This window comes from Bacillus sp. 166amftsu (genome assembly GCF_900107445.1).
Taxonomy (GTDB): domain Bacteria; phylum Bacillota; class Bacilli; order Bacillales; family Bacillaceae_G; genus Bacillus_A; species Bacillus_A arachidis.
The window spans coordinates 1142107-1198936 of record NZ_FNQA01000001.1 but is presented as its reverse complement, the minus strand read 5'-3'; the positions used below and the strand labels follow the sequence as shown (position 1 = coordinate 1198936).

At 35.7% G+C, this 56830-nt stretch carries 64 protein-coding genes and 1 riboswitch (2 of these 65 running past the window's edge); of the genes, 43 read left to right on the top strand and 21 right to left on the bottom strand.

Annotated features, from left to right (window positions below; translation table 11 throughout):
• The 7 genes from menD to BLV40_RS06550 form a co-directional block, all read left to right on the top strand.
• Positions 1–1002 carry the 3' portion of a 2-succinyl-5-enolpyruvyl-6-hydroxy-3-cyclohexene-1-carboxylic-acid synthase gene (gene menD, locus BLV40_RS06580; protein ID WP_090688202.1) on the top strand. It extends 753 nt beyond the left edge of the window, so the window shows 1002 of its 1755 coding nt (coding positions 754–1755); its start codon lies beyond the left edge, outside the window; its stop codon occupies positions 1000–1002.
• A complete protein-coding gene (gene menH / locus BLV40_RS06575) occupies positions 999–1811 on the top strand; it encodes a 2-succinyl-6-hydroxy-2,4-cyclohexadiene-1-carboxylate synthase (RefSeq protein WP_090688199.1) in 813 nt (270 codons plus the stop codon). The genes menD and menH overlap by 4 nt, the downstream gene beginning before the upstream one ends.
• Positions 1812–1903: 92 nt before the next feature.
• Positions 1904–2722, top strand: coding sequence for a 1,4-dihydroxy-2-naphthoyl-CoA synthase (gene menB / locus BLV40_RS06570; RefSeq protein ID WP_026593873.1), 819 nt, complete (start codon positions 1904–1906; stop codon positions 2720–2722).
• Positions 2723–2914: 192 nt separating this feature from the next.
• Positions 2915–4360: an o-succinylbenzoate--CoA ligase gene (locus BLV40_RS06565; protein WP_090688198.1), complete on the top strand. Its 1446-nt coding sequence runs from the start codon at positions 2915–2917 to the stop codon at positions 4358–4360.
• On the top strand, positions 4361–5467 hold the full coding sequence (gene menC, locus BLV40_RS06560; protein WP_090688195.1) for an o-succinylbenzoate synthase: 1107 nt from the start codon (positions 4361–4363) through the stop codon (positions 5465–5467).
• 4 nt (positions 5468–5471) lie between these two features.
• Positions 5472–5774: a nucleotidyltransferase domain-containing protein gene (locus BLV40_RS06555; RefSeq protein WP_090688192.1), complete on the top strand. Its 303-nt coding sequence runs from the start codon at positions 5472–5474 to the stop codon at positions 5772–5774.
• A gap of 245 nt (positions 5775–6019) precedes the next feature.
• Complete coding sequence (locus tag BLV40_RS06550; protein WP_026593869.1) at positions 6020–6220, top strand: YjcZ family sporulation protein; 201 nt, start codon at positions 6020–6022, stop codon at positions 6218–6220.
• 48 nt (positions 6221–6268) lie between these two features.
• Here BLV40_RS06550 and BLV40_RS06545 read toward each other — a convergent pair whose 3' ends face one another.
• The 5 genes from BLV40_RS06545 to BLV40_RS06525 all read right to left on the bottom strand — a co-directional run bounded on the left by BLV40_RS06545 (position 6269) and on the right by BLV40_RS06525 (position 12797).
• Positions 6269–8242 carry an FtsX-like permease family protein gene (locus tag BLV40_RS06545; RefSeq protein WP_090688190.1) on the bottom strand — a complete coding sequence of 658 codons (1974 nt, stop codon included), beginning with the start codon at positions 8240–8242 and terminating at the stop codon, positions 6269–6271.
• Complete coding sequence (locus BLV40_RS06540) at positions 8239–8991, bottom strand: ABC transporter ATP-binding protein (RefSeq protein ID WP_026593867.1); 753 nt, start codon at positions 8989–8991, stop codon at positions 8239–8241. The genes BLV40_RS06545 and BLV40_RS06540 overlap by 4 nt, the downstream gene beginning before the upstream one ends.
• Positions 8992–9011: 20 nt before the next feature.
• A complete protein-coding gene (locus tag BLV40_RS06535; RefSeq protein WP_090688187.1) occupies positions 9012–10982 on the bottom strand; it encodes an ABC transporter permease in 1971 nt (656 codons plus the stop codon).
• Between the two features lie 94 nt (positions 10983–11076).
• A complete protein-coding gene (locus tag BLV40_RS06530; protein WP_090688185.1) occupies positions 11077–12099 on the bottom strand; it encodes a sensor histidine kinase in 1023 nt (340 codons plus the stop codon).
• A 2-nt stretch (positions 12100–12101) separates the two neighbouring features.
• Positions 12102–12797 (bottom strand): response regulator transcription factor, encoded by a 696-nt coding sequence (locus tag BLV40_RS06525; RefSeq protein ID WP_026593864.1) that lies wholly within the window; start codon positions 12795–12797, stop codon positions 12102–12104.
• A gap of 206 nt (positions 12798–13003) precedes the next feature.
• Here BLV40_RS06525 and BLV40_RS06520 point away from each other — a divergent pair, with 206 nt between their 5' ends.
• From BLV40_RS06520 to BLV40_RS06485, 8 genes are all read left to right on the top strand, one after another.
• A complete protein-coding gene (locus tag BLV40_RS06520) occupies positions 13004–13276 on the top strand; it encodes an autorepressor SdpR family transcription factor (protein WP_016116817.1) in 273 nt (90 codons plus the stop codon).
• Positions 13273–13905 (top strand): SdpI family protein, encoded by a 633-nt coding sequence (locus BLV40_RS06515; protein ID WP_026593863.1) that lies wholly within the window; start codon positions 13273–13275, stop codon positions 13903–13905. Before BLV40_RS06520 ends, BLV40_RS06515 begins: the two co-directional genes overlap by 4 nt.
• A gap of 122 nt (positions 13906–14027) precedes the next feature.
• On the top strand, positions 14028–14744 hold the full coding sequence (locus BLV40_RS06510; protein ID WP_026593862.1) for an ABC transporter ATP-binding protein: 717 nt from the start codon (positions 14028–14030) through the stop codon (positions 14742–14744).
• Positions 14734–16308, top strand: a complete 1575-nt coding sequence (locus BLV40_RS06505; RefSeq protein WP_090688182.1) for a putative ABC transporter permease subunit — start codon at positions 14734–14736, stop codon at positions 16306–16308. The genes BLV40_RS06510 and BLV40_RS06505 overlap by 11 nt, the downstream gene beginning before the upstream one ends.
• A 266-nt stretch (positions 16309–16574) precedes the next feature.
• Positions 16575–17345, top strand: a complete 771-nt coding sequence (locus BLV40_RS06500; protein ID WP_026593860.1) for an ABC transporter ATP-binding protein — start codon at positions 16575–16577, stop codon at positions 17343–17345.
• Positions 17332–19281: an ABC transporter permease gene (locus BLV40_RS06495; RefSeq protein ID WP_090688179.1), complete on the top strand. Its 1950-nt coding sequence runs from the start codon at positions 17332–17334 to the stop codon at positions 19279–19281. Before BLV40_RS06500 ends, BLV40_RS06495 begins: the two co-directional genes overlap by 14 nt.
• Before the next feature lie 161 nt (positions 19282–19442).
• Complete coding sequence (locus tag BLV40_RS06490) at positions 19443–20009, top strand: class I SAM-dependent methyltransferase (protein WP_090688176.1); 567 nt, start codon at positions 19443–19445, stop codon at positions 20007–20009.
• On the top strand, positions 20009–20608 hold the full coding sequence (locus BLV40_RS06485; protein ID WP_026593857.1) for a DedA family protein: 600 nt from the start codon (positions 20009–20011) through the stop codon (positions 20606–20608). The genes BLV40_RS06490 and BLV40_RS06485 overlap by 1 nt, the downstream gene beginning before the upstream one ends.
• Positions 20609–20813: 205 nt before the next feature.
• On the opposite strand, the gene hpt is transcribed toward BLV40_RS06485, so the two are convergent.
• Positions 20814–21344: a hypoxanthine phosphoribosyltransferase gene (hpt, locus tag BLV40_RS06480; protein WP_026593856.1), complete on the bottom strand. Its 531-nt coding sequence runs from the start codon at positions 21342–21344 to the stop codon at positions 20814–20816.
• 247 nt (positions 21345–21591) lie between these two features.
• Here hpt and BLV40_RS06475 point away from each other — a divergent pair, with 247 nt between their 5' ends.
• The 5 genes from BLV40_RS06475 (at position 21592) to BLV40_RS06455 (ending at position 25857) form a co-directional block, all read left to right on the top strand.
• Entirely contained in the window at positions 21592–21924 is a 333-nt protein-coding gene (locus tag BLV40_RS06475) for a hypothetical protein (RefSeq protein ID WP_026593855.1), read from the top strand.
• Between the two features lie 230 nt (positions 21925–22154).
• Entirely contained in the window at positions 22155–22604 is a 450-nt protein-coding gene (locus tag BLV40_RS06470; protein ID WP_090688173.1) for an LPXTG cell wall anchor domain-containing protein, read from the top strand.
• A 94-nt stretch (positions 22605–22698) separates the two neighbouring features.
• Positions 22699–23319 carry a class D sortase gene (locus BLV40_RS06465; RefSeq protein WP_090688170.1) on the top strand — a complete coding sequence of 207 codons (621 nt, stop codon included), beginning with the start codon at positions 22699–22701 and terminating at the stop codon, positions 23317–23319.
• 52 nt (positions 23320–23371) lie between these two features.
• Complete coding sequence (locus tag BLV40_RS06460) at positions 23372–24061, top strand: response regulator transcription factor (protein WP_090688167.1); 690 nt, start codon at positions 23372–23374, stop codon at positions 24059–24061.
• A complete protein-coding gene (locus tag BLV40_RS06455) occupies positions 24058–25857 on the top strand; it encodes a sensor histidine kinase (protein ID WP_090688165.1) in 1800 nt (599 codons plus the stop codon). The genes BLV40_RS06460 and BLV40_RS06455 overlap by 4 nt, the downstream gene beginning before the upstream one ends.
• A 223-nt stretch (positions 25858–26080) precedes the next feature.
• On the opposite strand, the gene thiT is transcribed toward BLV40_RS06455, so the two are convergent.
• Complete coding sequence (gene thiT / locus BLV40_RS06450; RefSeq protein WP_026593850.1) at positions 26081–26683, bottom strand: energy-coupled thiamine transporter ThiT; 603 nt, start codon at positions 26681–26683, stop codon at positions 26081–26083.
• A gap of 95 nt (positions 26684–26778) precedes the next feature.
• Positions 26779–26880: riboswitch (TPP riboswitch) on the bottom strand.
• A 191-nt stretch (positions 26881–27071) separates the two neighbouring features.
• Here thiT and BLV40_RS06445 point away from each other — a divergent pair.
• Genes BLV40_RS06445 through BLV40_RS06435 form a run of 3 tightly spaced genes read left to right on the top strand, consistent with a single transcriptional unit; the run spans position 27072 to position 29468 of the window.
• The gene (locus BLV40_RS06445) at positions 27072–27299 is read left to right on the top strand and encodes a FeoA family protein (protein ID WP_026593849.1); all 228 of its coding nucleotides are present in this window, start codon (positions 27072–27074) and stop codon (positions 27297–27299) included.
• Positions 27296–29284, top strand: coding sequence for a ferrous iron transport protein B (feoB, locus tag BLV40_RS06440; RefSeq protein WP_090688162.1), 1989 nt, complete (start codon positions 27296–27298; stop codon positions 29282–29284). Before BLV40_RS06445 ends, feoB begins: the two co-directional genes overlap by 4 nt.
• 16 nt (positions 29285–29300) lie before the next feature.
• Entirely contained in the window at positions 29301–29468 is a 168-nt protein-coding gene (locus BLV40_RS06435; RefSeq protein ID WP_026593847.1) for a FeoB-associated Cys-rich membrane protein, read from the top strand.
• A 39-nt stretch (positions 29469–29507) separates the two neighbouring features.
• Here BLV40_RS06435 and BLV40_RS06430 read toward each other — a convergent pair whose 3' ends face one another.
• Positions 29508–30086: a lipoprotein BA_5634 family protein gene (locus BLV40_RS06430; RefSeq protein WP_026593846.1), complete on the bottom strand. Its 579-nt coding sequence runs from the start codon at positions 30084–30086 to the stop codon at positions 29508–29510.
• 410 nt (positions 30087–30496) lie between these two features.
• Between BLV40_RS06430 and BLV40_RS06425 the strand changes: the two genes are divergently transcribed.
• The 4 genes from BLV40_RS06425 (at position 30497) to BLV40_RS06410 (ending at position 32995) form a co-directional block, all read left to right on the top strand.
• A complete protein-coding gene (locus BLV40_RS06425; protein ID WP_026593845.1) occupies positions 30497–31162 on the top strand; it encodes a PspA/IM30 family protein in 666 nt (221 codons plus the stop codon).
• A 78-nt stretch (positions 31163–31240) separates the two neighbouring features.
• On the top strand, positions 31241–31645 hold the full coding sequence (locus BLV40_RS06420) for a DUF350 domain-containing protein (protein WP_090688159.1): 405 nt from the start codon (positions 31241–31243) through the stop codon (positions 31643–31645).
• A gap of 21 nt (positions 31646–31666) precedes the next feature.
• Positions 31667–32173 carry a DUF4178 domain-containing protein gene (locus tag BLV40_RS06415; protein ID WP_026593843.1) on the top strand — a complete coding sequence of 169 codons (507 nt, stop codon included), beginning with the start codon at positions 31667–31669 and terminating at the stop codon, positions 32171–32173.
• A 12-nt stretch (positions 32174–32185) separates the two neighbouring features.
• Complete coding sequence (locus BLV40_RS06410; protein WP_090688157.1) at positions 32186–32995, top strand: DUF4247 domain-containing protein; 810 nt, start codon at positions 32186–32188, stop codon at positions 32993–32995.
• Positions 32996–33052: 57 nt separating this feature from the next.
• Here the strand turns inward: BLV40_RS06410 and BLV40_RS06405 are convergent, their stop codons facing one another.
• Positions 33053–34192 (bottom strand): MFS transporter, encoded by a 1140-nt coding sequence (locus BLV40_RS06405; RefSeq protein ID WP_090688155.1) that lies wholly within the window; start codon positions 34190–34192, stop codon positions 33053–33055.
• 99 nt (positions 34193–34291) lie between these two features.
• Here BLV40_RS06405 and BLV40_RS06400 point away from each other — a divergent pair, with 99 nt between their 5' ends.
• The gene (locus tag BLV40_RS06400; RefSeq protein WP_026593840.1) at positions 34292–35155 is read left to right on the top strand and encodes a LysR family transcriptional regulator; all 864 of its coding nucleotides are present in this window, start codon (positions 34292–34294) and stop codon (positions 35153–35155) included.
• A 59-nt stretch (positions 35156–35214) separates the two neighbouring features.
• Here BLV40_RS06400 and BLV40_RS06395 read toward each other — a convergent pair whose 3' ends face one another.
• The gene (locus BLV40_RS06395; protein ID WP_090688152.1) at positions 35215–36243 is read right to left on the bottom strand and encodes a YdcF family protein; all 1029 of its coding nucleotides are present in this window, start codon (positions 36241–36243) and stop codon (positions 35215–35217) included.
• 153 nt (positions 36244–36396) lie between these two features.
• Here BLV40_RS06395 and BLV40_RS06390 point away from each other — a divergent pair, with 153 nt between their 5' ends.
• Complete coding sequence (locus BLV40_RS06390) at positions 36397–36630, top strand: spore germination protein (protein WP_090688149.1); 234 nt, start codon at positions 36397–36399, stop codon at positions 36628–36630.
• Between the two features lie 172 nt (positions 36631–36802).
• On the opposite strand, the gene cydB is transcribed toward BLV40_RS06390, so the two are convergent.
• Together cydB and cydA are read right to left on the bottom strand one after the other, a co-directional pair.
• Complete coding sequence (gene cydB, locus BLV40_RS06385; RefSeq protein WP_090688146.1) at positions 36803–37831, bottom strand: cytochrome d ubiquinol oxidase subunit II; 1029 nt, start codon at positions 37829–37831, stop codon at positions 36803–36805.
• Positions 37821–39167 (bottom strand): cytochrome ubiquinol oxidase subunit I, encoded by a 1347-nt coding sequence (gene cydA / locus BLV40_RS06380; protein WP_026593836.1) that lies wholly within the window; start codon positions 39165–39167, stop codon positions 37821–37823. Before cydA ends, cydB begins: the two co-directional genes overlap by 11 nt.
• A 224-nt stretch (positions 39168–39391) precedes the next feature.
• Between cydA and BLV40_RS06375 the strand changes: the two genes are divergently transcribed.
• Positions 39392–39955, top strand: coding sequence for a beta-class carbonic anhydrase (locus BLV40_RS06375; protein ID WP_090688143.1), 564 nt, complete (start codon positions 39392–39394; stop codon positions 39953–39955).
• Here BLV40_RS06375 and yidD read toward each other — a convergent pair.
• Positions 39952–40188 (bottom strand): membrane protein insertion efficiency factor YidD, encoded by a 237-nt coding sequence (gene yidD, locus BLV40_RS06370; protein ID WP_211482103.1) that lies wholly within the window; start codon positions 40186–40188, stop codon positions 39952–39954. The two genes, BLV40_RS06375 and yidD, sit on opposite strands and share 4 nt — an antisense overlap.
• Before the next feature lie 128 nt (positions 40189–40316).
• Here yidD and luxS point away from each other — a divergent pair, with 128 nt between their 5' ends.
• Positions 40317–40790 (top strand): S-ribosylhomocysteine lyase LuxS, encoded by a 474-nt coding sequence (luxS, locus tag BLV40_RS06365; RefSeq protein ID WP_026593833.1) that lies wholly within the window; start codon positions 40317–40319, stop codon positions 40788–40790.
• A gap of 92 nt (positions 40791–40882) precedes the next feature.
• Here the strand turns inward: luxS and BLV40_RS06360 are convergent, their stop codons facing one another.
• On the bottom strand, positions 40883–41440 hold the full coding sequence (locus BLV40_RS06360; protein ID WP_090688137.1) for a helix-turn-helix domain-containing protein: 558 nt from the start codon (positions 41438–41440) through the stop codon (positions 40883–40885).
• 254 nt (positions 41441–41694) lie between these two features.
• On the opposite strand from BLV40_RS06360, the gene dapA reads away from it, so the two are divergent.
• From dapA to BLV40_RS06325, 8 genes are all read left to right on the top strand, one after another.
• Positions 41695–42591: a 4-hydroxy-tetrahydrodipicolinate synthase gene (gene dapA, locus BLV40_RS06355; protein WP_090688135.1), complete on the top strand. Its 897-nt coding sequence runs from the start codon at positions 41695–41697 to the stop codon at positions 42589–42591.
• A gap of 19 nt (positions 42592–42610) precedes the next feature.
• Positions 42611–44095, top strand: coding sequence for an aldehyde dehydrogenase family protein (locus BLV40_RS06350; protein WP_026593830.1), 1485 nt, complete (start codon positions 42611–42613; stop codon positions 44093–44095).
• Positions 44096–44171: 76 nt separating this feature from the next.
• On the top strand, positions 44172–44327 hold the full coding sequence (locus BLV40_RS28425) for a hypothetical protein (RefSeq protein WP_155924362.1): 156 nt from the start codon (positions 44172–44174) through the stop codon (positions 44325–44327).
• Positions 44328–44690: 363 nt separating this feature from the next.
• Positions 44691–45872 (top strand): galactokinase, encoded by a 1182-nt coding sequence (locus BLV40_RS06345; protein ID WP_026593829.1) that lies wholly within the window; start codon positions 44691–44693, stop codon positions 45870–45872.
• A 162-nt stretch (positions 45873–46034) separates the two neighbouring features.
• Positions 46035–47519: a UDP-glucose--hexose-1-phosphate uridylyltransferase gene (gene galT, locus BLV40_RS06340; RefSeq protein WP_170833607.1), complete on the top strand. Its 1485-nt coding sequence runs from the start codon at positions 46035–46037 to the stop codon at positions 47517–47519.
• A gap of 17 nt (positions 47520–47536) precedes the next feature.
• On the top strand, positions 47537–48583 hold the full coding sequence (locus tag BLV40_RS06335; RefSeq protein ID WP_090688128.1) for an aldose epimerase family protein: 1047 nt from the start codon (positions 47537–47539) through the stop codon (positions 48581–48583).
• 24 nt (positions 48584–48607) lie between these two features.
• Complete coding sequence (locus tag BLV40_RS06330) at positions 48608–49597, top strand: LacI family DNA-binding transcriptional regulator (RefSeq protein ID WP_090688125.1); 990 nt, start codon at positions 48608–48610, stop codon at positions 49595–49597.
• Between the two features lie 149 nt (positions 49598–49746).
• The gene (locus BLV40_RS06325; RefSeq protein WP_090688326.1) at positions 49747–50154 is read left to right on the top strand and encodes a DUF5412 domain-containing protein; all 408 of its coding nucleotides are present in this window, start codon (positions 49747–49749) and stop codon (positions 50152–50154) included.
• Between the two features lie 315 nt (positions 50155–50469).
• Here the strand turns inward: BLV40_RS06325 and BLV40_RS06315 are convergent, their stop codons facing one another.
• From BLV40_RS06315 to ytzI, 3 genes are read right to left on the bottom strand one after another with little or no spacing between them, the layout of a single operon-like run.
• Positions 50470–50700 carry a DUF3953 domain-containing protein gene (locus tag BLV40_RS06315; protein ID WP_090688123.1) on the bottom strand — a complete coding sequence of 77 codons (231 nt, stop codon included), beginning with the start codon at positions 50698–50700 and terminating at the stop codon, positions 50470–50472.
• A gap of 29 nt (positions 50701–50729) precedes the next feature.
• A complete protein-coding gene (locus BLV40_RS06310) occupies positions 50730–50960 on the bottom strand; it encodes a DUF3953 domain-containing protein (protein ID WP_090688121.1) in 231 nt (76 codons plus the stop codon).
• Position 50961: 1 nt separating this feature from the next.
• Positions 50962–51111, bottom strand: a complete 150-nt coding sequence (gene ytzI / locus BLV40_RS06305; RefSeq protein ID WP_026593822.1) for a YtzI protein — start codon at positions 51109–51111, stop codon at positions 50962–50964.
• 108 nt (positions 51112–51219) lie between these two features.
• Here ytzI and BLV40_RS06300 point away from each other — a divergent pair, with 108 nt between their 5' ends.
• Complete coding sequence (locus BLV40_RS06300) at positions 51220–51537, top strand: hypothetical protein (RefSeq protein ID WP_026593821.1); 318 nt, start codon at positions 51220–51222, stop codon at positions 51535–51537.
• Positions 51538–51622: 85 nt separating this feature from the next.
• Positions 51623–52102, top strand: coding sequence for an antimutator 8-oxo-(dGTP/GTP)ase (gene mutTA / locus BLV40_RS06295; RefSeq protein WP_026593820.1), 480 nt, complete (start codon positions 51623–51625; stop codon positions 52100–52102).
• Positions 52103–52119: 17 nt separating this feature from the next.
• Here the strand turns inward: mutTA and BLV40_RS06290 are convergent, their stop codons facing one another.
• On the bottom strand, positions 52120–52770 hold the full coding sequence (locus tag BLV40_RS06290) for an HAD family hydrolase (protein ID WP_026593819.1): 651 nt from the start codon (positions 52768–52770) through the stop codon (positions 52120–52122).
• Positions 52771–52979: 209 nt separating this feature from the next.
• Between BLV40_RS06290 and BLV40_RS06285 the strand changes: the two genes are divergently transcribed.
• On the top strand, positions 52980–54065 hold the full coding sequence (locus BLV40_RS06285) for a hypothetical protein (protein ID WP_090688118.1): 1086 nt from the start codon (positions 52980–52982) through the stop codon (positions 54063–54065).
• A 34-nt stretch (positions 54066–54099) separates the two neighbouring features.
• Here BLV40_RS06285 and BLV40_RS06280 read toward each other — a convergent pair whose 3' ends face one another.
• From BLV40_RS06280 to BLV40_RS06270, 3 genes are read right to left on the bottom strand one after another with little or no spacing between them, the layout of a single operon-like run.
• Positions 54100–54906: an ABC transporter permease gene (locus BLV40_RS06280; RefSeq protein ID WP_026593817.1), complete on the bottom strand. Its 807-nt coding sequence runs from the start codon at positions 54904–54906 to the stop codon at positions 54100–54102.
• The gene (locus BLV40_RS06275; protein WP_090688116.1) at positions 54899–55663 is read right to left on the bottom strand and encodes an ABC transporter ATP-binding protein; all 765 of its coding nucleotides are present in this window, start codon (positions 55661–55663) and stop codon (positions 54899–54901) included. The genes BLV40_RS06280 and BLV40_RS06275 overlap by 8 nt, the downstream gene beginning before the upstream one ends.
• An 11-nt stretch (positions 55664–55674) precedes the next feature.
• A complete protein-coding gene (locus BLV40_RS06270; protein WP_090688113.1) occupies positions 55675–56679 on the bottom strand; it encodes an ABC transporter substrate-binding protein in 1005 nt (334 codons plus the stop codon).
• A 120-nt stretch (positions 56680–56799) separates the two neighbouring features.
• Between BLV40_RS06270 and BLV40_RS06265 the strand changes: the two genes are divergently transcribed.
• On the top strand, positions 56800–56830 hold the beginning of the coding sequence (locus tag BLV40_RS06265; RefSeq protein ID WP_026593814.1) for a DUF3986 family protein. The gene runs 266 nt beyond the window's last position; 31 of the gene's 297 nt are visible here — the first part of the coding sequence; its start codon is at positions 56800–56802; its stop codon lies off the right edge, out of view.

Sequence of the window (56830 nt, the reverse complement as noted above, 5' to 3'; positions counted from 1 at the left end):
ATTTTAGCAGATCCCCTTTCAGGTCTCAGAAGCGGTGAACATGATAAATCAATGGTAATGGATTGTTATGATACATTTTTACGAAATGAATTGTTAAAGGATACGTGGAAGCCGGAAGTTATCATTCGTTTCGGTGGTATGCCTGTATCGAAAGCTTTAATGCAATATATAAAGAAACAAAAGACAGCTGTTCATATCGTTGTAGATGAGTCAGGAAAATGGAGAGACCCGGCTCTTGCAGCGACGGAAGTTGTATGTGCAAGTGATATCTCATTTTGTAAAGAACTTACAGATAATATGCAAAAGAGAGAACAGAATGATTGGTACGGGATGTGGAAACATATAAACGATGCGACGAAGGAAAAGCTTCGTGAAATCGAAACATATGAAACAGCATTTGAAGGAAAAGTGATTACTGATATTGTTCATGTGTTACCAGAGGAAGCAACTTTATTTGCCAGCAACAGTATGCCAATTCGTGATACAGATACGTTCTTCTTTACAACAGATAAAAGAATCAATGTAGTGGCAAACCGTGGTGTGAATGGGATTGATGGAATTATTTCAACAGCTCTAGGTGCGAGTACTGTTTGTGAGCCCCTTGTATTAGTAATCGGTGATTTATCATTTTATCATGATTTAAACGGACTATTAGCAGCAAAATTATATGATTTAAACATAACAATTGTTATTGTAAATAATGATGGTGGTGGCATCTTCTCATTCTTACCGCAATATGAATCAAAAGAGCATTTTGAATCATTATTCGGAACGCCGCTTGGACTTGATTATGAACATATTGTAAAGATGTATGGTGGTTCATTTGCGCGTGTAAATGGTTGGGAAGCATTTCGTGAAGAAGTACAAAAAGGAACAACTGAACGAGGATTACACGTTGTAGAAATTTGTACGAATCGTGATGAGAACTTAAAGATGCACCGTGATTTATGGGCAAGTACATCGAAAATAGTTACCGAAATTTTGCAAGGTGAAGCGAAATGAAAGTCATGCTAGAAGGTGTAACGTACGAATATGAAGTGGTCGGAAGTGGAGAACCGCTCCTACTTCTTCATGGTTTTACGGGTAGCATGGAGACATGGCGTTCTTTTATTTCTTCATGGAGTAAGCAATTTCAAGTTATCTTAGTGGATCTTGTTGGACATGGAAAAACAGAGAGTCCCGAGGAAATTACGCATTATGATATTCAAAATGTATCACGACAAATGACGGCACTACTCGATCATTTGCATATTGAAAAAGCACATATACTTGGCTATTCAATGGGTGGAAGACTGGCGATTACGATAGGATGCTTATATCCAAACCGTGTGAAGTCTCTTTTATTAGAAAATTGCACAGCTGGACTTGAAATGGAATCGGACCGAAAAGAACGCCGCGCGAAAGATGAACAGCTTGCAGATCGAATTGAATTGGAAGGAATAGACGCCTTCGTAAGCAGGTGGGAAAATATACCGCTGTTTGCAACGCAAAAAAGGTTGTCACGAGATGTACAAGAGGCGGTAAGAACCGAGAGACTTGCTAATCACCCAAGAGGACTTGCAAATAGTCTTAGGGGTATGGGAACAGGTGCTCAGCCTTCATGGTGGAATCAGCTTGAAGAGCTCGCAATGCCTGTCTTGTTAATGAACGGAGAGAGCGATCCAAAATTCTTTCAGATCTTAAAAAACATAAAAAAATGCATCCCGCACGCGGAATTTGTCAAAATTGATGGAGCTGGCCATGCAATTCATGTGGAACAACCGAAAAAGTTTGATACAATAGTAAAGGGATTTCTAAAAACTATGCAGTGACACTTTTTTCTTTTGAAGAGAGTAGAACTTATAGATTAGCTAATGGACAAGTTAAATTGACTATTAGCACGATAAAAAAGGAGGTAATAGTAATGGCTATTGAATGGGTAAAAGAAGGCAATTACGAAGATATTATTTATTCCACATACAATGGTATCGCAAAAATTTCGATTAACCGCCCTGAAGTACATAACGCATTCCGCCCTAAAACGGTAATGGAGTTAATCGATGCTTTTGCATATGCACGTGATGATGCGAATGTTGGCGTTATCATTTTAACTGGTGAAGGTGGACGTGCATTCTGTTCTGGCGGCGACCAAAAAGTTCGCGGTCATGGCGGATATGTAGGTGAGGACCAAATCCCACGCTTAAACGTATTAGACTTACAACGTTTAATTCGCGCAATCCCGAAACCAGTTATCGCAATGGTAGCAGGTTATGCAATCGGTGGTGGACACGTACTTCATATCGTATGTGACTTAACAATTGCAGCAGACAACGCTGTATTTGGACAAACTGGTCCTAAAGTAGGTAGCTTTGATGGCGGTTACGGTGCTGGTTATTTAGCTCGTATGGTAGGTCATAAGAAAGCTCGTGAAATTTGGTACCTGTGCCGTCAATATAGTGCACAAGAAGCACTTGATATGGGCTTAGTAAATACAGTTGTACCATTAGAAGAGTTAGAAGCAGAAACAGTACAATGGGCACAAGAAATCTTAGCAAACAGCCCAATGGCACTTCGCTTCTTAAAAGCTGCATTCAATGCAGATACAGACGGATTAGCTGGTATCCAGCAACTAGCGGGAGACGCAACGTTATTGTACTACACAACTGACGAAGCAAAAGAGGGCCGTGACGCGTTCAAAGAAAAACGTCGTCCAGACTTCGGACAATTCCCTCGTTTTCCTTGATCAAAAGCGGAAGCGGCTCGTTTAGAGTGTGAGGGAGATGGAGCTTCTGACGTAGAGGCGCAGTTTGCCTCATGGGCAGAAGCGAAGCCACCGAATATTCTAGCCGCTGTAGCCGGATAGATTAAAAGCGGAAGCAAAAAAGAGACTTGATTCTACATCAAGTCTCTTTCTTTCATGGAAGGAGAATGTGTAATGAAGACGATGCCCAATTGGTTAATGCAGCGTGCTTTTTTAACGCCAAATCGTACTGCGATTGAGACAAAGGAAGAGAAAATAAGCTTTGCAGAATTACATGAAAAAGTATTATCTGTTTGTAAACACCTTTCCTACTTACAGATAGAAAAAGGTCAAAAAGTGGCTGTTCTGATGAAAAATGGTACGGAGATGATTACGGTAATTCATGCCTTGTCTTATATAGGGGCAGTAGCCGTACTTCTAAATACACGTCTTTCAAGAGAAGAGCTACTTTGGCAAATGGAAGATGCTGAAGTTGTTTGCTTACTAACAGACCAAGAATTTGAAACGGAGCAGGTACCGGTTTACAAATTTGAAGAAGTGGTGAATGGACCGAAGCAACCCGCAATGATTCAAGAAGAGTTTTCTTTAGAAGAAGCGATGACAATTATTTATACGTCAGGAACAACTGGAAAGCCGAAAGGAGTTATCTTAACATATGGTAATCACTGGGCGAGTGCCGTTGGATCATCGCTGAACTTAGGACTCCGTGATGATGATTGTTGGTTAGCGTGTATGCCGATGTTCCACGTAGGCGGTTTATCCCTTCTAATGAAAAATATTATGTACGGTATGCGAGTTTTGCTCGTTCCCAAATATGATCCTGATTTTATTCATGAAGCGATTAAAACAAGAGGAGTAACAATCATATCGGTCGTCTCTAAAATGCTGACGGACTTATTAGAAAGACTTGAAGGAGAAACATACCCAAACGCTTTACGCTGTATGCTATTAGGCGGAGGGCCTGCGCCAAAGCCTCTATTAGAAACATGTGTAACAAAAGGGATTCCTGTGTATCAAACATATGGAATGACGGAAACTTCTTCACAAATTTGTACACTATCAGCGGATTATATGTTAACGAAAGTCGGTTCAGCAGGAAAACCTCTTTTCCCATGTCAGCTTCGAATTGAGAAGGATGGTAGGGTTATGCCACCAAATGTTGAAGGTGAGATTGTTGTAAAAGGGCCGAATGTGACACATGGCTATTTTAAACGGGAAGATGCAACACGTGAAGCAATAAAGGATGGTTGGCTTCGTACTGGTGACCTTGGGTATTTGGACGAAGAAGGATTTTTATATGTACTAGATCGCCGTAGTGATTTAATTATTTCAGGAGGGGAAAATATTTATCCAGCGCAAATTGAAGAGGTGTTGCTTGCGCATCCGAAAGTTGTAGAAGCTGGCGTTGTTGGAAAAATGGATGCTAAGTGGGGACAAGTACCAGCTGCATTTATCGTAAAAACAGATCATGTAACTGAAGAAGAAATCATTCGTTTTTGTGAAGAAAAATTAGCGAAGTATAAAGTACCAAAAGAAGTGTATTTCTTATCAGAATTACCACGTAATGCTTCGAAAAAATTGTTAAGACGTGAATTAAGGCATTTGTTGGAGGAAATATAGATGAAGTTTAAAAAGGTGACGCTTTATATAACAGAAATGCCTCTTGTCGTGCCTTTTGCTGCAAGTTACGGAACGTATAAAAAGCGCGAAAGTATCGTCATTGAACTTGAGGATGCTGACGGATATATCGGTTTTGGAGAAGTCGTCGCTTTTTCTGAGCCATGGTACACAGAAGAAACTGTAATAACGGCGCTTCATATGCTTCAAGATTTTTTATTACCAGATTTACTGAAAGTGGAAATTACGCATCCGAGTGAAATTCCGGGCCTCTTTCAGCATATAAAACGAAATCACATGGCAAAAGCAGGGATAGAAGGCGCTGTATGGGATTTATATGCGAGACGTCAAAACAAGCCATTAGCGACTTTACTTGGAGGAACGCAGCCAAAAATTGGAGTCGGTGTTGTAGTTGGGATAGATACGATTCCCAATATGTTAAAGAGAATTGAGATGTATGCAGAAGAAGGTTATGAGCGCTTTAAAGTGAAAATTAAACCAAAACTTGATTATGAGCTGCTGAAAGAAATACGAAGAGCCTTCCCCAAGATTCCATTAATGGCCGATGCAAACTCAGCGTATACGTTAGCTGATGCTGAGCAGTTAAAAAGATTAGATGAATTCCAGTTAATGATGATTGAGCAGCCTTTAGCAGATAATGATTTTCTTGATCACGCTAAGCTCCAACAACAGATTGAGACACCTATTTGTTTGGACGAGAGTATTCATAGCTTAGAAGATACAAGAGTAGCGATTACACTTGGAAGCTGCCGCATCGTAAATATTAAACCGGGACGAGTTGGTGGATTAACTGAGTCGATTCAAATTCATGATTATTGTCAGGAGCGCGGCATTCCTGTTTGGTGCGGTGGTATGGTTGAAATGGGGATTTCGCGTGCGCAAAATATTGCGTTAGCATCACTTCCGAACTTTACAATTCCAGGTGATATTTCAGCTTCGAGTAGACATTGGAAGCGAGATATTATTTTACCAGAAGTAACATTGGAAGACGGAAAAGTATTTGTTCCGAATGAACCTGGGTTTGGATATGAAGTAAACCGGGAAAGATTAGAAGAGATTACGAAAAAACGGATTGTATGTGAGAGGTGAATGCATGAGGCAGCAAGAAGATATATTGCAAGCCATACAGGTATATTTATTAAAGGTGCCAATTGTAAAAGTTGCATATATTTTTGGGTCTCAAGTAAGGAAAGAAGTGTTCGATCAGTATAGTTATCATATTGCAATTGAAACGAAGAATGCCTCGTATAAACAATTTCAGTGGCTATGCTTTGAGTTGACAGAAGAGCTAGAGGGAAGCGAGAAATTTGATATGGTACATTTAAATATGCTCCCCAATCCACAATTAAAAAAGCGTATCCTTCAAGAAGGAAAGCTATTTGTACAGCGTATATAAGGGCCTACGATGATTCGATTATCGTAGGCCTTTTTGTGATGAATGAGCAGTTCGTACAGTTCGTACGCATTCACGGTTATCTATAAATTCATGGTTCAATTGCATCTTTTCGTAAAACAAGCCTGTTTTTGGGAAAAACAAGCTCCTGATTTCCCATGTAAACATAATATAAATGGAATCCGCTCATTTAGAACATGATAGGATCCCCTTGTTGTTACGAATGATACTAAAGGAGGAATAGAGTAATGAGTGAAAAGTGCGATCACAATCATGACCATCATCATCATCAGCATATAAGACACGGCTGCGGAGGCGGCTTTGCGCTTCTAATTGTACTGTTTATTTTATTGATCATCATCGGTGCTAGCTGCTTCGGTGGTGGATGCGGTTACGGTGGCTATGGCGGTTATGGTGGCTTTGGTGGTTACGGCGGCGGTTACTGCTAACAAAAACTATTGAAAATAGCCTTGTGCATACGCACAAGGCTATTTTATTCAAATTTTAAGACGTTGTGATAATTTATTAATGTAAAAGGAACGGATTAGGAAAAAGAAAATAATCTCGATGGTCCCAAATAGAGTTAATACGAATAGTAATTCTTTTAATAATGAAAATGAGTGTATAAATTGTAAAAATTGAATAGCGAATATCGTATGCACAGTAGCAACGATATAAGGTACAAAAAATAGGATTGCCAATTGAATGGTTGCAGAATGGAACATTTCCGTTTCTGTTAACCCAATTTTTGTAATGGTAATATATTTCTGTTCTTCCCTTGTTAAATCGTTATACATTCGAAAGTATAAAACGCTAGCTGCACCCATAAAGAAGATGACGCCGAGAAATGCACCGATAAAGAAACCGGAAACATTATTTTGTTTACTATAAGACAGTTCGTCACTAGCCGTAAAAATAGAGAATGGGATGGGCGTTTGTGTGTTATTATTTTGTTCTTTAGATTTAGAAATATTGTCTCTATCCTCGTTCGTTACTTTTAAAATATTTGTTGTTGGTAAAATGGCCTGTTCCCAGTTTTCCACTATATAATTATAAATTGTCATCGTTTCGATATGAGGAATCATCATTTCCACTACATAATCTTGCATAACCAGAATATAAGGAAGAGCAAACTTTGGCCCAATTGCTTGTTCAGAAAAGCCATTTATATGAAATGTTTTTTTGTTAGATGCGATCGTAATATTTTCTCGCTTTTCAAAAGGATGCATGGTTAAGCTTCTGACAGCTTTTGAGTAATCCGAAACAATATAGGTTTCGGATTTATCCAGCTGAATCGTCGGTCTGTTTAATAGTGTTGAAAGCTGGTTATAATCACTTTCTTTCATAATGGCAATATCGATATTAAAAGCTTGATCTTTTAACACGGTGAATTTGTTTTTTTTATACTGAAATTCGTAATTTGTTAACTCTCTTTCGATTATATCCGTATGCTTTTTTTCAAAAGGATTTTTCTCATCAGATATATAGGTGAAAGGAAACGGATAATCTGCTAAAATTGCCGCTTTTGTGTAATTATTCATTGCAAAAAGTGACGTGATAATCGTGAATGTAAGCGCAGATAGCATAGTAACGATAAACAGCATAGTAATATTACCACGTGTACGTGTTGCTAAATCCGAGATCCAAAGCATGTTAATTTTTTTCATATAAAAACGACGTCTCTTTTTTAATAACCAAATGAAAAGAAACAGTGTTTGTGAAAACAGTAAATAGGTTCCAATTGTTACAAGTGGAATGATTGATAATGGTGGAACAATAGCAAAGCCGCTTCGAATCGTTTTCTCTGATACATAACTTTCCGGAACACCAGCAATATAATAGCATCCTACTAAACAAGCCACTCCAAAAAGTGAAATGAGAATAGATGGGCGTCTCTCTTTTTTTTGTAGACCTTCATCTTTTATTAAACGCATTGTTTTGCGCGTGCGAATTAATATAGGTGTGAAAGTAGAAACAATCAAAAATAAAATGATAAATGTTATGGTTGTTATGATAATCGCTTTTGTTGGCCAATATAAATAAAGTCCTTTTACACCCGTTAATTTAGAAGTCACTAGTAGAAAAAAGTTAGAAAACACAAGGCCAATTTGAATGCCAACAAAAATTGCTAATATTCCAATCATCATATTTTCCATAAACACAAGTCGTTTTAATTGTTTCTTTGAAATGCCAAGAATGGTCAAAATACCGAATTGTTTTTTACGTACTTTTAAAAATGATCCGACAGAATAAAGGAGAAAAAAGAACGAAAACATAATGATGACAAATTGGGCCATCCCAATTAAATTCATCAGTGGTCCTCGCTCTTGTAAGCCTTGTAAATGCGGGTGATACGAATACACAGTAAATGAAAAGAAAACCGTAATTGAAAATACACTGCTTACAAAATAGGCAAAGTATGCTTTTGAATTACGAGAGACATTTTTAAATGCAAACTGCCAAAATGTCATCCGCGTCTTCCTCCGAGTAATGCCAGTACATCTAAGATTTCTTGATAAAACTTTTCACGATATAGACCGCGGTGTAACTCATTGTAAAGTTCCCCATCTTTAATAAAAATCACGCGATTGCAGTAACTAGCTGCAAATGGATCATGTGTCACCATTAAAATGGTAGCTTGCTCTTCTTTATTCAATTTTGTAAATAACTCCATTACATCAATTGCTGCTTTAGAGTCTAGATTTCCTGTTGGCTCATCAGCAAGCAAGAGCGATGGATGATGAATAACAGCACGAGCTACTGCGGTGCGCTGCGCTTGTCCACCAGAAACTTCAAAAATCCGCTTATTTAAAATATGATCAATTCCAAGTTTTTTTGAGATGTTATCAAGTTTTTCATCCATTTCTTTAAGAGGAACGTTATCTAAGGTTAATGGTAATACAATATTCTCACCGATTGTTAACGTATCTAATAAGTTAAAGTTTTGAAAAACAAAGCCTAATTCCTGACGGCGGAAAACGGCTAGTTTTTCTCTGCGGAATGTGTGAGGCTGTTTTCCATTAATAAAAACCTCTCCAGCAGTAGGAGAATCAATTGTTGAAATTACATTTAAGAAAGTAGATTTACCGCTCCCTGAAGGTCCCATAATTGCGACAAACTCACCTTTATCCACATGCAAATTAATATTTTTTAAAGCAGTATGAGGAACTTTCCCCTCATACACTTTTGAGACATTTTTAATGTGTAATACTTCTTCCATAAAACTCACCTTTCTATTTTTTAAAGCTTAATATGATGCGATAATTTTTGCATATATAAGGAACGGATTAACAAGAAAAAGATAATTTCAATCGTTCCAAAGATTGTAAGAACCACTGTAATCTCAGCAAATAACGACAGATTTATGATTTCTTGCAACATTTTTGTAGCAAAGATTGTATGAATGGAAGCTATAATATATGGAACAAAGAATAAAATCGCAAGCTGAATGGTTGCTGAGCGCTTCATCTCAGACTCCGTTAAACCAATCTTCGTAACGGTAATATATTTTTCTTGCTCGTTTGTTAAATCCGTATACATTCGGAAGTAAAGTACACTTCCAGCTCCAATGAAGAAAATAACACCAAGGAATGTGCCAATTAAAAAGAATGAAGCGGTACTTAATTTAATTTCGTATAGTGTATTACTTGCTTCCTCCATCATATATAAAGGCTCTGTAGATGAGATGTTGTGTCGCTCTTTTGTTAATTTTTTAAAATACTCTGCAGCGATTTCATGTGTCTTTTCCCAGTCTTTTACTTGAAAATTATAAAGCGTCATATGTCTCATGTTATTTGATAAAGCATTTACTGTATCATCAGATAAAATCAATATTTGTGATGTCCATCCAGTTGGTATCACGCTAATAAATTCGTAACCTTTTACATGTAATGTATGTCCACTTTGAGAAAGTTTGACGCTTTTTTGCATGTACTCCTCTTGCATGGGTACCAATACGTTTTGATACCCGTACCCAGGTAATATATATGTTTCATCCGTCTTTACAGAAAGTTGCTTACGATGTAAAGCAGTTGCAAGCTTATTATAGTCACTTTCCTTTAATACATATGCCTCTTGTTCATAAGTAGTCGTTTCATCCTTTTGTAATGAAATTGCATATAAGTCCGTTTCGAACTTTTTATATGAAAATTGCTCTTCGCTAAGTCGCTTTTCTAACCAGTCCATATGCTGCGTGACAAGTGGATTGTTGTCGTATGAAAGATAGGTAAATGGAAATGGACTATTGTTGGTAACATCGAGTTTTATAAACTTCCCAAATCCATATATAAATGTAATCATTGTAAATGCAAGGGTAGATAGCATTGCTACAATAAACAGCATATTAATATTTGTCCGAATGCGGTTTGCTAAATCTGAAATCCAAAGCATATTAATTCGTTTCATATAAAACTTCCGTCTTGCTTTTAAAATACGAATGAGCAGGAAGCTAATTTGTGAAAAGAAAAAATAGGTTCCCATTGCAACTAGTGATGGAATAACGAAAATACTAGAAACAATGTATATAGACCCTATTTCAGTACCAAGTGATACAAAGTATTTTGGATTTCCAGCTAGCACATAACCGGAGAATAAACATATAGCACCGAATAGAGAAATAAGTATAGATGGCTTTCGTTCTTTTTGTTTCACTTTCCCTTCCTTTAGAAGTCGCACCGCTTTTCTTGTTCGAATGAGTATAGGAGTGAATGCTGATACGACGATAAAGAGTCCAAGAAAGATTACAGCTGTTAAAATGATGGCTTCTGTTGGCCAATATAAATATAGTCCTGGGGCATATGTAATTTTCGCTGTTACTAATAAGAAAAACTGAGAAAATACAAGTCCGAATTGAATGCCAAAAAAGATAGATAATACTCCAATTAACATATTTTCTAAGAAAATAAGTCGTTTTAATTGCTTTCTGGATATTCCTAAAACAGTTAAAATACCAAATTGTTTTTTTCGAACCTTTAAGAATGTACCGATGGAGTAAAGTAAGAAAAAGAACGAGAAGAACACGATAACTACTTCCGAAAATATCATTAATCCTGAAATTCCATCAACCAAGTTAGACCCTTGTAATCGAGGATGAAATAAATACACCGCAAATGAAAAGAAAACGGCAATGGAAAATGCACTACTTATGAAATAGGCGAAATAAGCCCTTGAATTTCGGGTTACGTTTTTAAATGCAAACTGCCAAAATGTCATGCTGTATACCTCCGAATAGAAGATATAGTTTGAGTCGTGTTGCAAAAAATGTATGAGAGTGAATTCTCATACATTTTGCTGAAATGTGTTATGTTCATTGCTCTGTCACCTTCCTAGGTTCATCGGCTTGTGTATTCGCAGCGTTATGGAAGATGATTTTGATGCTTGTTCCTTTACCAACCTCAGAATCTAATTTCACAGAATGTCCTAAATAAGAGCAAATTTTACTTACAATATAAAGTCCCATACCAGTTGACTCTCCAAATGCACGACCATTTTTTCCAGTATAGAATGGTTCGAATACTCTTCGAATATCTTCTTGTGGGATACCAACACCTTCATCACGAATTTCTAGAATAATGTCTTTTCCGTTTCGATAAGCGGACAAGAAGACTTTCTTGCCACGCTCGCCAGAATAGCGAACTGCATTGGTCATTAACTGATAGATAATGAATTTAAGCCACTTTGCATCAGAAGCAACCGTAAGGTCAGAGTGGACTTCTAAAACGGGGAAAACCCCATTGCGAATAAAGAGTTCTTTTAAGCCATTAATATTTTTTGTTACGGCATCCTTCAGTGAAATCGTTTCTACATGGAAGTCTTCGTGGAAGTTATTAAGTCTTGCCATATATAAAGCCATATCAAGTCCTTGATTTAATCTTTCTAATTCTTTTTTAAATTTAGGAATGAGGTGTTCATCTTCCATTTCGAGTACCATAAGTTGCATAACAGAAACGGGTGTTTTCATTTGATGCACCCAGTGGTTAATAAACAATTGATGTTCTTGTTGTTTTACTTCATATGTTTGTAGCTCTTTTTGGAAGAGGCGATACTGCGTACGAACAAGTTCATTTACGCCGTGCGGCATCGGTGCAGTCGCTCTTTCAATAAACGCATCTTCCATTTTTTCTGGTGGCTCACTTAACCTATGATACATTCTGCGGTTGCGAACATAGCGATAAGCAAGGAAGCAAATAAATAAATATAAACTTAATACAATAAAGTAGAACTTGTTGCTTTGGAATCCATCTATTGCATCATAGAGAATGAAAATGATACCGAAGTTTAATGCATAAAGAAGAAAAAATGCAAAATGATCACGCAAAAATAACTTCATTCTTATTCACTCCAAGTTGCGTTAAAACGATACCCTAATCCGCGTACTGTTTCAATTGCATTCTCAATACCAAGTTCATTGAATTTCTTACGAAGGCGTGTAATGTTTACGTTTAATGTATTCTCTTCAACGAAGCTTTCATCATCCCAAAGTGCAGCTAATAAATCTTCGCGGCTTGCTGTACGTGGGTGTTTTGATAGTAGCATTTCCGCTAATATTGCTTCTTTTTTTGTTAGTAAAACTTGTTCCGTTTTAAAGTGAATCTCTGGACGTTCTGGATATAGTTTTAAACCTTCCACTTCCACAATACGTTCTGAAATGTTTGGTGCATAGTCACCGTAAATGCGGCGTAATTGTCCTTTAATTTTTGCCATGACAACATCGTAGTGGAATGGTTTTGTAATATAATCATCCGCACCATTTTCAATTGCCATAATTTGTTCCATCTCACCAGCACGTGCAGAAATGAAAATAATTGGGCAAGTTGATTCATGACGAATTTGACGGCACCAGTAGAAGCCATCGAACTTCGGTAAGTTTACATCTAGAAGCACTAGGTGTGGTTTCACTCTATTAAAAGAATCCATAATATCATCAAAGTTATCAGCAACAACCGCTTCATAACCATATTTTTGAATGTGAGACTGAAGTAAAGATGAGATATTTGGATCGTCTTCAACGATTAAAACTTTATACATATATATTCCTCCTCAAAAAACAATTGTAGCTATAGTGTAACATGTGTTTCTAGTCTTTTCATTATCTTGCAACAAGCGTTAGTAAACAGTATAGGGCAAAAGTGGAAAAAGTAAAAAGGGCTGTGGATATAATTGACAATTTATAGTTTTTATTTTAACATTTAGATAAATATCTAAATGTCTAATTAGTGAAAGGAAGAAAGACATTGAACCAAGCATTTAAAGCATTAGCAGACCCAACAAGGCGAAAGATTTTAGATTTATTAAAAGAAGGTGATTTAACGGCTGGTGAAATTGCCGAACACTTCAATATGACAAAGCCAAGCATTTCGCATCATTTAAGTGCACTTAAAAACGCTGAACTCATTCAAGATGAAAAAAGAGGGCAATTTGTTGTGTATTCTTTAAATACAACGGTATTTCAAGATTTATTAACATGGGTATTTACGTTTACGAATAAAGGGGGAGAAGGGAAATGAGAAAACATCTTTTTGCAATCATATTAATTCTTATAACTTGTGTAGCATGGACGATTGCTTGGCCATATCTGCCGGATACAATTGCAACGCATTGGAATGGTGGTAAGGTAGATGGTTATTCTTCTAAACTATACGGAATGATTTCTATGGTCGGGATTATGATTGGCTTATATATATTTCTAAATGTTTTACCCAAAATTGATCCAAAGAGAACAAATTACGAGAAATTCTCTAAAGGCTTTATGGTGATGAATAATGGGATACTTGTTTTGCTTTTTGTAGGGAATATAGATATTATCACCAGTGGATTAGGATATAACTTATTTATAAATCGAATCCCAGAATTATTAGTTGGTATTTTATTTTTAGTGATAGGGAATTATTTACCACAGTGTAAACCTAACTTCTTTGTGGGTATGCGTAATCCATGGACACTCAGTAATGAGGAAGTATGGCGTAAAACACATCGTTTTAGTGGAAAGGTATTTGTAGCTTTGGGACTCCTTATGATTGTAAGTATTGTTGTACCAGCTGAGTGGAGATCATATATCATGCTTGCAATGATATTAATTGCTGTGGTGCTAACGAATGGATATTCTTATATTTTATATAAAAAGGAACAACTATAAATAGTAGATACGACTTAATGATATGTGGTAAGGATGAAGGCTTATTGCGTGTCATTTTAGTTTTTGAAGTCTGAATATTCGCTCTTATTGGGCGCCAGTTTAAATCGATTGGAGGAGAGCCTATGTTAGAAATCATAAATTTTAGCAAAACATACAAAGGTGGTAAAAGAGCAGTAGATGATTTGAGTTTAACTGTTCAAGCGGGAGATATCTTTGGCTTTATCGGTCACAACGGTGCAGGGAAAAGTACAACGATTAAGTCGCTTGTAGGTGTTATAGACTTCGAAGAGGGAGAGATTTTTGTTGATGGAAAATCAGTAAAAAAAGATCCTATTGCGTGTAAAAAAGTAATGGCATATATTCCTGATAATCCAGATTTATATGAGCAATTAACAGGAATTCAATATTTGAACTTTGTCGCTGATGTTTTTGGGGTATCGGCAAAAGACAGAGAGGAACGGATACAAGAATATGGGGATGCTTTTGAGATTACGCCATATTTGGGAGATTTAATATCCTCTTATTCACACGGCATGAAACAAAAAGTAGCGATTATATCAGCAGTTGTGCATCATCCGAAATTATTGGTTTTAGATGAACCTTTTGTCGGTCTTGATCCAAAGGCGGCTCTTGTACTTAAGGGGGTTATGAAGGAACTTTGTGAATCAGGCAGTGCCATTTTCTTTTCTACTCATGTATTAGATGTAGCAGAAAAATTATGTAACAAGATAGCGATGATTAATAAAGGAAAACTAGCAATCTCGGGGGAAGTAAAGTCTTTGACAAGGGAACATTCATTAGAAGAGCTCTTTATGAAGGTGCTTGCCGATGAAGAATAATTCGCTAGCTCTTTTAAAAATCCGTCTGATAACGCAGCTTGGACTAAATACTTTTAAGTATGAAAAAGATAGGAAAAAGAAGCAAAATAAAATTTTAATTTCGGTATCAATTGCTTTCGTGGCTGTTATGTTGATGTTATATTGTGGAAGCGCGGCATATGGATTGGTAAAACTGGGGATAGGTGAAGTAATTCCAGTTTACGCATTTGTTATTAGTAGTGTATTAGTTTTGTTTTTCACGATGTTTAAAGCGAATGGTGAGATTTTTGCTTTTAAGGATTATGATTTTGTCATGTCTTTACCGATTCGTGTAGATACGATTATCGCTAGTAGATTTTTGTATTTGTATGTATTAAATACGTTGTTTTCAATGATAATCATGCTGCCGATGGGCATTGTTTATTGTATATACGAGAGGCCATTAGCTTCTTTTTACTTGATGTGGTTCATAACCCTGTTTACAGTATCTTTAATTCCGACAACAATTGCGGCAGTTTTTGGGGCAGGTATTACGGCAATTGCCTCCAAATTTAGATATGCAAATAGAGTCACTACCATTTTAAGCTTGGTAGCAATCATTATTTTTGGTTACTTTATGTTCAAACAAGGAAATACGAAATATAGTTTTGCAGATTTAGAGGGGATTGGAGCAACTGTTTCAGAGGGGTTAGTGAAGGTGTATCCATTAGCTAACATTTTTCAAAAAGCAATTGTCGATGCTAATATTGTAGCTTTTATCCTTTTTGTTGGTATATCAGTTATTTGGTATTATCTTTTTGTAAAAATACTAGCCTTTAAATATAAACAAATCAACACAGGTATCTCTACGTACCATATGCTTTCAAATTACAAGATTGATCGTATGAAGAAAGAAACAGTATTGATTGCATTATACAAAAAAGAACGGAAGCGTTTCTTTTCTTCTACCGTATATGTGATTAATATTGGTATGGGAGTTGTCATGGCAGCTATTTTCTCACTTGCGGTGGTTATAGTAGGGCCAAATCAATTCACCGGATATCCAGGCATCGAAACGATTTTACAAAAAGTAGCGCCATTTGCTGTCTCAGCAATGATTGCTATGACATGTACAACATGCGTATCATTGTCGTTAGAGGGAAAAAACGTATGGATTATTAAATCATTGCCCCTAACACCTAAAATGATTTATGACAGTAAGATTCTCATGAATCTTTCACTCAGCATCCCTACCTCGATTATTAGTGGCATCCTTATGATGATAGGTTTAAAGGCGGATATTTGGACTTCTATGTTAATCATAATAACTCCTATTGCATATTCATTTTTTTCAGCAGTATGGGGTGTTTTTATTAATAATCGATTTGTCAATTATGACTGGGTGTCAGAAACACAAGTGGTGAAACAGAGTATGGGATCTGTTCTTGGTATGTTTGGAGGTATGATTATGGCTGTCGTACCTGCTTTGCTAGTAGGTACAGCTGTGATATCAAACTATAGGTTGTTTACTTTTGTAGTTGTTGTAATGATCTCGATTATCACTGCAACATTGTATAACAATGAATCTAAAAGAAGTATAAAGTGAAACGTTAGTCTAAAAAGCGCCATCGATAAGATGAGCGCTTTTTTCCACCTTACAGAATTGTAATGTTTCTGTAAGGAGAATGAATAGATAGCTCTTTGTCCCAGTGTTATAGTAGCAAAGTAGTTATTTCACAAGGTTAAATTTTGTTTTCTTCTGCTAAGTGCCCTTACATAACTGTCATGTTTGTGTAAGAAACATCGATAGTGGCAAGAGTGGAAGTTAAGATATAGTGAAAATAGAGAATAGAAGAAGTGAGGGATATAGAGATGAAGACGGTATTAGAAGCGAAAAATATTAAAAAAGTATACGATACAGGCGGAAATACATTCGAAGCGCTAAAAGGTATTAACTTACAAGTACAAGAAGGGGAATTCGTTGGAATTATGGGACCTTCTGGATCTGGTAAAACGACTCTTTTGAATGTTCTTTCTACAATCGATAATGCAACGAGCGGTGAAATCTTAATTGATGGGAAAGACATTGTGAAAATGAATGATGATAAATTAGCATTGTTCCGCCGCGATCATTTAGGTTTCATTTTCCAAGATTATAACTTGTTAGATACGTTAACGGTGAAAGAAAACATTGCATTGCCACTTGCGTTATCAAAAGTGAAAGCAAGCGAAATTGATCGTCGCGTTCTGGAGATTGCGAAGAAATTTGGTATTGATCATATTTTAAGTCAATTCCCGTACCAAGTATCTGGTGGACAAAAGCAGCGCTGCGCGGCATCACGAGCAATCGTTACAAATCCAAGTATGATTTTTGGGGATGAGCCAACAGGGGCACTTGATTCCAAATCAGCAACAGATTTATTAGAAAGTATGAAGGCATTAAATGAATATGATAATTCAACAATTTTAATGGTAACGCATGATGCATTTGCCGCGAGTTATTGTAAACGTGTTATCTTCATTAAAGATGGTGAGCTATATAAAGAATTGCATCGCGGGGACTTAACACGTAAACAATTTTTCCAACAAGTAGTCGACGTAATGTCCGCAATTTCTGGGGGGATGACAGATGACATTATCTAGTATTGCCCTCCGCAACATACAGCGGAATTTTAAGGATTACTTTTTATATTTTGCATCTATGATCTTTAGCATCGTCATTTATTTTACATTTAAGGCGCTTGAGTATAACTCACAAATGGAAAAAGCAGCGGAAGGTTCTAAGAAAATTAGTGGAGCATTCCAAGTATCAAGTGTGATGCTGATTATTTTCGTAGCGGTATTTATTATATACTCTAATGGATTCTTTACACGTAAGCGTAAAAAAGAAGTTGGTTTATATTCTCTACTAGGAATTCGAAAAAGACAAATTGGTAAAATGTTATTTTATGAAAATATGCTGATGGGCTTGATGTCATTAGTAGTCGGAATCGCGATTGGTAGTGTACTTTCAAAGTTATTCCTTGAATTATTAGTAAGCATGATGGGATTAAATTTAAATGTACATTTTGAATTACCAATGGCTGCAATTATTGATACGGCAATTATCTTTTTTGTGATCATTCTTTATACATCACTGCAAGGGTATCGTTTAATCTATCGCTTTAAATTAATTGAACTTTTCCGTGCGGAGCGTGAAGGGGAAGATATGCCAAAAGGATCCGTGATTATAGCATTACTTTCAGTTTGTTTAATCGGTTCAGGTTATTTCTTATCACTGATGTATATTAAAGCAATTAAATATGCAGACTTTATGACAGTCGCGCTTTATATTTTACTTGCAACAGTACTTGGTACGTACTTACTATTTATGTTCTTTACAGTATTTGTATTAAAACGAGCAAGAAACAAGAAATCATCTTTCTATAACGGTATGAACATGGTAACGACGTCCCAACTACTGTACCGTATTAAAGGAAATGCAAAATCCCTCGCAACAATTGCGATATTAAGTGCGGTAACATTAACAGCGGTCGGTACGTCGGTTACGATGTATTACAACACATTTAAGCAAGCGAAGGAATTTGCACCGTATAGTTATTCGTATGAGAAAAAAGATGCAGCATTAGATAATAAAATAGAATCTATTTTTAATGAGGAAAAGAAAAACCATCCAGTTACAAATCAATTTGAAGTTGAGATGGTTCCTGTGAAAGGAAAGTTTGAAGGAAAACAAGCAGATATGCTTGGAAATACTCATTATCGAATTACTGAGCAATACCAACTTATCTCGAAATCATCTTTTAATACCCTTGCGAAAAAGATGAATATAGATACAGTGGATATAGGGGCTGATGAGGCCTTTGTATATGATGGTTCATATATTGAGGAATATGAGTTTAACGCTGACTATAAAGGACATAAAGCCGTATTTCCAATTGGAAAAGAAACAAAGACTCTAGCAATTAAAGGTACAGGAAGTAATAATGTCACAAACTTAGGTGAATTATTTGTAATTGTTCCAGATCAAGTATATGAACAAGCTAAAAAAGTAGTTGGAACACGCGTTGTGAAAAATATTGATGTTAAAGATGAAAGAAACAGTAAAGTTCTAACAGAAAAATTAGCGAAAGTCATGCCGGCTGGAAAATCTGAAATTGAAACACCATTCAGAGACTTCTATACTGGTTTCCAAGCAGGACTTGAAGCGACAGGGTTAATGATGTTTATTGGACTATTCTTAGGTTTAGTGTTCTTGCTTGCAACAGGTTCTATTATTTATTTCAAGCAGCTAACAGAAGCAAGTGCAGACCGCGATCGTTATGTTGTACTTCGTAAAGTTGGAGTTACAAAGCGAGAAATGAAAAAGGCGATTGCAAAACAAGTAGGTTTTATATTTGCAATTCCATTAGTAATTGGGATTTTACACAGCTTATTTGCGCTAAAAGGCTTATCAAACTTGTTACCATTTGAAATATTGATCCCATTATTAATGAGTATCGGTGTATATAGTGTTATTTATATTGGATATTACTTCTTAACAGTTCGTTCTTATTACAAGATTGTGAGTGCGAAGTAATGAAGAAAGCAGCTATCGCTATAGGCGGTAGCTGCTTTTATATTTTCTATCCTGTTCATTTCTTCATAAAATCTTAAGAAATTTCCATGCTATTTTTTAAAAAATGATAGTTATACTTGGAGCTATATTAGATAATACCGAATGAAAGGGAGAGGTTAGAAATGCAATTTATTACATTCTTAACCGAATTTGTGAAGCATCCAAAGAATACTGGGGCAATTGCACCTAGTTCGAATAGATTAACCAAAAAGATGGTAGGCGCAATTAATTTTGAAGAAGCAAAGTATATTCTAGAATTGGGGCCTGGAACAGGAGCATTTACACGAGAGATTATAAAAAGAAAAAAAGAACACACGATATTTATCTTAATTGAAATTAATGAAGTTTTTTTCAAAAAGTTACAGGAGCAGTTTAAGGATGATCCAAACGTTTTAGTCATACATGGATCAGCGGAGAATCTAAAGAAGTATATAAAGGAGTTTCAAATAGAGAAGGTTGATTACGTATTATCAGGATTACCCTTTACATCTTTACCAACGGAAGTATCTTCTCGTATTTTATCCAGCGTAATAGAATCATTAAGTGAGGACGGCGAGTTCATTACATTTCAATATTCGCTTGCAAAGAAAGCATTTATCCAAAACTTTTTTCAGGAAATTTCACTAAAAAAAGTTTGGTTGAACCTTCCTCCAGCTCATGTTTTTAGTTGTAGAAAGGCATGCACGTAATGGAATTACATGAATTGTTATCTTATATTGAGACGTATGGTTACGGGGCTTTATTTTTTTGTTTATGGCTTGGGATTGTAGGTATGCCAGTTCCAGATGAAATGATTGTGATGAGTGGTGGCTTTGTATCGTCGCTGGACATACTAAATATAATTCCGGCCTTTTTGTTAACCTATTTGGGCGTTGTGTCAGGCCTCTCTTTAGGTTATATACTTGGAAGGATATTTGGTGCTAAAGTACTTGATAAATTGTTGGAAAAGAAAAAAGCGAAGTACTTGCTGAAATCACAAGAAATGATTGGTAAATACGGACAGTATGCATTAGTAACAAGCTACTTTATACCTGTCGTTAGACATATCGTACCCTATTTAGTTGGGATGAGTAACATGAGATTTCAAACGTATGCTTTGTATTCCTATACGACAGGATTTGTTTGGACATTGCTTTATTTCGTACTTGGATCTTTGTTTGGAAAACATATCGAAATGATTGTAGAACTGGCAACGAAGTATGGTATCTATTTAGGGGGAGTAGTTGTCGTCATAGGTAGTATTTTTTATTTGTACCTACAAAAGAAGAAGCGAATAGTAAATACATAAATAAATAATCTAAAATGAAGTTGTCTTCGTACATGGCAATGGCTTTAAAGTTTCCCCTAGATGCATGGGGCTTTTTACGTACAGTGTAAATATTTCTTAGAAATGTTTTATAAAAAATAAAAGGTTGTTAATGTTTTAGGTAACAACCTTTAGTAACCGATATAAATAAACTTCCATCAGAAATCGATGGAAGTTATATTTGGTTTTATTTTTCTGTAACAACCGATGCGATATATGGTAAGTTACGATATTTTTCAGCACAGTCAATACCATAGCCGACGATAAACTCGTCTGGGATTTGGAAGCCAACGTATTCTGCTTTTAAGTCAACTTTACGACGTTCTGGTTTATCAAGTAATGTACAGAATTTCAATGCTTTTGGCTTATGCATAAGGAAGTGATCTTTTAAGAAGTGAAGTGTTAAGCCTGAATCAATGATGTCTTCTACAACAATTACATTTTTGCCTGTAATATTGACATCGATATCTTTTAATAACTTAACTTTTCCTGTTGTTTCCGTTTGGTTTCCGTAACTAGATGCAGAAATAAAATCGATAGTTACTTCATTTTTAATGTGACGAATTAAATCAGCAGCAAATACGAAAGAACCTTTTAATACAGCGATTACAACGATTTCTTCGCCTTCAAAGTCGCGTTCAATTTGTAGTGCTAGTTCTTTTACTTTTGCTTGTAACGATTCTGTAGAAATTAAAGTGTCTTTTATTTCAATGTTCATAATAATCCTCCTAGATTGTAAAACTGGTGAACATTTCGACTGTAAAGGATTGAGAGGAAAAAGTCAAAAATGAGAAGTACATATTTGATAAAGGTTTATTTCTTACAAAAATGTAAGGTGATTTGTAAGGAAAATCGATAGTTACATAGTTGTCTTTTGGATAAACTTATGAATGTAAGGTAAAAGGCAAGCACATTTTAGGTAAAGTAAGCTATAGGCACTCTATGTGAAGAAGGAGTAGAAGGGAATGAAGAAACGTTGGACAACCTTTGCTTTGTTATCAGCTAGTAACACAGTTGTATTAGCTGGAGATATGAGTTTTTCGTATTTGTTTGATCGAGAAAAAGATCATTCTTCTTCCATATTTACAATGAAATGGTGTAAACGGAGCGAAAGTTGTAAGTTTGAAGAAGAGACCCCTAATGAAGAGCGAAGAGTCATTTTCACAAACCCTATAAAGGCATGGGGTGTTCAACGTCGTAAGTGTAACGTCACTAATCACTTAAAGAAAACTGAGCCGAGACAATTAGTTATCACTTCAGACCCTTTTACTTTACATTCACGTGAAAGTAACAATTAGGCACTGAAATAATGAGACACATAAAAAAGCATTGTAGAGGGAATCTACAATGCTTTTTTTGTTCTTTTTGGATGCACTTTAAACGTTCAGATATGCGGGGGATTGTATTTCTGATATTGATTCAATCTTTAACAGAAATCCATTTTATCTGCATCTCATATTTACATAACGGATATATCCTATAAATACATCTGATGCGATGTGAAAAAGCATACAAGGAGAGAAATAAAATGAAAAAGAAACTTTTACCAATCTGTGCGATGGCACTTTTATCAGTAGGGTATTCGTCAGTGGCTAGTGCGTCTACTGGCACAATGACAAAAGAAGAAGTAACGCAAGTACAGCAAGATATGGCGAAAAAAGAAGCAGCGATTCAGGAACAACATAAAAATGAGGTAGCAAAGAAAGAGGCAGTAGCGCAAGTACAGCAAAAAAATGAGATAGCCAAGAAGGAAGAAGCAGTACAGACACAAGAAAAGCAAGATATGGCAAGAAAAGAAGCAGCAATTCAAGCACAGCAAAAGGATGGAGTTGCGAAAAAAGAAATAGAAAAGCAGGCAGTAAAAGGTGAAAAATTACCAAATACAGCATCAAATAGTGTAGCAATGATAGCATTAAGTGCATGCCTTATGGCGTTAGGGACATTGTTTGGATTGAATCGTCGTAAGGTTAAATCGTAAAACGAAATGTTCATTGGTCTATAAAACATGGGGTAATTTCATATATTAAAAATGGTAGGATATCCCTACCATTTTTTGCATGGAGGGATTAAAAGTGGCACTTCTTAATCGTATTGGATTCGCCCTTATAATAATTGGTATTCTTATTGGAGGTTATTATTCTTTTGAATGGTATAAGGGGAAAAGTTCTGCGCAAGATTTAACGACAGAAGAGATAAAGGATTTTGAAAAAATACAATCAAAAGAGCATTCTACTGAAGTACCTGTAAATTCTCAAGTGTCTTCTTCTCAGATGTCATATAAAGAAGGTGAGAAAGTAGCTCTATTAAATATCCCGAAAATAAAGAAGAAGTTTTCTGTATATTGGGGATCTAATGATACCACTTTGAAAAAAGGAGTAGGTATGTTTGTTAGTGATATTACAACAGTCCCTTCTGAACGAGGCCATACAGTGTTGAGCGGACATCGTGATACTGTTTTTACAGAGTTAGCAGAGCTGAAAGAAAAAGATAAACTTATTATAGGATATGATAATAAAATTTATAGTTATGAGATTCAAAAAACATGGATTACACATGCGGATGATCGCACAGTCATTGTGAAGAAAGAAGAGCCAACATTAACGCTAACGACCTGCTATCCATTCAATTATATAGGAGATGCACCGGATCGATATATTATTGAGGCAAAGTTGATTGCTACTGATTCAAGATGAGATTACAGTATTCTTATCTTTTGGTATTTAGTAACGAGAGAGGGAGAAGAATATGTCAAAAACAATTTTGATTGTTGAGGATGAAGATATTTTACGTGAAATTTTGAAAGATTATTTTTTAAATGAGCAATATCAAGTACTTGAGGCAAGAGATGGAAAAGAAGCTTTATTCTTGTTTGAAGAAGAGGAAGTTCATTTAGTTATTCTTGATATTATGTTACCAGAATTAGATGGTTGGTCTGTTTGTCGAAGGATCCGTAAGACGTCTCAAGTGCCAATTATTATGCTGACAGCACGTGTAGATGAGGATGATACATTACTTGGATTTGAGCTAGGGGCAGATGATTATGTAACAAAGCCATATAGTCCGCCTATTTTATTGGCAAGGGCGAAACGATTGCTGGAAAGTAGGGCAACTATAAGTAAGTCTTCGGACAATGAAAATGATACATTATCTATTCATGGAATTTATGTTCATTTTCCTTCTCGCGTTGTTATGATAGATGGAATGGATATTAATTTAACACATACAGAGTTTGAAATATTAACGTATTTTATGCAAAATCAGGGGATTGTTCTTACGAGAGAGCAGTTGATTTCAAGAATTTGGGGATATGAATTTGCTGGTGATGATCGGACTGTGAATAGCCATATTCGTAATGTACGAAATAAATTAGGTGATAAAGCAAAGCATATTACAACTGTTGTTCGGATGGGGTATAAATTTGAGGGGAATGTATGAGAAAAGGGATTGTACTCAAATTATTTATTCTTACAGCGGCTTTATGTATGCTAATTCTAGCAACAATATTTATTGGACAAACAATATTTTTCAAACAATATTATGCAAACCGAAAGGTGAACGATATTAAAACGAATATAAGCTCTTTTGAGAGAGATTATTTGAATAATAGTAACACTGAAGCTATTCAGAAACTGGAACAAGATTTTTATCGAGAAAATAATACATGGATTACGACGTTAGATAGTGATGGGAATTTAAAACATGCAGATGATTTTTATTTAGAGGTAAAGTTGGATCGGCTATCGCAGAAGGAACTTGGAAAAACAAACATTACAATCCCTCTCTATTATCTGATGGCGATAGAAGAGGTTGAAAATGAAAAACTCCCGTATTTTTCAGGGTTGCAAATTTCAATTTATGGGATAGATAAAGATTCTACATTTGTCCCTGCTGTATTAAATGTAAGCAAGGGAAGTATAAATTGGTCCAACAAGCCTTTAGATAAGAAAGCAAATGAAATGGCTCTTAAGCTGAAAGAGGAAAGAAAAAGTGCTGCACAATTTCCTAGTACTGTTTTTGGGGGAACCATTACAAAAGTGCAACTGCCTGATAGTAAAGGGGTAGTGAATCCAATTTATAAAAATACTTTGTTTTTGGAAAGTATAAAAGAATTTCAAGCAGAATTACTGTTAAATGAAAATGAAGATAATAATGATACCTTAAGAGTAAATGACTATGAAAAAAATGATATAAAATATAAATTATTAATTAAACCAATAAAAGAAAAAGATGGTTCGTTAACATATATATTCGCAATGGCTTCCTTGCAGCCAGTAGATGAAGCGGTGCAAATGGTGAAGGATTATTATATATATATCATTGCATTTGTATTAGTACTTATTTTTCTAGCTTCTTTCTATTATTCAAAACAAATTGCCAAACCATTATTACGAATAAACGACACAACGAAAAAAATCGCAAATTTAGATTTCACTGAAAGAATCCCCATTACTTCAAAAGATGAGATTGGTGATTTATCACAAAATATTAATATGTTGTCTAATACGCTCCATTCACATATTGAACAATTGGAACAAGACATCGAAAAAGAAAGAAGGTTAGAAAACACACGAAAAGAATTTATTTCGGGTGTCTCGCATGAATTGAAAACTCCGCTAAGCATTATGAAAAGTTGCATTTCTATTTTAAAAGATGGGGTGGCAGAGCATAAGAAAGAGTATTATTTTCAGGCAATGGAAAAAGAAGTCGATAAGATGGATATGTTAATTTTGGATATGCTGGAGTTAGCTAAATTTGAGTCTGGTACGTATAAAATGAAAATGGATATTTTTTATATTGATGGAGTTATTGAGCATATATGTGAACAACTATCATTAGAAATAGCGAAAAAAGAATTGAATGTTCATAAATGCCTTTTGCCAATCGAAGTTGTTGCAAATCAACATCGTATCGAACAAGTAATTATAAATTTTGTAACGAATGCAATCCGTTATACACCTGAAAAAAAGGATATTATTATTTCTATAAGAGATGAACTGAATCGAATAAAGATTTGTATAGAAAATAAAGGCGCTCATATTGAAGCGGAACAATTAGATAAGATTTGGGATCGGTTTTATCGGATCGATACAGCTCGTCAGCGCTCAAAAGGTGGAACAGGACTGGGGCTCGCCATTTCTAAAAATATTTTAGAACTTCATGGTGTGGAATATGGTGTAGATAATACAGTAGATGGTGTACTGTTTTACTTTTATTTACATAAAAAAGTGTAGAAACGAAATTCTACACTTTTTTATTATTTCTTAATTTTATTTTGATAGCATCTTTACTTTATCTTTATATTCTACACGTATAATTTATATAAAAAATAAGGTTTACAAGGAGTAGATTAGCCATGAATAGTAATTTACTAAGTGTAATGGTATTTATATTCTTATGTGTATTTATTGTTTTTATTATTGATATAACTCATTAAATAAAAAATAAGATTGCCATTTAGGCAACCGTATTTTTTGAATTCAAATTATGTGCACCAATACTTTTAAATAAGCGTGGAGCTGTTGTAAATAGAAGCATTAGTAAAGCTGTACATAAAGCGAAAGAACCAAGCATTGTACTACCGTTCACAATCAATGAATAAAGAACAGCCGATTGTCCAGGCGGTGCGTATTTCCCAAAAAAGATAACCCCGGCAATAAAATGACAGAAATAACGTGCTAAGCTACCAATGAGTGTAGCAATAACAATATAGACCATTGCTTTCTTACCTTGATTATTCGCCATTGATTGCTGAATAGGTTGATAAAATAATCCAGCAAAACCGATAAAAGCAAATGCAACGAAGTACTCAATAAACGCTTGAACTGGCGTTAAAATATAAGCATCTCCGAATACAATTTGCAATAGCCCCCAAATTAAGCCACCGAAGAAAGCCGTTTTAAATCCCCAGCGGTATGCGATAATAAAAATAGGAATCATAGCAAATGAAATGGACCCGCCTGTTGGAAGTTTAATCGAGATTGGTAAAATGTCGATGATTAAGGCGAAGGCTGCAAGGATTGCAGATTCAATCATCGCTTGTAAATTGGTGTTACGCATGTTCTTATTCCCCCTAAATCTTAGTTGCACAAAAAAAGAATAATTTACCATAGGGAGATATGAAATACGTAAGTAGAAAATGATGAGGTATATGTATTTCGACGCTTGCACAATTCCTACGTTAGCATTAACTAACAGGTTCTAAGGGTCGGAACGAATTGTTCCCTCTCAGCAACGAGGCTCCCCCTGTGATAACGAGATTCTTTATTTGTTAGGTTCAGTGTAATCGAAATGGATGAGAATGGCAAATGAATCTGTTATGACAATTATTTAAATATAATTGTGCAAAAATGTTAATAACTATGAAAGGAAAGCTATAGTACTTGATTCATAGAATATGATATAATTTTCATGAAAATAATTATCATTCTCTTCGAGGGGGAAGATTATGAGTTTAGTAGATATTAAAATAGGTGAAACAGTACTTGTAAAAAATATACAATCGTTAGATAAGTTATTAAAGCGTAGATTAGCTGCGTTTGGTCTTTCAGAAGGAAGTGAACTTCGTATGAAACAAAAAGCAATGTTTAAGGGACCGTGTACGCTAGAGTGCCGTGGACAATTAATTAGTATTCGTCATTGTGACGCGAAAATGATAAAGGTGGAATTAGCGTGAATAAAGTTGCATTGCTAGGGAATCCGAATACGGGGAAAACATCATTATTTAATGCGCTAACAGGTTCTTATGAATATGTAGGAAACTGGAGCGGGGTAACAGTAGAAAAGAAGGTCGGTAAGTTAAAAGATAAGCAAGGGACATTAATTGATTTACCAGGTATATATGATTTAAATCCGGTTTCTCGTGATGAAGGTGTTGTTACAAATTTTCTACTAACAGAAGAATTTCATCATATGTTAAATATTGTTGACTCTTCTCAATTTGAGCGCAATATGCATTTAACATTGCAACTATTAGAATTTGGTAAACCAGTTTCCATCGGTTTAAATATGATTGATGTAGCAAAGCAGCGTGGAATTATTATCGATGTGAACAGGTTATCAGAAATATTAGGAGTAACAGTTGTTCCTGTTGTTGCGAGAAGTGGAAAAGGCTGCAAAGAGTTACTTGCAACCCTACATGAGAGTGAGCAAAAAGAGCAAAAGCCCTTCAGTATTTCATATGGTAAACAAATAGATGCAGGAATTGCAGATATCATGGAGTTTTTAACTAAGGAAAATTATGAGAATCCAAGGTGGCTTGCACTTCAATTTTTAAGCAATAATGGAGTAGTAGAACAAGAAGTAAAGAAATTGCCGGTGTATGAAAAACTTATAGCGATTCGATCAGAATTAGAGGAAGAAATTGATGTAACGCTGGAACAACATATTTATCGTTCACGTGCAGCGTATATTGAAAAGTTAAAAACAAATGTGATTCAGCATGAGAAGGAAGGGAAAATTCCTTTTTCAGAAAAAATTGATCAGTTAATCACACATAAAGTTTTAGGACTTCCAATCTTTTTAGCTGTTATGTTTTTTATTTTTCAGGTTACGTTTACGTGGATTGGAACACCTTTATCGGATATGCTGGATGAATTTTTCAGCGGTCAACTCACCGATTGGGTAACAGCGGGTTTAACAACTATTGGGGCCTCTGATTTTATTCAAGCGCTCGTTACAGAAGGAATTATTGCCGGTGTTGGTGCTGTATTAGTATTCGTTCCACAAATCTTTGCATTATTTTTCTTTATTTCGTTATTAGAAGACTCAGGATATATGGCTCGTATTGCAGTTGTGATGGATCGTATTATGGAATTCTTTGGTTTAAACGGGAAAGCATTTATTCCAATGATTATCGGTTTTGGTTGTAACGTTCCAGGGATTATGGCGGCAAGAACGATTGAACAAGAGAAAGAGAGGCTACTTACAATTTTAGTAACGCCGTTTATGTCTTGTTCAGCACGTTTACCGGTATATGCATTATTTGCGGGAGTCTTTTTCCCTCATAACCAAGCGACTGTTGTATTTTCTTTATATATTGTTGGTATTGTTCTTGCTTTGCTTGTTACAAAGGTAATGTCTCTTACTGTTTTAAAAGAAGAAAAATCAATTTTTGTTATTGAACTGCCACCTTATCGTGTGCCCCAAGCAAAAACATTATGGCTTAGTACGTGGGAAAAAGGAAAAGGTTTCGTTCGTAAAGCGGGTACATTTATCTTTGGTGGTTCCGTTGTGATTTGGTTATTAAATTATGCAGGTCCATCAGGATTTGGCGTAGATATGGGAGATAGTTTCTTAGCGATGATTGGTGGTTTTGTGGCACCGATTTTAGCACCGCTCGGTTTTGGAACATGGCAAGCTGCGGCATCTTTATTAACAGGATTTTTAGCAAAAGAAGTTGTTGTTTCTACAATGGCCATTATTTATGCGGTGAAAGAAGATGTATTAGGAAATGTAATGGGAGCGCACTATACTGCGTTATCAGCATATGCATTCATGTTCTTCATTTTGTTATACGTTCCGTGCTTGGCAACAGTAGCTGTTATTCGCCGTGAAACAGGATCTATAAAGTGGACAATTTTCTCTGTTGTTTATCCACTTATTGTTGCTTATCTATTAACGCTCGTTATATACCAAGTTGGATCTTTACTCGGATTCTAGAAGGAGATGTATCATAATGATAATCAATATTGTCATTGGAGCTGTCATTTTTGGTTATGCAGGATATACATTATTCAATTTTGTGAAGAGAAGTAAAAAAGGGAAGTGCGCAGCATGTTCCTTAAATAAGTCATGTCAGTCGAATAGTTGTAGTCCTGATATGGAGCAAGTAGTTAATAAATAGAAAAAAGCTTTGCGAAATTCGCAAAGCTTTTTTTATGAATTACTTTTTGATTTTAACAAGTTGTACAGCTTCTGTTTCTTTCGTAGTATCTTGGATTTTATCTTTAGGGTCTTTAGCAAATTTCAGTACACCTACAGATTTTTCTTCACCATTTACTTTTCCGTATGCAGCGTCATCTACAATAGCAAACATATCCGCGTAAGAACGGGCGTCACCGATGATTGTATTACCTTCGTATTTTAATTTCGCTCCATCAATTGTTGCGTTTGCTACTTCTTCTTTCGCGAATAATACACCTTGGTCCGTTGTTACTGCTGGTAATTTATCAATTGCTTTTGTATTTTCTTTTTCAACTTTCTTAATCAATTCTTTTTTCACTAGTTCTTCACCAGTCTTTTTATCCATTACAAGTACTTTTTTACCTTCTAATGTCGCAAGTTTCATTTTGTACGTATTCTTTTCTTTGATATCAGATTTGTTTTTATCGATTACTTGATTAATTTGTTGTTCACTTCCGTAAGTAACCATACCATTTGCTTTTTCTCCTAATAAAGAACAGCCTGATAATGCTCCTAATGAAATTGCTGCTGCTAACCCAATACCTACTAATTTTTTCATTTTCTTGTCTCCTTTTTTATACGTTATAGTAAATACAAATGTAATGTTTTTTAAATTTAGAGAAGCAAAATTGTTTTTTGTTTAACCTCGGCTTCTGATTTCATTTTATAAGAATAACGTTTTTGTAACTATCGAGTTAGCTTACAGTAACATTACAATAATGTAATGCATTGAAAAGAGTTAAAAATGTGATAGGAAAAAGAAAATATAAAGATAAAATTTATAGTATGGGTACATATTGCAATAACAATGTCAGATTATAGATTGTATATTTGGTAAATAACATGTAAGGACATCTTAGTTTTGATATAATAAACACATAGGATTTAAAAATGAATATTCTTACTGTAAAGGAAAGTTTTTACGTGGAGTAAGTTTGAAATATGAGGTAATCCATAGGAGGAATTTAAATGTCTGTTTTTAAACGATTAAGAGATTTAACGATGTCAAATGTGTATGCGTTAATTGAGAAAGCAGAAGATCCAGTTAAGATGACGGATCAATATTTACGTGATATGCAGCAAGATGTACAAGAAGCTGAGAAGAGTGTAGCGGCTCAAATCGCGCTTGAGAAAAAGTTTAAATTATTGTTTGAAGAGCAAGAAGCACTTGTGAAGAAACGTGAAGAACAAGCACATATGGCAGTTCAAGCAAATAATATTGATCTTGCGCGCCGTGCGTTAGAAGAAAAGCAAAATGCAGAACAGAAGATGAATGAATACAAAGCAAGCTACGAGCAAAATAAAGCAGCAGCTGATAACCTTCGTGCAAAATTAGAAGAAATGCGCAAGCAATTAACAGAGCTAAAAAATAAACGTGAAACACTTGTAGCGCGTGTAAACGCAGCGAAGGCACAAAAGAGCATTAATCAAGCGATGTCCGGATTTGATGCCAATACTGCAAAAGCTGGTCTGAGCCGTATGGAAGAAAAGGCTCTTCAATTAGAAGCTGAAGCAGAGGCAAGCGGTGAAATTTATAAACAAGAAAAGTCGTTAGATGATGAATTTGCGGCTTTAAATAAAAACTCAGCTGTGGATGATGAACTAGCACGTATTATGAAGCAGTATGAGAAATAATATAGAATAGACACAGGAACCGACATGTCTGAAATAAACCATGTCGGTTTTCTATTATCTTTTAGAGGAGGTTTTGTAATGACATGGATGAATGTGTTAGCCATGCTCGTATGGACAGGAGCAAGTGCTGTTCTGTTATTTGCACTTATGTGGGTTGATTCTATTTTTACAAAGTACAATGATGTAGCAGAAATAAAACAAGGAAATATGGCAGTTACAACACGTTTTATTATGAAGTTGTTTGCACAAGGATATATTTTGTCACAATCGATTATGAAAGCAAACGACCTATGGCAAGCGCTTCTTGCATCCACTGTTTCTTTCGTTATTTTATTAGTTGTTGAAATGTTTATTGAGTTTATTTTGAAAAAGCTGGTAGATTTAGATTTAGAAGAGGGGACGAAGCAAGGTCATGTGACTCATGCTTTATTAGCCGGTTCATTACATATTGTTGGGGCCCTCATTTTAGCAGCTTGTCTATAAAGAGAAAAGGAGGGATAGATCATGAGTTTATTCAAACGAATTAAAAATATAATGAAAAGTCCGGAGCCTGTGAAACCAGAGAAATCCTTACTCACGTTAGCACCTGGCGATATGGTTGAAGTTTCATTAGTAATGTATGAAGTGACCGGAAAAACAAGCCTGCATTCTCGTAATGAAATTGTTTTAACATTACAGGACGGGAAAACAATTCGCTATTTAAAAATCGAAAACCGTGAAAGTACTTATTATAAGCTGTATACACCAATTGATGGTCGTTTAGATTCCGTAGAGGAGATCCCAACGACGATTGAAATGGATGATATCGAGTACCATATGGAAGAACGATATAACGGACGTGTTGTTGCGATGGGAAAAACACCGTTTGCTGTCTCTGATGAACAATATGTGTGGGAGTTTCAATCTGATAATAGAAAGTTACTTCGTATTGAATGGCAAGATGGACGTACAATGATGTATGAGGGAGAAGCGATTCTTTCTGCTGATGTACAAATTATAAGGGCAACGTAAGGGGGCTTAATCATGTCAAACCGATTGTTTACCATGATTAAATCGTTCTTCATCCCTATCCTTGCCATTGTTACGTTACTTGTAATTGCTGGGTTTACATTATCAGGGTGTCAAAATGAGAAATCGATTCAGGACCGTTACCCGTTAGAATCCGTCGCAAAAGATGGTAAGCAAGAATCATATGTATATAGGGCTGCCAATAAATCAGTTCCAGAGATTGCAAAAGAACTGATTGATGAAAATAAGCCCAAGCAAGCATCTAAAGAAGATGAAAACCAGATGTTTCTCGTTTATCCTGACAAAATGTATAATTTGCAAAAGGATAAAGAAAAACCATCAGATACCATTATTGAAATAAGTAATACAGAATATGTGCGCCAAAATTACCAGCCATCTTTCTTACAAGGTTATATTTTGGCAAGTATATTAGACGATATATTTGATTCACGTAAATCGTATCATGGTGATTACCGCGGATATACAGATCGGAAAAACCATAAACCGGTTATTCCAGAAAGACCGCCTACAAAAGAAGAGAAGAAGACACCGCCGCCTATTACAAAGCAAGGTAAAGGTTCTATTATTAAGAGAAGTGATAAAGTAGATCCAAAGACCTCTGTAGGAGATAAAGGAAGCATTATAGAAAAAGAAACTAAAACGGTTCCGCCGTCTACAGAGAATAAGGGAAAGATTATCAAATCACCAGGCGGTTCTACTGAATCTGATGTAAAACCGAAATCATCGATTAAAAGCCCGCCGAAGAATACGTCTCCCCCTAAAACAAGGGTTGGCGGTTCAGGGAAAATTACGAAGAGAAGATAAAGGAAATCCCGAGGAGCAGAGTAGATGCTTCTTGGGATTTTTTATGATTATTTACGCCTATTTTACAATTTCCTTACCTATAAACAGAATCTGTCCTCCGATAGCCAAAAGTAATATTCCACCTAATATATAAGGTAAATTGATAGGGTCTACGCCCTTCTCTAAAAATACTCCACTTGCCATTGTGCCTATTGAGCCAGCAAAATAATTGATCGAGCTCAGTAAGGCAATTGAAATGGTTGCATGTTCTGGGCTAATTTCTAAAAGTATTTTTTGTTGAGTGGCGAGTGTTGCCCATCCGGTACCACCCCAAAGGATTAAACAAAGGGCCAATAATACGGCACTTCCATGGAAAAGACTCATAAATATAAATGAGAAAAACATGATACACATTAAGTACATTAATACGATCTTTGGTTTCTTATACAAATCTATTATCAATCCAATTACAAAACTTCCTGCAATCCCGCCGATACCCCACATCCAAATAAAGAGGATCGACTTCTGAAATCCATATGAAACAACGATGGTATCTAAGTATGTATACAAGCCTAAACTGCAAAAACTTAATATCATGGTGATAAGCATGACAAGTGAAGTTTTTTTGTTTTTGAACATACTTAGCCGCTCTTTCAATGTCGGCAAAGGGCTAGATTCTATCATAGGGAATTTAGCAAAGAGAGCAAATATCCCGATTACCCCAACGGTAACGATAAACCACATTGCCATGCGCCAGTCATAAGCTGATGCAATATATATACTGAATGGAACACCAATTACAGTTCCGGCGCTCATTCCAAGTAAAATGGTACTTAAAGCTCTTCCTTTTTGTTTTTCAGAAACGAATGTAACAGCAGCAGCTGATGCTAATGGCGCGTATATACCGGCGCCTATGCCGGCTATTCCTCTAGAAATTAATAGAACAATAAATTGATGGGTAACAGCGGTGATAAAGTTCGAGAGTGTAAAAAGGAATAATGCTGCTAATAACGTATGTTTTGTATTCGCTTTTCTCATAAATGTAGCAAACAAAGGAGCTGCAATCGCATAACAAATTGTGAATATGCTTACGGTTTGCCCAGCTGTTCCAATTGAAACATGAAAATCATCAGCAATTTGGGGCAAAATGCCTGCCATTATATAAGCATCTACTCCTAATGCAAACATTCCAAAAGTTAATAATAATATTTTGCTCAAAGTGAATCCTCCCTTAGATGAATTGGTCTATTTTTATCGTAACGAGTATAATAAAATTAGTGAAATTCATATTTTGAATGGAGGGTATGAGTAAAACTCATGACTATAGCTAGATATGAAGTGTTTCAAAAAGTAGTAGAGTTAGGGAATTTTACTAGAGCGGCAGAGCAATTAAACATGACACAATCAGCTGTGAGTCATGCGATTGCTAGTTTAGAAAGAGAGTTTGGTCATCCTTTATTACACAGAAATAAGCAGGCTGAAATTAGAAGAACCGAGTTTGCAAATCGTATTTTTCCACATATTCAAAATGTATTGAAGAGCGAAGCGGCGATTAAACAAGAAGTATCTATACAAAATAAGAGATTGGAGGGTACGCTCAAAGTCGGGGCGTTTACAAGTGCAGCATCACAAATATTACCGCCTATGTTATTACATCTTAAACAGAGTTACTCGGGTATTAAAGTTTTATTATTTGAGGGTACATATGGAGAAGTAATCGAGTGGATTGATAATGGCACAGTGGACATAGGGTTTATTTTAGAATCAGATGTAAAAAAACAAATACAATCAATCCCAGTTAGCAAAGATGAAATCGTATTAGGATTACCGAAAAATCATCCGTTAACGAATCAAAAAGTAATTGATATTAGGCAAGTTGATGGAATGGACTTTATTATGCCAAAAGGGCCGTATCAGCCATTAGTAATAAAAAACTTATCTGATCACCAAGTATGTCCCAATATCATATTAGAGGTACTAAATTGTGAAACGATTGTTAATATGGTATCACAAAATATCGGGATTACAATGGGGCCAGAATTATTTTTTAAGTCACATAAAGATATTGAAATGAAAAAGTTAAAGCAAAAACAATATCGTTATATTCATTTAGCATTTAAAGAAAGATCGCCTATCATTGATGCTTTTTTTACATGTAATCAATTATCGATCCGTTCCTAAGGCTGTATGAAAACTAAAAAAGCCACCCTTTTTCGAAAGGATGGCTTTTCCGGTATAAATTAACTAAATAAAAAGCTCATGGCTGATAAAAAGACAGCGAACCCTAAAATAACTCCTACGACCTTCATATGACGCTTCCGACTCATTACAACGATTGCAATATATTCTCGAATCATCGCATTTGGCCAGTAATAGAAAGCAGTTTTGGAACCGATTCCTTGGCTATTTAATCCAGCTTGCTTTGCATATAAGCCAGCGCGGAATAGATGAAAGTTGTTCGTTGTAAAGATGCTCTTATACTTGTCTTTTAATGAATCCATAATTTGTTTTGAGAAGAGCATGTTTTGATACGTATTGACGGAACGATTTTCTTGTATGGTATGTTCAATCGGAATACCCTTTTCAACAGCATACTTTTGCATCGCTTCAGCTTCAGGAAGATTTTCATCTGGTCCTTGTCCACCAGAAAAAATGATTGTGGGCGGAGTAGTGACAGCAGCCTGTTTCCAGTAAAAATCAATTGCTTTATTAATTCGACTTGCTAAAAGTGGTGGTACTTTATCGTTAATTAATCCACTGCCAAGAACGATAATGAAATCTTGATTACGCCGTGGTCTGTTAAATTGATACAGAAAATAAGCTGTTAAGAAAGTTGATATATGGAAAAAGAAATAGACACTAATGAAAAATACTCCTGTAAAGATCGGCTGGAAATGAGGAGATAAAAATCGTGTTGGATCCAATAGTGAGAATAGCATAGTGCATAAAATACCTAACCCAGCAATCAAAGTTAAACAGTTAGAAAAACGTCGGCCTTCTTTTCTCATCAAGATTCTTGCATTAAGAAATAGTCCAATCATTAAAGCGAATATACCAAAGGATAACATAAAAAGAATAATTAAAAATGGTATGATTGCAACGAATCTAAGTATCCCATTATTCGAGCTGAGACCTAAATAAAGGAAAAGGATAAGGGATGAACAAAAGAATAAATTGAATAGAAATCCGATTAATAAGCTTCTGGGATCTTTTACATAAAAGAATAGAAAAATAAGGAATAAAATAAGCGTAATACTTCCAAAAAACATCAATTTTGTAAACACCTCAATTTTTTTATGAATAATGGCCTCATTTATTATATATTACATTTTGTAAATAACGTAGTTAAATGTTGTAGAATATCTTTTTTACTGTAAACATGCTATTTTTTTAGGCTCTTTTCATAAACTGAAAATAACATAATGAAAGTGAGTGATAGTATGCCTGCTGTTATCGATGGTGTAGTTATTGAAAACTGCAATGGGACCATTAATTTAGGTGATAAATATAATGTACATCCAATCGAACAAACGAAAGCATATAACGGTGCTGGATCGTCTAATGTAGGATTTTCTGTGAAAGCTTTTAATGGAATTAGTGCTACAGATGTGTATGATAATGATAAGGATGATCAAGTAATACTAACTACGCTTTAAACGTAATATGTAAAATTGTATAGAATTGTTGTATACGTTATATAATACAATTTCAATAAAAACTGTTGGTCATTCCTCTTTAGCAAGATTGTTAAATTAGAGGCTTAACATCTTAGTGAAAATCATACGTATAAGCAAAAAAAGACACTCATTTTGAGCGTCTTTTTTCATTTTAGTGATACCCTTTCGCAGAGTCTTTGTGAATTTTTTCTTTAAAGATTGTGTAGCTCCACAATTGATAGCCAATAACGATTGGTACCATTACCATTGCGACGAAGAACATAATTTTTAAGTTTAATTCACTTCCTGCTGCTTGGTATAACGTTGTACTGTATGCATCATTAATACGTGATGGTAACATTCTTGGGAACATACCTGCAAATCCAGTTGTCATAAACATTGCGATTGTTAGACAAACAAATGTGAATGCGAGACCAATTTTATGTTTGTAAACCATAATAATTGCCAGGACACTCATTAACATTGCAAGCGCTGGAAGAATGAATAGTACAGGATACTCCGTAAAGTTTTGGAACAAGTTTGTACGGTTTGCAGTTGCCACATAGAAGATGGCTAAAATGATGGCAGCTGCCATTGAAAATGGTTTTGCGATTTTATAAGCACGATCTGATACTTCACCAGTTGTCTTAATCATGACCCAAAGTGCACCGGATACGACAAAGATTGCTGTGAAGAAAAGACCACCTAAAATACCGTAATGATTTAATAAGCTAAGTAATGTTCCTTCATAACCATCTTTTCCGATTTGCAGTCCATAGTATAGGTTTGCAAATGTAACACCGAATAAGAATGCGATGAGGAAACTACCAATTGCAAATGCCCATTTACAAGTACTTTGCCAAATTGGTGAATCATCTTTATGCATAAATTCAAGCCCTGCTGCACGAGCAAAAAGAGCAAGTAATACTAAAAACAATGGTGTATATAAGTAGCTAAACATATTTGCATATGTGATTGGGAAGGCGGCAAATGTTGCACCGCCCGCTGTAATTAACCATACTTCGTTACCGCCCCAGAACGGTCCGATTGCTTCTTGCATTTGATTTCGTTCTTTCCGATCTTTCGTAACGAACGGGAAAATCATTCCGTTACCGAGTGCATAACCATCGAGAATGAAGTAAACTGTCCAAATCACGCCCCATAAATCGAACCAAATAACTGCAAGCATATCATGAGACATGAGCTACACCTCCCTTAGTAGGTTCTTCCAATGCTGCTGGTCCTTTTTTCGCGAACTTCAGCATGAGGTATACATCTGCGATTAAGAGCAATGTGTAGAACAATACTAAACTAATTAATGAGAACCAAATCTGCGGGACGGAAATTGGTGAGACAGCTTCAGCTGTGCGCATCAATTTGTATACCGTCCATGGCTGGCGACCTGCTTCAGCAACAATCCATCCAGCGTTAATCGCAACATATGGAAGTAAGACAGACCACATTGTAATTTTTAAGAAACGTTTTGAGTTTTCTAGTTTTCCTTTTCGGTTTAAATAGAAACCAAACCAAGTGAGTGCCATGAAGAATACGCCAAGTGCAACCATTAAACGGAAGCTATAGTAAACAAGGTTTACGTTCGGACGATCTTCTTTAGGGATATCTTTCAAACCGACAATTTCTCCATCAAATGAGTTTGTATAGAAGAAGCTGCCGAGTTTTGGGATTGTAAATAATTCGAAGTTCTTCTCATTCTTCACATCGGGAATTTGGATGATTGAGAAGCCTTGACCTTTACCAGTTTCCCAAACTGCTTCCATCGCAGCACCTTTTGCAGGTTGCATTTTTGCAGCGAAAGCACCAGATTGGTGACCGATGAAAGGTGTTGCAGTTGCTGCTAATAATCCTAAAACTAAACCAAATTTAAATGACTTTTTAAAGAACTCCACCTCGTTTTTACGTAATAAATGATACGCACTGATTGCCATAACGAAGAAAGAACCAACGATATAACAACCAACAACTGTATGGAAGAACATATGCCATGCATATGGATTGGTAACAAGTGCCCAAAAATCATTTAATTCAGCGCGGCCATTACGCACTACGTAGCCAACAGGGTTTTGCATAAAGCCATTTGCTGTAATGATCCAAAGCGCGGAAATATTTGTTCCAAGTGCAACCATCCACATACAAAAAGCACGAAACTTTGGTGAAATTTTATCTTTACCGAATAACCAAATTCCCATGAAGGTAGATTCTAAGAAGAAAGCAACAAGCGCTTCGATTGCGAGTGGTGATCCGAAGATATCCCCCATGTATTTTGAGTACTCTGACCAGTTTGTCCCAAATTGGAACTCCATCGTAATACCGGTTATGATACCCATGACGAAGTTTATCGTAAATAGCTTACCCCAGAAATTCGCCATTTTTCGATAAGTTGGGTTTAATGTGCGTGCATATTGTGTTTCCATACACGCTACTAAAATAACAAGTCCGATTGTGAGTGGTACAAACAAAAAGTGATAAAAAATAGTAATTGCAAATTGAAAACGACTCAGTAACAGAACGTCGGACATAATAAAGTTTCACTCCTTTTTAACATTATCTACATCTAGTTTATAGTGAAAATGTGAGCAAAGTATGGGACAGTTGTTACAGAGCTGTGTGTATATTATGAAGAAATTATGTCGGTTGTCTGAAAAATTATATATTTGCAATAAAGTAATATCCTTTTGGGATTTTTTAGATTTTGGTACACTGAGTATGTAGACTATATAAAAGAAAAGAGGGTCTTTTTGCTATGAAGTCATTAGAAGAGATTTTGCAGTATAATGAAAAATTCGTTGAAGAGAGAAAATATGAAGAGTATGAGGCTGGAAAATTTCCAAACAAAAAGATGGTAATTATTTCTTGTATGGATACACGCCTTGTTGAATTATTGCCAAAAGCAATGAATATGCGTAATGGCGATGTGAAAATTATTAAAGTAGCGGGCGCTGTTATTTCACATCCATTTGGAAGTATTATGCGTAGTATTTTAGTTGCTGTATATGAGCTTGGTGCAGATGAAGTATGTGTTGTTGGTCACCATGATTGTGGTATGGCAAAAATACAGGCGAGCAGCACAATTGAAAAGATGAGAGAGCGAGGCGTTTCAGAAGAAAAATTAGATACACTTCGCTATTCTGGAATCGATTTAGAGAAATTCTTACAAGGATTCTCTAGTGTAGAAGAAAGTGTAGAACATAGCGTTTCTGTACTTCGTAACCATCCATTACTTCCAGCCGAAGTACCGGTTCATGGTCTTGTGATTCACCCTGATACAGGGAAATTAGATCTTGTTGTGAACGGCTACGAAGCTTAAGGATTTACTCTGTCATCCTTTTTATCTGGGACTGGATCAAATCCTCCTGGATGAAAAGGATGACATTTTAATATACGTTTTAGCGTTAGCCAAAATCCTTTGAAAGCGCCGTGTTTCTGAAAGGCTTCTAATCCATAATGCGAACAGGTTGGATAAAAGCGGCATGCAGGTGGTGTCATCGGGGAAATGAATTTTTGATAAAAGCGTATGATACCTATAAAAATCTGTTTCATAACCGTCTCCTTTTCAGCATATTCTTCTAGTATTATAGCACGGCTATACATAATACTTTACTAATTCGGATTTCCGTTATATCATATTGGATATAACGGAATTAAATTGAAAGCGGGAGAGATGTATTATGCCATCAGTAGAAAGCTTTGAATTAGATCATACGATTGTAAAGGCACCTTATGTAAGACATTGTGGTGTTCATAAAGTGGGTAGTGACGGTATTGTGAATAAATTTGATATTCGTTTCTGCCAACCGAATAAACAAGCGATGAAGCCAGATGTGATTCATACGTTAGAACACTTACTAGCATTTAATTTACGTAAATATATTGATCGTTATCCGCATTTCGATATTATTGATATTTCACCAATGGGTTGCCAAACAGGATATTATCTTGTTGTAAGTGGTACGCCAACAGTTCGTGAAGTCATTGATTTATTAGAACTTACATTAAAAGATGCGGTTCAAATTACAGAAATTCCAGCTGCAAATGAAACACAATGCGGTCAAGCAAAGCTTCATGATTTAGAAGGAGCAAAACGCTTAATGAATTTCTGGTTAAGCCAAGATAAAGATGAACTTGGGAAAGTATTTGGTTAATAGATGAAAAAGAGCTGCCTGTGAAAAGGCAGCTCTTTTAGTCCATGTGTATGTCATCTCTTATCGAAGCGACAATAGATGAGAAGGCACAGTTACTTTTGAAAGAACATAGGGGGCGAGCTCACAAACAAAAATTTAGCTGGCTTTTCCGTATGATTAAACCAATTGTGTGGTGTAGCAGATTCCATATGAATGCTGTCGCCAGGATGTAGATCATGCTCCTCGTTTTCTAATAGAATGGTGAGTAAACCCTCTAGTACAAATACGAATTCCTGACCATTGTGAGAATAAGGATTTCCTTTCTTTTCACCAGGATGAAGCGTCACTAAAATCGGTTCGAAATGTGGGTTTGAAACATTTCCAGAAAGATTCGTGTAAACAAAATGAGAGTAATTTACATGTTCTTCATTTTGCAGGCCGCGTCGTATGATATTTGTATTTGTTTTTTGCTCTGCTGCGAAAAAATAGCTAGGACTGATATGAAGTGCTTCTGATATTTTTTTCAAAGATTCCAGTGTAATAGAAGATTTCGAGCGTTCTACTTGAGAGATAAAACTAATAGATAGATTTGTTTTTTCAGAGACTTGTTTTAAGGTCATTCTTTTTTCTAAGCGAAGAGCTTTAATTTTGTTTCCGATATTTTCGTACATATGACAATCCCTCGAATAAAGTATTGGATAGAATTTTTCTTATGAAAGAAGTGTAAAGGAAAGTTTTGAGTTTTGCAAATTATCATTAAAAAATTCAGAAAAGTTAGATAGGTATATTGTAAATTTATTTTTTCTGCATTATAATGACCCTAAGTGTATAGATGATATGAATTGCGTTTTTTTTACGAAACAAATTGAAGTGACACTTCAATTTGTTTTATCTTTAGTTAAATTCAGTGATGGGAGGAAGAAACATGTATCAAACATTTAAAGGGGCATATCCAGTTATTATTACACCGATGAATCAAAACGAAGAGATTAATTGGGAAGGTTTGAAACAAAATATTGAGCACTTTATTCAAGAAGGTGTAGCAGGTTTAGTTGTTAACGGGAGTACGGGAGAGTTTGTCAGTTTAACGAAGGAAGAGCGTTTTAAAGTTGTGGAAACAGCGGTGGAGCAAATTAACGGGCGTATTCCGCTTCTTGTCGGAACGGCGGCTGAAACGACAAAAGAAGCGATTGAATATACGCAGCAAGCGGAGAGAGCGGGTGCGAGTGGTGCATTACTTATTAATTCATATTACGCTCACCCAAAAGAAGAAGAGATTTATGAACACTTTAAAGCAGTAGCGGAATCCGTTCAGTTTCCAATTATGATTTATAATAATCCATTTACATCTGGTGTTGATATTAGTACAGAAACGATTCTTCGCGTCGGTCGTGATGTAGAGAATGTTACGCATGTAAAAGAATCAAGCGGTGATATTCGCAAAGTTCGTGATATTACAAGAAAAGGAAAAGGGGATATTGAAACATTCTGCGGTGCGGATGATTTAGTATTAGAATCTTTTTTAGTTGGCGCAACAGGGTGGATTTCAGTTGCAGGTAATGCGGTGCCAAAACTTGTAACGGAACTATTTGATGCGGTGCAAAATAAGGAACTAGAGAGAGCTTGGGAGCTATACGATAAAATTTTACCGTTATGTAGTTTTATTGAAGAATCAGGGAAGTATGTTCAAATCATTAAGAGAGTAATGGATTTAAAAGGGCAAACTGGTGGTCCGTCTCGCAAACCACGTCGGCCATTAACAGAGGAAGAAGATCAAAAGTTACAAGGAATTTTAGAAAACCTATTAACATTACAAAAATAAGAAGGGAGAGAGAGAGAGTATGCTAACGACAAGCCAAGATTTAAAACCAAAAGTTCAAGCGTTCCTGGAAGGGAAAAAGGAATTATTTATCGATGGGAAATTCGTTCCAGCAGTAAGTGGAAAAACATTTAACGTTTGGAATCCAGCAACAGAGGAAGTACTTGCTGTCGTATGTGAGGCAGGAGAAGAAGATGTGGATCTTGCAGTGAAAGCTGCTCGTAAAGCATTTGAAGAAGGAACTTGGTCAAAAATAAGTGCAGCAGAACGAGCACACTTGATTTACAAGCTTGCAGATTTAATCGATGAGAATAAAGAAGAACTGGCGCAACTTGAGGCACTAGACAATGGAAAACCATATAAACAGGCGCTTGAAGATGATATTGCAGGAACAGTTGATCATTTCCGTTATTATGCGGGATGGGCAACAAAGATTCTTGGGCAAACAATCCCAATTTCACCGGAATATTTAAACTATACACGCCATGAACCAATTGGCGTTGTCGGACAAATTATTCCGTGGAACTTTCCATTATTAATGGCTGCTTGGAAGTTAGGGGCAGCACTTGCAACAGGTTGTACAATTGTTTTGAAACCAGCAGAGCAAACGCCGCTCTCTCTTCTATATACAGCGCAGTTATTTAAAGAAGCTGGATTCCCAGATGGTGTAGTCAATTTTGTTCCTGGTTTTGGCGGAGGTGCTGGTGAAGCGATTGTGAATCATCCGGATATCAATAAAGTTGCTTTCACAGGATCAACTGTTATTGGAAAAGGGATTATGCGTAAAGCAGCGGAAACGATAAAGCACGTCACATTAGAACTTGGCGGGAAATCACCAAATATTATTTTAGAAGATGCTGATCTTTCAAAAGCAATCCCTGGGGCATTTAACGGCATTATGTATAACCATGGCCAAAATTGTAGCGCAGGCTCACGCGTATTTGTTCATCGAAAGCATTATGAAAAAGTCGTTAGTGAATTAGGAACAATGGCGAATGAAGTGAAAGTAGGACATGGATTAGATCCTGAAACAGAAATGGGACCTCTCGTATCGAAGAAGCAACAAGAACGTGTACTTAGCTACATTAAGAGCGGAATAGAAGAAGGCGCAAAACTTATAGCGGGCGGCGTGAAGGAATTTGAAAAAGGATATTTCGTGGCGCCTACTGTATTTGCAGATGTAACGGATAATATGAAAATTGCGCAAGAAGAAATCTTTGGCCCAGTTGTTTCTATCTTACCTTTTGATGAGATAGAAGAAGTCATTGAACGAGCAAATAATACACCGTACGGTTTAGCGGCTGGTGTATGGACAGAAAATGTAAAAACAGCGCATAAAGTTGCGAATCAATTAAAAGCAGGTACAGTGTGGATCAATAGTTATAATTTAGAAAATGCCGCATCGCCATTTGGAGGATATAAACAATCTGGTATCGGCCGTGAAATGGGTTCGTATGCGCTTGATAATTATACGGAAGTGAAGAGCATTTGGGTGAATTTGGAGTAGCTCGAGAGAAGGATATGGATACCATATCCTTTTTTTCTACAAAAATATATGTCTATTTTTTGTTTAAAAAGGGAGGATGAATGATGAGAGGGGAATAAATCCAAAACTAGATGTGCATCCAGCTGATACAACAGGTTCGTATGCGTTAGCATTTATTTCTGGTGGAATTATTGCTGGATGCGGGGCGCTTTGTTATTGGTTTATTGTCCAGAAGCCGATTGAGGTAAACTAAGTAAAAAAACGGTATGCGTTAGAGAAGAATCAAAAAGCTTCCTGTATAAAAACAGGGAGCTTTTTATAGTCTCAAGAACATCTTAGGGGAGTTAATCAATAAAAATTCAGAGGATTTTCTGCGCGATTAAACCAATTATGAGAGATTGAATTATTATATGTAATCCATTTTAAACTGCAAAGTAAAATTATGTGGTATTTTTTTACTAAAATATGTACAAAAATGATGCGATTTTTTACTAAAAAATTTTGACTTTTTTGAATTTTTTTAGTAAAAAGATAATAAGTCTTTATTTTTTGTAGAATGAATTCGGAGTTAGAATGGAAAAGCTTTTTAGTTCGTATTACATAAGGGGGCCTTTAGATGATACATAACCAGTTAATGGAGAACTTTAAGAAAATATTTCATCAAGAGGAGTATCGTACTTTCTTTGCGCCTGGTCGGATTAATTTGATTGGAGAGCATACTGATTATAACGGAGGAAATGTGTTTCCATGTGCCATTACTTTCGGCACGTATGCGTTAGCAAGCAAGCGAGATGATGCGTTAATATGTGCCTATTCATTGAACTTCCCCGAAAAGGGTGTTATTTCATTTTCTTTACAGGATTTAGATTATAAGCAAGAACATGAGTGGGCGAATTATCCAAAAGGTATGATTCGTTATCTCATAGAAGCTGGATATAGCATTGATTCAGGAATTAACATTATGTTTTATGGAAATATTCCAAACGGTGCGGGATTGTCATCATCTGCCTCTATTGAGCTTGTAACAGGGGTAACGATGGAAGGATTATTTCAATTCGAATTAGATCGTATAGAATTGATTAAAATTGGTAAAAAAGTAGAGAATTATTTTATCGGTGTAAATAGTGGCATTATGGATCAATTTGCTATTGGGATGGGAAAAGCAAGATATGGGATGTTATTAAATTGCCAAACAATGAATTTTACGTATGCGCCACTGCAGCTGGATAACTACAATATCATTATTATGAATACAAACAAGCGGCGAGAGCTTGCTACTTCTAAATATAATGAGAGAAGAACGGAATGTGAACAGGCCCTTGCAAATTTACAAGAGATAATTGATATAAGCTCCCTAGGAGAACTAACTGAAAAAATGTTTGAACAATATAAGCATGTAATTAAGGAAGAGAGCTTAAGAAAACGGGCTAAACATGTTGTGTATGAAAATTGCCGAACATTGCGATCTGTAAAAGAATTAAAAGAAAATAATATAAAAGAATTTGGAAGGCTGATGAATGAATCCCATTGTTCTTTACGTGATGATTATGAAGTGACAGGGCAAGAACTAGATACATTGGTTGAATCAGCCTGGAAACAAGAAGGGGTTATAGGAGCACGTATGACAGGTGCGGGGTTTGGTGGTTGTGCAATTGCGATCGTTGGGAAAGAATATACGGATCAATTTATTTGCAACGTTGGACAAAAGTATAAAGAAGTCATCGGTTACGAAGCGACATTTTATGTTGCTGATATTGGGGACGGGGCACGAGAGCTGCAGAGAGAGGCAATGCAATGAATGGCAGGTTATATCGGTGTTCGTGCTTGTATAGCAATTCGTAGGGCAAAGTTTAATGTAGTAGTTACAGCTAATGTGTAACTATTTTATTTTTCTTTATAGTTTAGGATGGGAATGAAAATAGTCCGAATGGATATAACGATTCAGCGGAGGGAAAGTATCATGAATGTTTATCAAGTCATTGAGCAACTTATAAAACGGGCATGTTCACTTCGGTTTATCGAAAGAGAAGATGGAATTTATATAAGAAATCAAATTCTTCACCTTCTTCATTTAGAGCGTTTTGAAAAGCAAGAAAGTAAAGCGGAAGAAAAAGAAATAACGGATTTACTAGAAGATTTAGTTCAGTATGCGAGTGAACAAGGAATTATTGATGATTCTTCTTATAAAAGAGACATATTAGCGAGTCAAATTATGAACTGCTTTATGGCAAAACCATCAACTATTAATCAATGTTTCTATCAACATTACGAGTGCCATCCAGAACATGCGACGGATTATTTTTATGAATTAAGCCGAATAAGTAACTATATTCAAACGAAGCATGTTCAGAAAAATATTAGTTATAAAGCCAATACAGAGTATGGAGAACTGGACATTACGATTAATGTATCTAAACCGGAAAAAGATCCAAAAGAAATTGTAAACGAAAATCTAATACAGAATACGGATTATCCGAAATGCTTACTTTGCATTGAAAATGAAGGATATGTGGGTAGACTTGGCCATCCGGCACGTTCTAACCATAGAATGATTCGAATGGAATTATTAGGAGAGCGCTGGTACTTACAATATTCTCCTTATGTATACTATAACGAACATTGCATTGTGCTAGCAGAAATACATCGGAATATGGAAATAAATCGTCAAGCTTTTGAAAGATTACTTTCTTTTGTGAAACGGTTCCCTCATTATTTTATTGGCTCCAATGCGGATTTACCTATTGTAGGCGGATCCATTTTATCACATGATCATTATCAAGGTGGTAAATACGAATTTGCAATGGCAAAAGCAGAAGATGATTATGTATTTCAATTAGATAGATTTCCAAAGGTTCAATGTTCAGTAGTGAAATGGCCTATGTCTGTTATTCGCTTAAAAGGTAAAGATTCTAATTTATTAGTAAACGTGGCAGATTCCATTTTGGATAAATGGAAGCAATATAGCGATCCATCCGTTCATATTTATGCAAGTACAGACGGTGTGCCGCATAATACGATTACACCTATTGCTCGCAAGCGAAATGAACAGTATGAGTTAGATCTTGTACTACGAAATAATCGTACAAGTAAGGAGTATCCTTTTGGTATCTTTCATCCGCATCAAGATGTACAACACATTAAGAAGGAAAACGTAGGTTTAATTGAAGTGATGGGATTGGCTGTACTTCCAGCAAGGTTGAAATTAGAGTTACAAGAGGTAGAACGATATGTATTGTATAAAGACAATTGTGTAGCAGAATATCACAAACGATGGGCAGAGCAATTGAGAGAGCGGTACAAAGTAGAAGCGAATGAAGAGAATATTCATCACATTGTTCAAAAAGAGCTAGCAGCTAAATTTTTAAGGGCATTAGAAGATGCTGGAGTTTTCAAACGAAACGATGGAGGAATAGCTGCATTTAAACGTTTTATACAAAGTTTATAGGAGCGGGCGATAGGGATATGACAGTCTTTCAAAATATACTTGGTAAAGTAAATGGAAAAGATGTGTACGCTTATACATTAAAAAATGCCCAGGGTATAGAGGTTACGTGTTTAAATTACGGTTGTGTGATTACGAAAATTATTACGCCTGATAGGAAAGGAAAGTATGAAAATATCGTTTTAGGGTTTGAAGAATTGGAAAACTACGAGAGATATTCTCCATACTTTGGAGCAGTTGTAGGAAGAGTAGCTGGTAGAATCAAAGGGGCTCAATTTGAGTTGGATGGCAACACCTATACGCTAGTAAAGAACGAGCAAGACAATCACCTTCATGGTGGTTTGAAAGGATTTAGTTATATCGTTTGGGATGCTAAAATAATAGAAAATGAGAAGGAAATCGGAATTGAATTTACTTATACTAGCCCTAACGGAGAAGAAGGATATCCAGGAACTGTACATGTAAAAGTGATCTATACATTAAATAATGCGAATGAATTTTTGATTCGTTATGAAGCACAATCGGATAAAACGACGATATTAAACGTAACGAATCATACGTATTTTAACCTAAGTGGAAATTTAAAGCGGGATGTCTTACAGCATACTTTAAAAATTGACAGTGATCAATTTCTAGAATTAAACGAGCAATTATTACCAACGGGTGAAATATTGGATGTAATAGATACGCCCTTCGATTTCCGAGCAGGAAGGCAAATAAAAGAGGGAGTATATTCTCGCTATTATCAAAATGAATTAGTAGGGAAGGGATATGATCATCCTTTTCTGTTGAATAGCAACTACGATCAGGAAATTATATTATGGGATGAAGAAAGTGGCCGCAAATTAGTCGTGGAAACAGATGAGGTTGGCGTAGTTTTGTATACAGGAAACCAATTACCAAGTGAGTTTGAAATATGTGGGGTACAATCCAAAAAGTATTTAGGAATTTGTCTAGAAACGCAAGGATTGCCTGATGCCATTCATCATCCGAATTTTCCTTCGTACATTTTAAATAAAAATCAATTATTCTCTTCCTCGACGAAATATACGTTTCGGATTGAATAATTGAGAAGAGTAGGTGGATTAGGTATGGCAACGATTAAAGATATAGCAGAGAAGGCAGGCGTATCCATAGCTACTGTTTCTCGGGTGTTAAATAATGATGTATTACTTTCTGTCAGTGATGAAACGAAGAAGAGGATATTTGAGGCAGCAGAGGAGCTTTCTTATAAGAAGCGTACAAATCGTAAAAAAGAATTACCGAAAATTGCTTTGATCCATTGGTATACAGAGGAAGAAGAGCTTAACGATTTATATTATATGTCCATTCGTTTAGGAATAGAAAAAAGATGTGAACAGCAAGGGGTGAAAATTGTAAAACTTTTTCATAGCCAAATGGAAGAGTTGATGAAGGAAAATATTCAAGGCATGATTGCAATAGGGAAATTTAGTGAACGAGAAATAGGTTTATTTGAAATGATAACAAAAAATATTGTATTTGTAGATTATTCTCCAAATGAAGAGATTTTTGATTCGGTTGTGGTAGATTTTGAGAAGGCAACAATGAAGGTGATTGATTATTTAATAGAAAAGGAACATCAAAAGATTGGATACATAGGAGGACGGGAAACATTTAAAGATCAGACTTCCGAAATTGAAGATTCAAGGGAACGTGCCTTTATAACATATATGAAGGAAAAAGAATTATTTTATGAGAACTATATATACACGGGTCAGTTTTCAGTAAACGATGGTTATTTATTAATGAATCAGGCGATAGAAGAGCAGCAGGATCAGTTACCGACGGCTTTTTTTGTTGGAAATGACGCGATGGCAATCGGATGTCTAAGAGCACTAAATGAACATGAAATTGCTGTTCCAGAAAGAGTAAATATAATTGGTGTAAATGATATTAGTATTTCCCAGTATCTTTCTCCAGCGCTCAGTACAGTGAAAGTATATACAGGACTTATGGGAGAAACGGCAGTGGATTTATTAATGGAACGATTGTTAGGACGGAATGTAGCTAAAAAGGTAATTTTGTCAACGAAATTAAACATTAGGGAAAGTAGTTTTTAGTAAATGAATAAATGAAAAAAGAAACTTCTGCTTATTGAAACAGGGGTTTCTCTTTATGAGGTTATCTTAAAGGTTAGTGTGTAGTGTAATATGGTTTTAAGAGGATTATATTCAATATTATAGGGGATGGTTGAGTGAGCGATACAAAAATGCAAATCAAAAAGACAAAGAGAAAAGTAGCATTGGTATTATTTGCTGCGCTAGTAATAATCATTGGCTTCGGATATTGGAAATTTTTTAGTTTGCAAGGCGTTCCGAAAGGGGAATGGATTCGAACTGTGCAATCCCCAGATGGAAAGCATGCTATAAAAACTTATTTTCATAATGCTGGGTCATTAAGTGCAGATGCTGTTAGAGGAGAGCTGGTTAATCTTAGTTCCGATTCCACCAAGAATATATATTGGAACTATCCAGATACAGATCCATACATTCAATGGATGGATAAAGATAGAGTTAGAATTGGAGATCAAACTTTAGATATTTCACGGGAAGAAACGTATGATTGGCGTGAGGATGATAAGCATATTAAAAAAGAGCCGAAACAGTTTATTCAGTAAATGATATGTAGTAAGAGAAGTAGAGTATGGATGGTTATTTTAACTCTATAAATTGCTTTATTTAGTGAAAAAATTTGGATACCATAACGAAGAACATAAGAGCGGAAATCCCAAAATACGGAATGCTCATTGATTTTCGCCCTGCTTTTATTTCATTTATGCCGATAAGGATAAATGAACAACTAAAACTAAGTTGTACGTAAGGGGTGATTGCGAGGCTATTGGTAAAAAAAGAATATATACAAAGAATAAGTGTAAGCAAGAGAAAAATACGTAATCCAGTTAGCATTAAAGTCCCTCCTTTGAAAGTTCGAATTAACAGAATAAATCGAATGTAGCTAGAAATAAAGTAAGTGTTTCGGCTAATAAATAGAATGTTCCACTTGCTTTCTTTTGTTCACGTAATTCGTCAATGCTCATAGTGAAAGACACTAAGCCTAAAGCAATGAACATATAAAGCAGAATACCTCTGTTATCTGTGATAAAACTATAGATAGATAAAGCTAATGCAATGAATGCAAAGGTAACCCGAACGGTCTTTAACATATGTTCATTCCTCCGTAAGAAAATAGTTGTTACATAATATACTTTACTGCGAGGACAGCCCACACGAAAACTCCTGCCACCATACAAATTAGGCTAGTACTTGGGTCTTTCTTTTGTATTTGTTCAATTGCGATTATAAACATTAAGGCTCCTACGAAAAATTGTGAGAGTGTAAGAAATGCATCATTCTGTGTAAAGAGGCTATATAAGGATACGATAATGACAATGAAAGTAGTGAGGAGGCGGGATATACGAAGCATATTATTGATCCTCCTGTTTATTTGTTAGATACGGATTAGCCTCTGGTTTGTCCACTGAATGTTTGTAAGAATAACCTTTATTGATTGTCAGCACAGAGAGAACCAATACGATAAGTACAATAATGACTCCAATAATTAATATTTTAATCAAATAGACCCCTCCTTTTCTCCATTTTATCACTAAACGAAACTTCGTTTTACATAATTTTGTAATTGTTGAAAACAATAGAAGTTAAAAAGGTGAAAGAAGGAGCGTTATATGGATAATAAGAAAACTTACTATATATCAGTAGGAAATGGACAGATTTCGCAGGTGAAAACGGCGGATACATATAGCTTTGAAATCCAGGCGAATGATGAGGAAATTATTGAGTTACGGGAATGCTTCGATCAGGCATATCGCGAAGATCTTGGCTCTTTTGTACGTTCACATGTTCCATATGTGGAATATCATCATGATTCAAATAATGACCGGTATGATGCTGAGCTGCAGAAAGCATATAAGATGATTTATGATTTAGGGAATCATGAAACGAAGGAATTAGTCGCACAAATGGGAATAATCAATGGATTATAGTTGGATAACATTATGCATATGAATACGAATTGTGCTACAATTTGTGGTAGGAAAATCTTGTAACCATCTATAGGGGAGTAATGGCATGTACAAATTTAAAGATTATTACCACAATACTGTACAATTATCGTTTGAACGTTACCCATTTTCTCCTGAGCCAAAGCATGTTTGGGTTGTATGCCGGTACGGGGATCAATGGTTATTAACGCATCATTTGCGCCGCGGTCTTGAATTTCCAGGCGGTAAGGTAGAACTCGGGGAAACACCAGAAGAAGCGGCAGTTCGAGAGGTTCATGAAGAAACTGGCGGGATTGTTTCTGATTTAACTTACTTAGGACAATACAAAGTATCTGGAAAAGACAAAATAATCATTAAAAACATTTATTTTGCAACAATTAGCGCAGTAGAAGAACATACGCACTATGAAGAGACAAAAGGGTCTGTTCTATTAAAAGAAATCCCTGATAACATTAAAAGTGATAGGAAATTTAGCTTTATTATGCGCGATGATGTATTAGCGCGTACGATGAAACATATAGAAGAACTCGGCTGTTTTACGAAGTAAAGGAGCCGAGTTCTTTTTTATACAAAAGATAGTATTTCAAGCAAATCTCGAACTGTACGAGAATGTTCAAAATCCTTCCAAAATGAATCCTTCTTCCAAACCGCAGTCATCCCAGCCTTCTCAGCTCCCATGACATCATTTTCAGGATGATCTCCAACATAGATACATTCTTCTGCCTGAACGTTTAATTGTTTGAGAGCACGCTCAAAAATAGCTGGATGAGGTTTCTTAATGCCTTCTGCTTCTGAAACAAGAATTGTATTTGTATACGTATGTAGCTGCAAGGCACGAAGGTTATTCATTTGGAATTCGGTAAAGCCATTCGTAATAATTCCAATTGCGATATTCTGATTTTGTAATTGTTGTAGCAATTCGTGCATATTTGGAAATGGAATACAGTGGTTTGTGAATTCTGTGACGTAGTCGTGTAAAAGTTGTTCAACTGTTAGAGTCGTAATGTTATATTCTTTGAGCAAGATGGCATAGACTTTATCTTTCCAAGTGTAGCCGTTATTATCAAGTTGGACAAAGCGAGTACAATACTCATTTTTTTCTATTTCAGTAAAGTGCGCTGCGTAACGACTATATTGGTCGCCAATAAAACTTTCCAAAGATTGACGTCGATCTAATAATGTCCCGTCTAAATCAAATAATACAGCACGTATCATAATACATTCCTCCTTCTTAAAGTAAAAAGCCCACTTAAAATAATTATCGCATATTTTCAAAAAAATGATTATCCCACTATTTGCAGGCGGTAATACTCCCAATTTAAAATGTAAATAGAAATGAGGAAATTAGGGGGAAGAAAAGGTTCACCTACTGATTAAATTTTCACTGTATAATATCTTTGTAGAATGGAATAATGGAGGGTTATATGGAGAGATATTATGGTAAGATATTCCTTTTTATCTTAGCAATTTGTTTTACGGTAAGTTGCAATAAATCGGTGAATGTTGCCGAAAAGAAAGAAATATGTAAAACAGAAGAAGAGTGTACGAAGCTTGGGGATGGTATGATTCAAAAAGTATATAAGAAGATGGAAAATCTGTCTCAGCTAGAAGTACCGGGGGAATTTGAAGAAGGTGCAGAAGTAATTAAGGAAGCGCAGCAAAAGAAGAATGATGATGAAAATTATTTCTTTTTAGCATCTTACTATATTGATAATGAAGATATTATAGACCCTTATTTTGAAAAACTAGATAAGAAACGTTTAAATAAAGTGTTTGCGGATGATAAAGAAGCAAAAGAAGAAGTCATCGCCCAGCATGAGGATATGGATTATCATGATACATTATGGGAAATGTATCGTACACTGATCCCTGCTAAATATAGAGAGAGTATAAAAGAATTTGATATTGTGACAGATGGATATGATGGAGTTGTTGCACATGTGGCTCCTAGTATGGAAAATCAGAAAGAGTGGGTGTTAAGTTTAGATACACTTGATTCCGGCATAAATATAGATGAAGTGATGAAAACGTTAATTCATGAAACAGCTCACGTATTAACATTAAATGATACGCAAATTCCAGTAGATAAAAAGTATATAAAAGCATTTGAAGAGGATAAAGATATTTCATCGTATAAAGACAAATGTGAAAATCTTTTCTTACAAGAAGGTTGTACGAAAGAGAATTCTTATATCAATAAGTTTTATGAATCGTTTTGGAAGCAAATTGAAAATGAATGGAAAGAAAAAGAAATTGAAACAAACTTAGAAGCACAAATCCAATTTTTTAAAGATAAACAGGATCAATTTGTTTCAGAATATAGCACAACAAATGTAGCAGAAGACATTGCTGATACATTTACTGCATTCATTTTACAAGATTCAAAGAAAGTGAAGGAAGGTACAGAGATGAAGTATAAAAAAATTGCTTTCTTCTATCAATTCCCTGAGCTTGTAAAAATGCGTACTGAAGTGTTATCTGGCCTATATGAAATTTCAAAGGAAGTATAAACGAAAGAAGCTGACCTCGGCATGTTGCCTTGAATCAGCTTCTTTTTCTTTTCCCTACAAGTAATTTTTCAAGTCCTTCCACAAATACATACATAAGAGTCGCGAGGATACATGTCAGTAACACACTCAGCAGTACAAGTGTAAAGTTAAACACTTGGAAGCCATAGCTAATTAAATAACCGAGACCTTGTTTGGAAACGAGAAGTTCACCGAAAATTACACCAACCCACGATAATCCAACGTTTACTTTTAAAGTTGAAATGATAGATGGAAAGGAAGACGGTAAAATAACTTGTTGATAGGTTTGCCATTTATTTGCGCCAAACGTATCCATTACTTTTATATAATTCGAATCAACTTCTTCAAATGCACTGTAAATAACAAGAATGGTGATGATGATGGAAATAATGACTCCCATTGCGATTGAAGAAGAAAGATTTGGGCCGAAAATAACGATAATAATTGGACCAAGTGCTACTTTTGGCATCGCATTTAACACGACAAGGTATGGGTCTAATACACGTGCTAGAAGTGGTATCCACCAAAGGAGTGTGGCGATAATTGTTCCGAGCACCGTGCCGAGAATAAAGCCGATACTTGTTTCTAAGAGTGTCGTCCATATGTGAATCCAAAGTGAGCCATCTCCCCATTTACTTAAAAATAACTCCCAAATACTTGAAGGAGAGCTGAACAGTAAGGGGTCAATCCATTCTTTCTTACTAGAAATTTCCCATAATGTAAGAAAGAGTACGAGCAGTAGTAATTGTAAAAAGGCAGCAGTCCAGGTACGCTGACGTTCTTTTTTTCGAAACTGTTCGTGTAATTGTTTAATATTATCCAAGACGTTCCAGCTCCTTCCATATGTCTTGAAAAAGGGCCGGAAAATCGGAATGGTACCTTGCCTCAAGTGGTGGTAGAGAGCGAATGCTTTCTGGTACGGTAAATGTTTTAGCAATTTTCCCAGGGTTTGCTTGAAGCAAGTAAATGCGATCACTCATTGCAATTGCTTCTTCAATATCATGTGTGACGAGAAGAGAAGTTTTCTTATACTTGTGTAATAAAGAAAATACGAGCTCCTCTAATTTTAATTTTGTTTGATAATCAAGAGCTGAAAAGGGCTCATCAAGCAAAAGGATTTTCGGATTTGTCGCAAGTGTACGAACGAGTGCGGCTCTTTGACGCATACCACCGGATAATTCCGAAGGATATTGCTTTTCAACGCCTTCGAGGCCAACTTGCTTTAAAAGTTGTAATGTATGCTCCTTTGTTTCCGTTCCGTATGTTTTTGTAATATGCAGCCCAAGCATTATATTTTCTTCAATCGTTTTCCAAGGGAATAAGTAATCTTGCTGAAGCATATATCCCATTGAATCTGTTGATTTTATTACTGGTTTATCATCAAAAGAGACAAAACCTTCGATTGGTTGAAGTAGTCCTGCAATAATAGAAAGGAGTGTTGTTTTGCCGCAGCCACTTGGGCCGAGAAAGGATATAAATTCTCCTTCTTCTACGTGTAAGCTAATATCTTCAAGGATAAGCCGAGCCTTTTCTTTTGAAAAAAAGCATTGGGAAACATGAGATATTTGTAAGAAACTCATCGTATTCGCCCCTACTTCTTAATAACGCTTTCGGCAATTTTTGTATTGACGAGCGCCTCATGTGGAACCTCTTTTTGTAATTCCCCAGCCTCTTTCATAATGACTTGAAGTTGCTTCCATTCTTCCGCATCTAATAATGGATTCGTTGCGTAGGAATGTTGCTTTTTGTAACGTTCAATGACCTTCAGCGTAATGTCTTGTGAAGTATCTTTGAAAAGAGGTGTAACAGTTTTTGCGATTTCTTCTGGGCTATGTGTATCTACCCATTGCTGTGCTTTATATAATGCACGTGTGAATTTCTCCGCAGCCACTTTATCTTTCTTTAAAAAGCTTTCCTTTGCCATAAATGTTGTGTAAGGAACAGTTCCGGATTCAGTACCGAAAGAAGCGACGATATAGCCCTTTCCTTCTTTTTCTAAAATACTTGCAGTTGGTTCAAAGAGCTGCACAAATTCACCTGTACCAGACGCGAAGGCATTTGCAATATTGGCAAACTCAACATTTTGAATTAAATTTGTATCTTTGTGCGGATCAATACCATTTTTCTTTAAAACGTATTCCCCAACCATTTGCGGCATACCGCCTTTACGTTGACCAAGGAACGTAACACCCTTTACATCGTTCCAATTAAAAGAGTCTAACTTTTTACGTGAAACTAAAAATGTACCATCAGTTTGCGTGAGCTGTGCAAAGTTAATAACTGGATCTTTTGCCCCTTGCTGGTGAACATAAATGGATGTTTCAGAGCCCACAAGTGCAATATCAATTCCGCCAGATAATAAGGCTGTCATTGTTTTATCGCCACCAGCTGTCGTTTGCAGGTCAATATCTAATCCTTCTTCTTTAAAAAATCCTTTTTCAATGCCAACATATAGCGGTGCATAGAAGAGAGAGTGTGTAACTTCACCAATACGAATCTTTTTTGTCTGCTGCTTCGCGTCATCCTTTTTATTACACGCTACAAACGTAAAAACAGTAAGTACAAATATACAAAAAACAGCTATGAATTTTTTCAAAATATGACACCTCCTAGAAATGAATCTACTGCCATAATATGTAGGTAAGTGCCTAGATGTGAGTGGACATAGAAGGAATTTTTTGGATGGTAAAGAAGTACAAATATAAGGGGTGATAAAATGAAGTATGAATATGATGATAGCATGCATT

Bases quoted from the DNA above. Each gene is read 5' to 3' on its own strand.
- BLV40_RS06415 (WP_026593843.1), top strand. From the start codon at position 31,667: ATGAGTTTATTCAAACGAATTAAAAATATAATGAAAAGTCCGGAGCCT.
- BLV40_RS06425 (WP_026593845.1), top strand. From the start codon at position 30,497: ATGTCTGTTTTTAAACGATTAAGAGATTTAACGATGTCAAATGTGTAT.
- BLV40_RS06485 (WP_026593857.1), top strand. From the start codon at position 20,009: ATGGAATTACATGAATTGTTATCTTATATTGAGACGTATGGTTACGGG.
- BLV40_RS06515 (WP_026593863.1), top strand. From the start codon at position 13,273: ATGAGAAAACATCTTTTTGCAATCATATTAATTCTTATAACTTGTGTA.
- BLV40_RS06325 (WP_090688326.1), top strand. From the start codon at position 49,747: ATGCAAATCAAAAAGACAAAGAGAAAAGTAGCATTGGTATTATTTGCT.
- BLV40_RS06435 (WP_026593847.1), top strand. From the start codon at position 29,301: ATGATAATCAATATTGTCATTGGAGCTGTCATTTTTGGTTATGCAGGA.
- galT (WP_170833607.1), top strand. From the start codon at position 46,035: ATGAATGTTTATCAAGTCATTGAGCAACTTATAAAACGGGCATGTTCA.
- BLV40_RS06330 (WP_090688125.1), top strand. From the start codon at position 48,608: ATGGCAACGATTAAAGATATAGCAGAGAAGGCAGGCGTATCCATAGCT.
- BLV40_RS06510 (WP_026593862.1), top strand. From the start codon at position 14,028: ATGTTAGAAATCATAAATTTTAGCAAAACATACAAAGGTGGTAAAAGA.
- BLV40_RS06470 (WP_090688173.1), top strand. From the start codon at position 22,155: ATGAAAAAGAAACTTTTACCAATCTGTGCGATGGCACTTTTATCAGTA.
- cydA (WP_026593836.1), bottom strand. From the start codon at position 39,167: ATGTCCGACGTTCTGTTACTGAGTCGTTTTCAATTTGCAATTACTATT.
- menB (WP_026593873.1), top strand. From the start codon at position 1,904: ATGGCTATTGAATGGGTAAAAGAAGGCAATTACGAAGATATTATTTAT.
- BLV40_RS06335 (WP_090688128.1), top strand. From the start codon at position 47,537: ATGACAGTCTTTCAAAATATACTTGGTAAAGTAAATGGAAAAGATGTG.
- BLV40_RS06495 (WP_090688179.1), top strand. From the start codon at position 17,332: ATGACATTATCTAGTATTGCCCTCCGCAACATACAGCGGAATTTTAAG.
- mutTA (WP_026593820.1), top strand. From the start codon at position 51,623: ATGTACAAATTTAAAGATTATTACCACAATACTGTACAATTATCGTTT.
- BLV40_RS06525 (WP_026593864.1), bottom strand. From the start codon at position 12,797: ATGTATAAAGTTTTAATCGTTGAAGACGATCCAAATATCTCATCTTTA.
- hpt (WP_026593856.1), bottom strand. From the start codon at position 21,344: ATGAACATTGAAATAAAAGACACTTTAATTTCTACAGAATCGTTACAA.
- menH (WP_090688199.1), top strand. From the start codon at position 999: ATGAAAGTCATGCTAGAAGGTGTAACGTACGAATATGAAGTGGTCGGA.
- BLV40_RS06395 (WP_090688152.1), bottom strand. From the start codon at position 36,243: ATGTTTTTTGGAAGTATTACGCTTATTTTATTCCTTATTTTTCTATTC.
- BLV40_RS06490 (WP_090688176.1), top strand. From the start codon at position 19,443: ATGCAATTTATTACATTCTTAACCGAATTTGTGAAGCATCCAAAGAAT.
- BLV40_RS06535 (WP_090688187.1), bottom strand. From the start codon at position 10,982: ATGACATTTTGGCAGTTTGCATTTAAAAACGTAACCCGAAATTCAAGG.
- BLV40_RS06475 (WP_026593855.1), top strand. From the start codon at position 21,592: ATGAAGAAACGTTGGACAACCTTTGCTTTGTTATCAGCTAGTAACACA.
- BLV40_RS06400 (WP_026593840.1), top strand. From the start codon at position 34,292: ATGACTATAGCTAGATATGAAGTGTTTCAAAAAGTAGTAGAGTTAGGG.
- BLV40_RS06455 (WP_090688165.1), top strand. From the start codon at position 24,058: ATGAGAAAAGGGATTGTACTCAAATTATTTATTCTTACAGCGGCTTTA.
- BLV40_RS06550 (WP_026593869.1), top strand. From the start codon at position 6,020: ATGAGTGAAAAGTGCGATCACAATCATGACCATCATCATCATCAGCAT.
- cydB (WP_090688146.1), bottom strand. From the start codon at position 37,831: ATGTCTCATGATATGCTTGCAGTTATTTGGTTCGATTTATGGGGCGTG.
- BLV40_RS06530 (WP_090688185.1), bottom strand. From the start codon at position 12,099: ATGAAGTTATTTTTGCGTGATCATTTTGCATTTTTTCTTCTTTATGCA.
- dapA (WP_090688135.1), top strand. From the start codon at position 41,695: ATGTATCAAACATTTAAAGGGGCATATCCAGTTATTATTACACCGATG.
- luxS (WP_026593833.1), top strand. From the start codon at position 40,317: ATGCCATCAGTAGAAAGCTTTGAATTAGATCATACGATTGTAAAGGCA.
- BLV40_RS06350 (WP_026593830.1), top strand. From the start codon at position 42,611: ATGCTAACGACAAGCCAAGATTTAAAACCAAAAGTTCAAGCGTTCCTG.
- BLV40_RS06345 (WP_026593829.1), top strand. From the start codon at position 44,691: ATGATACATAACCAGTTAATGGAGAACTTTAAGAAAATATTTCATCAA.
- BLV40_RS06430 (WP_026593846.1), bottom strand. From the start codon at position 30,086: ATGAAAAAATTAGTAGGTATTGGGTTAGCAGCAGCAATTTCATTAGGA.
- BLV40_RS06300 (WP_026593821.1), top strand. From the start codon at position 51,220: ATGGATAATAAGAAAACTTACTATATATCAGTAGGAAATGGACAGATT.
- BLV40_RS06275 (WP_090688116.1), bottom strand. From the start codon at position 55,663: ATGAGTTTCTTACAAATATCTCATGTTTCCCAATGCTTTTTTTCAAAA.
- BLV40_RS06500 (WP_026593860.1), top strand. From the start codon at position 16,575: ATGAAGACGGTATTAGAAGCGAAAAATATTAAAAAAGTATACGATACA.
- BLV40_RS06505 (WP_090688182.1), top strand. From the start codon at position 14,734: ATGAAGAATAATTCGCTAGCTCTTTTAAAAATCCGTCTGATAACGCAG.
- yidD (WP_211482103.1), bottom strand. From the start codon at position 40,188: ATGAAACAGATTTTTATAGGTATCATACGCTTTTATCAAAAATTCATT.
- BLV40_RS06420 (WP_090688159.1), top strand. From the start codon at position 31,241: ATGACATGGATGAATGTGTTAGCCATGCTCGTATGGACAGGAGCAAGT.
- BLV40_RS06555 (WP_090688192.1), top strand. From the start codon at position 5,472: ATGAGGCAGCAAGAAGATATATTGCAAGCCATACAGGTATATTTATTA.
- BLV40_RS06310 (WP_090688121.1), bottom strand. From the start codon at position 50,960: ATGCTTCGTATATCCCGCCTCCTCACTACTTTCATTGTCATTATCGTA.
- BLV40_RS06460 (WP_090688167.1), top strand. From the start codon at position 23,372: ATGTCAAAAACAATTTTGATTGTTGAGGATGAAGATATTTTACGTGAA.
- BLV40_RS06390 (WP_090688149.1), top strand. From the start codon at position 36,397: ATGAAAGTGAGTGATAGTATGCCTGCTGTTATCGATGGTGTAGTTATT.
- BLV40_RS06285 (WP_090688118.1), top strand. From the start codon at position 52,980: ATGGAGAGATATTATGGTAAGATATTCCTTTTTATCTTAGCAATTTGT.
- BLV40_RS06540 (WP_026593867.1), bottom strand. From the start codon at position 8,991: ATGGAAGAAGTATTACACATTAAAAATGTCTCAAAAGTGTATGAGGGG.
- BLV40_RS06545 (WP_090688190.1), bottom strand. From the start codon at position 8,242: ATGACATTTTGGCAGTTTGCATTTAAAAATGTCTCTCGTAATTCAAAA.
- BLV40_RS06565 (WP_090688198.1), top strand. From the start codon at position 2,915: ATGAAGACGATGCCCAATTGGTTAATGCAGCGTGCTTTTTTAACGCCA.
- BLV40_RS06445 (WP_026593849.1), top strand. From the start codon at position 27,072: ATGAGTTTAGTAGATATTAAAATAGGTGAAACAGTACTTGTAAAAAAT.
- BLV40_RS06410 (WP_090688157.1), top strand. From the start codon at position 32,186: ATGTCAAACCGATTGTTTACCATGATTAAATCGTTCTTCATCCCTATC.
- BLV40_RS28425 (WP_155924362.1), top strand. From the start codon at position 44,172: ATGAATGATGAGAGGGGAATAAATCCAAAACTAGATGTGCATCCAGCT.
- thiT (WP_026593850.1), bottom strand. From the start codon at position 26,683: ATGCGTAACACCAATTTACAAGCGATGATTGAATCTGCAATCCTTGCA.
- BLV40_RS06315 (WP_090688123.1), bottom strand. From the start codon at position 50,700: ATGTTAAAGACCGTTCGGGTTACCTTTGCATTCATTGCATTAGCTTTA.
- BLV40_RS06360 (WP_090688137.1), bottom strand. From the start codon at position 41,440: ATGTACGAAAATATCGGAAACAAAATTAAAGCTCTTCGCTTAGAAAAA.
- menC (WP_090688195.1), top strand. From the start codon at position 4,361: ATGAAGTTTAAAAAGGTGACGCTTTATATAACAGAAATGCCTCTTGTC.
- BLV40_RS06375 (WP_090688143.1), top strand. From the start codon at position 39,392: ATGAAGTCATTAGAAGAGATTTTGCAGTATAATGAAAAATTCGTTGAA.
- BLV40_RS06290 (WP_026593819.1), bottom strand. From the start codon at position 52,770: ATGATACGTGCTGTATTATTTGATTTAGACGGGACATTATTAGATCGA.